Below are 56503 nucleotides of genomic sequence, written 5' to 3' on the forward strand. Positions count from 1 at the left end.
CGAGCCCTGCGCCTCGAGCACCGCCGCCGAGACGATGTTCTCGCTCGCGATCAGCTCAATCTCGTCGCGCTGACGCGACAGCTCGTCACGGATCGCGCCGAAAACCGCCACGTCGCGCGTCTCAAGCGATGCCGTGAAAAAGGAAGGGTCGGTCATGTCGTGGCTCCGTCCAAGGATATCGTTTGTCGCTCTGGTAGTCGAAAGGCGGGTGGGGTGGAAGTGCCGAAAGCGACGCAGTCGCGCAGCTCCGCGTCAGGTCTGGTGTCTGGCGACGCAATGTGGTTCGATCCGGCTCTGCGGCAAGCGGGGTCATGCAGGAAGGTCGGATCACCATGAAAATCGCTTTTCTGGCCAGCCAGGCCGAGAGCGCAGAGCGTGCGAAGGAAGATCTGGCGCGGCGCTACGGCAACGCGCCCCTTGCCGAGGCCGAGGCGATCGTGGCCCTGGGCGGCGACGGGTTCATGCTGCACACGCTGCACGGTACGCAGCACCTGTCGGTGCCGGTTTACGGGATGAACCGCGGCACCGTGGGGTTCCTGATGAACGAGTTTTCGCCGGACGACCTGACAGGGCGGTTGCGCGAGGCCGAGGAAGCCGTGATCAACCCACTATCAATGAAGGCCGGCTGCCTTGACAGCACCGTGCACGAGGCTCTGGCCATCAACGAGGTGTCGCTTTTGCGCGAGGGGCCGCAAGCCGCGAAGCTGCGCATCACCGTCGATGGGCGGATCCGGCTGGAAGAATTGGTCTGCGACGGGGCGCTGGTGGCGACGCCCGCCGGATCGACCGCCTACAATTACAGCGCCCACGGCCCGATCCTGCCGATCGGCGCGGATGTCCTGGCGATAACTGCCGTGGCCGCTTTCCGGCCGCGGCGCTGGCGCGGGGCCTTGGTGCCCAAGACGGCGCAGGTACGCTTTGACGTTCTGGACGCCGAAAGGCGCCCGGTGATGGCCGAGGGCGATGGGCAGGCGGTGCGCGATGTGGAATGGGTGGAAGTCCGTTCGGAGCCGAGTATCGTGCACCGGCTTCTGTTCGATCCCGGTCACGGGCTGGAAGAACGGTTGATCCGCGAACAATTCGTCTGAGGGCGGTTGCCGGCCTTGCTTTCGATTCCGCGCGCGGTGTCGTGACGCGGGGGTGATGAAAACCATTTTAAAACAGAAATTTACACTCGCTGCTATCCGATAGCGGCGCGCTTGGATGCAGGTGAAATCGCATGGCAGCCGCCATGTCAGCCGATAGCGCCGCCGCGTTATTGCCCGGCATTGGCGCTCGGGGCCAGCTTTGGCACATCGGCACCGCGCCGCTGGCGCACCACCCGATGCACATCACCCGTATCCCCGGCGAGGCCGGGACCGCGAAAAGCAAATTGCACCAAGGAGACAAACCATGACCTTCAAGATCGCATTCAAGGCCGCCGCAACCGTTCTGGTTCTCGCTGGCACGGCCCTGCCCACCCTCGCGGGCGGAAGCCGCGTTTTCATCGAGCAGTCGGGCATCGACAACGGTGTCGGCGGGGCACAGCACGGCAACTGGAACCGCATGAGCGTCAGCCAGAGGGGCTGGAGCAATAGCGCGATTTCGGTTCAGGACGGCAACGGCAACCTTACCGTGGTCGGCCAGCAGGGGCGGCACAACGAGGCGGATTCCGTCCAGCGCGGCGACTGCAACGTCAACGGAACGGCGCAGTTCGGCTCCCGCAACAGCGCCCGCACACGCCAGTACGGCGATTGCAACGCCGTGGGCGTGATCCAGGCCGGGCACGGCAACGACGCCGAGGCGCACCAGCGCGGCTCCGGCAATGTTGCCGTAATCGTGCAGGATTGAGCCGCCCCGGCGTGCGGGCCGCCCTGTCCTCCCCCTGCGGAGGCCCGCACGCTGCGTCATCCCGACAATTCGAAAGGAAAAGAAAAATGACAGTCCCCTTCGCGAAATCCACGCGGCGCGGTGGCAAGGCGACCATGCTTGCGCTTGGCCTGCTCGGGGTGGCCGGTGCCGCGGCCATCCCCGCCATTTCGGCTGAATCCACGCCGTCGCGGCTGCGTTGCGAGATCGGCGTCACCCCGATGGTGTCGGGTGGCGTGAAGCTTGAGGGCCGCGTCGTGGCCGACCGCGCCGTCACCGGCCGCTACGAGATGCGGATCAATCGCAACGGTGGCGGCGGTTCGGCGCGCATCGCGCAATCGGGCGATTTCACTGCCGATGCCGGCGCACCCGTCACCGTTGGTCAGGCAACCTTCGGCGGCGAAGCCGGGCAATACGATGTCCGACTGACGCTCATCTGGAGCGGCCAATCCGTGACCTGCCGCAGCGGCGATCCGGTCGCTGACCTCTAACCTCATTGCAAACCCGAAAGGAATTCCGACATGAAACGCACGATCATCACCGCAACCCTTCTCGCCCTATCCACAGCCATGGCCGCGCCGGCATCGGCCGGCGGGTCGATCAGCCTGGAGATCGAGCCGCGCAACGCCGACGAGCGTCGCGCCATGCGCGCCGGGCTCACTCTCTACGCGCTCGCCAGGCACATGGAGGGCGATGCCGTCATCCGCCAGCGCGGCGACGGAAACGCTGCCGGCATCGCGCAGCGCGGACGCGGCGGCCTGGGCATCATCGAGCAGGATGGCGACGGTCACACCGCGACCTTGTCGCAGAATGGCGATGGCCAGATGTACGGGATATTCCAGACCGGCGACGGCACGACCGGCCATGTCGGCCAGCGCCGCGATGGCGATACCGGCATCCTGATACAGCACGGTTGGCGATAGCACCCGGGCGCGGTTGCGCCGTGCGCAAAGGGGCCCCCGCCCGGGGCCCCTTTGCCTGTTGCGCGATCAGCCCTTGGCGTAGCCGGTCGGTTGCAGGGCTTCCCTGATTTCGTCGAGGATCGCCGGGTCGTCGATGGTGGCAGGCATCTTGAAATCCTCGCCGTTGGCCAGCTTGACCATGGTGGCGCGCAGGATCTTGCCCGAGCGTGTCTTGGGCAGCCGGTCGACCACCACGGCCAGCTTGAACGCGGCGACGGGGCCGATCTCGCGGCGGACCATGGCGACGCATTCGCGCACGATTTCCTCGTGCGCGCGGTTCACGCCCTTGGTCAGGCACAAGAACCCCATCGGCAGTTGCCCCTTGAGCTCGTCCGCCACTCCGATCACGGCGCATTCGGCCACGTCGGGGTGGTTGGCAAGCACCTCTTCCATGGCGCCGGTCGAAAGCCGGTGGCCGGCGACGTTGATGACATCGTCGGTGCGCGCCATGATGTAGAGATAGCCGTCCTCGTCGATCATGCCGGCATCTCCGGTCTCGTAGTAGCCGGGGAAGTGGTCGAGATAGGATTTGCGGAACCGCGCCTCGGCGTTCCACAGGTTGGGCAGGGTGCCCGGCGGCAGCGGCAGCTTGATCGCCACCGCGCCCAGCGTGTCGGGGCCTTGCGGTTGGCCGCCTTCGTCAAGGATCTGCACGTCGTAGCCCGGCATCGGCACGCCCGACGAGCCGATCTTGATCTCCATCTCCTCGATCCCCATGGGGATGCCGGTGATCGCCCAGCCGGTTTCGGTCTGCCACCAGTGATCGACGACCGGCACGCCAAGCTGATCCTTGGCCCAGTTGATGGTATCGGGATCGGCGCGTTCGCCGGCAAGATAGAGCGTGCGCAGGCAACTCAGGTCATATTTGCGCACGAACTCGCCCTTGGGATCCTCGCGCTTGATGGCGCGAAAGGCCGTGGGCGCGGTAAAGAAGCTGCGCACGTTGTGTTCCGATATCACCCGCCAGAACGTGCCGGCGTCCGGCGTGCCCACCGGCTTGCCCTCGAACACCACGGTGGTGTTGCCATGGATCAGCGGCGCGTAGCAGATATAGCTATGGCCGACGACCCAGCCCACGTCGGAGGCGGCCCAGAACACGTCGCCCGGATCGACATTGTAGAGATTCTTCATCGACCAGTTGAGCGCCACCAGGTGCCCGGCGGTGGCCCGGATCACACCCTTGGGCTGACCGGTGGTGCCCGAGGTGTAAAGGATGTAGGCGGGGTGATTGCCCTCGACGGGCACGCAGTCGGCGGGGGCGGCGCCGTACTGGAAACTGTGCCAGCCGAAATCGCGGCCCTCGATCATCTTCGCCACTTCCTCTTCACGCTGAAGGATGACGCAGAAATCGGGTTTGTGCGTGGCCTGTTCTATGGCCCCGTCGAGCAGCGGCTTGTAATGAACCAGGCGCCCCGGCTCGACCCCGCAGGACGCGGCCAGGATCGCCTTGGGCTTGGCGTCATCAATGCGCACCGCCAGTTCGTGGCTGGCAAAGCCGCCGAACACGACCGAATGGATCGCGCCCAGCCGGGCGCAGGCCAGCATCGCCTCGATCGCCTCGGGCACCATGGGCATGTAGATGATCACGCGATCACCCTTTTCGATCCCCTTGGCGCGCAGTGCGCCGGCCAGCATGGCCACGCGGTTGCGCAGTTCGGAATAGGTGATCTTGTGGGTGCGCCCGGTCACCGGGCTGTCGTGGATGATGGCGTATTGCGGCCCGCGGCCGGCCTCGACATGGCGGTCGACAGCGTTCCAGCAGGTGTTGACCATGCCGTCGCTGAACCATTCGTAAAGCGGCGCGTTATCGTCAAACAGCGCCTTGCTGGGCTTGCGGTCCCAGTCGATGGCCTCGGCCTGCTTCATCCAGAACCCGTCGGGGTCGGCTTGCGAGGCGTTGTATATCTCGGCGTAAGTGGTCATGTGGCTCCTCCATCCAGCATGCGGCTGTATGCCGTTCGCACGTTTGTTACGCCGCGTCACACTGTCGGGCAAGGGGGGCACCTGCGCCGCCTTGCCGCTGTTTGCGCTATCGCCGGGGCGCCGGATGCCGGGTGCCGGTCACGGCGCACCGCTCAGCCATAATGGGCCACCGGCGTGCCGGCGATGGCAGCCATGTTCAGCAGGCCGCGCGGGGTGATCGACGGGTTGACGATATGGGCGCGGTTTCCCATGCCCATCAGGATCGGCCCGACCTCGAGGCCGCCGCCCTTCATCTTGAGGATGTTGCGCACCCCGCTGGCGGCGTCGGCATGGCCGAAGATCAGCACATTTGCCGGCCCTTTGAGGCGATTGCCGGGCAGCAGGCGGTCGCGCAGTTCGGGGTCGAGCGCGGTATCGACGTTCATCTCGCCCTCGTAGGCGAAATCGCGCGGTTCGCTGTCGAGGATGCCGACGGCGGCGCGCAGGCGCGCGCCCGAGCCCTCGGCCTGGTTGCCGAACTGCGATTGCGAACAGAAGGCCACGCGCGGCTCCAGCCCGAAGCGGCGCACATGCCGCGCCGCGCCTATCGCGGCCTCGGCCAGTTGCTCGGGCGTGGGCAGCGAGTGCACATGCGTGTCGGCGATGAATATCGGCCCGTCTTCCATGATCATCATGGACAACGCACCGTGCGGACGCAAATCGCCCTCGGCCAGTACCTGCGTGACATAATTGAGATGCCAGCGGTATTCGCCGAAGGTGCCGCAAATCAGGCTGTCGGCTTCGCCGCGATGAACCATCACTGCCCCGATCGCGGTGGTGTTGGTGCGCATGATCGCGCGCGCCAGGTCGGGCGTCACGCCGCGCCGCGACATGATCTCATGATAGCTGCCCCAGTAGTCGCGGTAGCGGGGGTCGTTCTCGGGGTTGACGATCTGCACATCCCGCCCCGGCTTGATGGTCAGGCTGGCGCGTTCGGCGCGTGCCTCGATCACCTCGGGGCGGCCGATCAGGATCGGCTGCTCGGTCGTGTCCTCCAGGATCGCCTGCGCGGCGCGTAGCACGCGCTCGTCCTCGCCTTCGGCAAAGACGATCCGGCGCGAGGCGGTGCGCGCGGCTTCGAACACCGGGCGCATCAGCAGCGCCGACTTGAATACCGACCCGTCGAGGCGGGCCTTGTATTCGTCGATATCCTCGATCGGGCGCGTGGCGACGCCCGATTCCATCGCCGCGCGCGCCACCGAGGACGACACGATCCCGACAAGCCGCGGATCGAAGGGCTTGGGAATCAAATATTCCGGCCCGAAGGTCATGGTTTCGCCACGATAGGCCGCCGCCGCCTCGGCCGAGGTGGTGGCGCGGGCCAGGTCGGCGATGCCGTCGATGCAGGCCAGTTGCATGGCATCGTTGATCTCGGTCGCACCGACGTCCAATGCCCCGCGAAAAATGAACGGAAAGCAAAGCACGTTGTTGACCTGGTTGGGGAAATCGCTGCGCCCGGTAGCGATGATCGCGTCCGGTGCGACGCTGCGCACCTCGTCTGGCAGGATCTCGGGCGTCGGGTTGGCCAATGCAAAGATGATCGGCTGCGGTGCCATCCGGGCCACCATGTCGGGCGTCAGGGCGCCGGGCCCCGACAAGCCGAGAAACATGTCGGCGCCGTCGATCACCTCGGCCATGTCGCGCATCTCGGAGGCTTGCGCATAGGCCGCCTTCTGCGGGTTCATGTCCAGCTCACGGCCCTCGTAGACAAGCCCGTGGATATCGCACAGCCAGACGTTTTCGCGCCGCACCCCCATTTTCAGAAGCATGTTCAGGCAGGCGATCCCGGCCGCGCCGCCGCCGGCGCTGACAACCTTGATATCCTCGAACCGCTTGCCCGATACGTGGCAAGCGTTCTTGGCCGCCGCGCCGACCACGATGGCGGTGCCGTGCTGGTCGTCGTGGAATACGGGGATGTTCATGCGCTCGCGGCAGATCTGTTCGACAATGAAGCAATCGGGCGCCTTGATGTCCTCGAGGTTGATGGCACCGAAGGTCGGCCCGAGCGCGCAGACGATCTCGGCCAGTTTCTCGGGGTCGGGCTCGTCGAGTTCGAGATCGAAGCAGTCGATCCCGGCGAATTTCTTGAACAGGACGGCCTTGCCCTCCATCACCGGCTTGGCGGCCAGCGGGCCGATATTGCCAAGGCCCAGAACCGCGGTGCCGTTGGTGACCACTCCCACCAGGTTGCCGCGCGCGGTATAGCGGCTGGCATTTGTCTCGAGCTTGCCGATCTCGATGCAGGCTTCGGCGACGCCGGGCGAGTAGGCGCGCGACAGGTCGCGGCCGTTCGCCAGCGGCTTGGTCGCGCGGATCTCCAGCTTGCCGGGCCGCGGATACTCGTGATAGGCCAACGCCGCCTGCCGGTCGGCCTCCTTGTGGTTTTCCGTCACTGCCTTTCCTCCCTGTCGCCGTCTTGTTTCCGCTGGATAGTTTAACGCTAAACGTTTTCCAGGCGGGAAAGTCGCGCTGAATCGTGGCTGGCGCGCGTCCGCTCAGAATGCAGATTTCCAGTGCTGCGGTCACGGGTTTTCTGCGTGTGATCGGGACCATTGCGCCGGGTGCTGCCACGGGGGTAATGCTGTGCAAACCGTCGTCCGCCACCGGACGGCTGACCCACCACGACCCGGAGCAGCCATGAGCCAGCATCTTACCACTGTCTATCACCCCTTGATCCAGCACAACCTGACCCTGCTGCGCGATGGGACGACATCGACGCCCCAGTTCCGCCGGCTGCTGCGCGAGATCAGCCTGGTGATGGCCGCCGAAGCCACCCGCGACCTGCCCATGACCACCCGCCGGATCGAGACCCCGCTGGAGCCAATGGAGGCTCCGGTGCTGGAAGGGCGCGCGCCGGTGCTGGTGTCGATATTGCGTGCCGGCAATGGCCTGCTCGACGGCCTGCTGGAGGTTGTTTCCGAGGCGGATGTCGGGTTCGTGGGGCTTTATCGCGACAAAGACACGCTGAGGCCGGTTCAATATTACTGCAAGCTGCCCGATGGGCTGGATGCGCGCCGGGTCATCGTGGTGGACCCGATGCTGGCCACCGGGAATTCCTCGGCCGCGACGGTCGATCTGCTCAAGCAAGCGGGCGCGCGCGACATCCGCTTTGTGTGCCTGCTGGCGGCGCCCGAGGGTGTGGCCCGCATGAAACAGGCGCACCCGGACGTGCCGATCATGACCGCGGCCCTTGATCGGGAGCTAAGCGACAAGGGTTATATCCTGCCCGGTCTGGGCGATGCGGGTGACCGGATGTACGGCACCAAATAGAGTGAGCGACGCTTTACTCGTACCAGTATCTGGTGCAGACTGGCGCCAACATTTCGTGTGGGGGCACAAATGAAAACAACACGTTGGTTGAGCTGCCTGGCAGTCGCCGTCGCAATGACAGGCGGCGCGCTGCACGCGGCGACGCTGCGCAACGCATCGCCGCCGGCCGAGACGCCGCCGTCCTCTTACAGCGGCAAGCAATACGTGGACAGTCGCGGTTGTATCTACGTGCGTGCCGGGTTCGACGGCGCGGTACGCTGGGTGCCGCGGGTGACGCGCGATCGGGAGCATATCTGTGGCGCGCGCCCGACGCAGACCGCGGCCAGCCGGCCGCAGACGGCCAAGCCGGCCCCCGAGGTAGCTGCCGCACCTGCGCCGAAACCGGCCGCGCGCAAACCCGCCGCAGCGAAGGCGCCGGCCGCAACCGCGTTGGCCGCGCCGGCCAAGCCGGCGATGCGCAAGCCAGTGCGCAAGCCGGTGGTGCCTGCGCAGAAGGCGCACAGCGCCCGCAAATCCATGGTGGCGCAGGGTGTGTGCGCGCAGCTTTCGCCGCTGTCGCGCCGCTACATGGGCAACGATCCGGACGTGCGTTGCGGGCCGCAAAAGGCCGATCCCGTCAGCGCCGGCCGCGATCAGGGCGCGTCGATGCGGCCTGCCGCCAACCCGGCACCGGCGCCACGCAAGAAGGTGGTCAGGAACGCGCGCATCGTGCGCGGCACCCGCATCGCGCCGCGCCATGTCTACGAAAACCAGCTCCAGTCGGCCGACCTGGCCGGCCCGCCCGCAGGCTATGCCCCGGTGTGGACCGATGACAGGCTCAATCGCAAGCGGGCCCATCAGACCCTGACCGGCAAGCGCAGCATGGAGGCGCGCTGGACCCGCACGGTGCCGCGCGAACTCAAACCCGGGCGATTGCGCGCCGGAACCATGGTTTTCCACCCCGACAGCGCGCGCATCGTGCGCGGCCCGGCGCGTCAACCGCACCTTTCGACACGGTCGCGGGCATCGGAAAAGCCGGCCGCGGCAACGGCGGCGCAACCGCGTGTTTCGTCGAAGTCTGCACCTGCATCCGCGGCCACGGCGCCGCGCCCCGGCAAGGCGGCACGGCGCCAGGTGACGCATCAATACGTGCAGGTGGCGCATTTCTCGGACGAAGGCGCGATGCGGGCTGCAGCGGCGCGGCTCAAGGCCGCCGGCCTGTCGGTGCGGGCCGGACGATACACGCGCAACGGACAGCCGCACCAGATGCTGATGGCCGGGCCCTACAAGTCGCCCGAGCGGCTGCATGCAGCACTTGCCGCGGCGCGCAAGGCGGGCTTTTCCGGCGCCCGCGTGCGCCAGTAAGGTCGCCGTTCACGCACCGCAGATACCCTGCAGGCGAACCCAGTCGCCGTCGCTGAGCACCGGGCGCGAGGTGGTGTTGGCGTAGGGGTCGGCCTCGATCAGCGGCAGGGTCTTTTCGCCAGTGATGTCGAGCGCATAGGCATAGGGGCTGCTGCGTACCTGCTGTTTTTCGAAGGCGCGCAACAGCGCGTCCTCGGCCACGCGCGCGGGGGCCTGGGTAAGCCGTACCTCGGCGTAGCTGCGCAGCACGTCGGGCGGCAGCGTGCCGGTGGTGAGCAGCCGGAAACTGGCCGAAACCCCGGCATGTTCAAGCAGCCGCTCCAGAGGGTCGCGGGCGGCGGCGCGCAATTGTTCGGCGATGATGTAGCCGGCGACGATGTCGGGGGCCTCATGATCCTCGACCAGGGCGCGGCTGAGCAGCATGATATGCCCGGGCAATTGAACAGTGTTTTCAACGCCTTCGCGCATGACGATCAGGCGGTCGGTCTGCCCGTCGGGCGCCGGCAGGCGTGCCGAGAGGCGCCGCAGCGCCAGGTTGGCGGCCGGTGTCGTGCAGGGCGCGCCGGTGACGCGCTGCATCTGGTCCAGTACGGCATTGCCGATCTCGGCGCGCTTGGCCGCCGGCACCACCGAAACCGTGTGCCCGATCAATGCCCCCGGCAACCACAGCCCCCCGAGCGCGCCGATCGCCGCGACGACCGCGGCGAGGGTGACCAGCCGCAGCCGCCCGGGGCGCGGGCGCTGGCGGTGGATGGCGGCGCGCAGGCGCTCGACCTCGGATATGAAATTCCCTTCGTCTTCAGGTAGTTCCAGCGTTTCGCCGGCATCGCCGTCGGGGTGGTAGATCGCCGGTGTCGCGCCGGGGTTGGCGCGCTCCAGCGCCGGCAGAGACCAGTGCGCCAGGGGCCGGTCGCTCCGGTCAGTGATGATGAGCGTGGCATCGCCGAGGGACACGATCACGTCGCGGCGCTGGTCGTCCGGTGTCGCCCGCCAGAGGCCCGCGGCCTCAAGGCGTTGATATTGCTTCAAGGCCGTCATCGGCGTCTGCCCTGCCTCCTGGATTGCGGAGACGATAGCACGGCCGCCGCGCGCCCGGCAATTGCCCCCGGTGCGCCCCGGCGGGTGATTCGGGGGTTAACGGCCCGGATTTGCAGGGATCGGCGCGTCTGCATCCCGGTAGCATCACGTCGGTATTGCGTCGGTACGGCGCGGCACCCGGGGCCGGGTTAATGTGGCGCGCGGTGGCGGGTGCCACAAGATGTGGGCAGGGGGGGGCAGCGTGCCGCGCGGAACGGAGAGGGCTGGTTGCAGCCCCTAAGCTACCGGTCATAGTCGCAGCATGTGCGAGTGCGGCATCCTACACAAAGGGCGGGAAGTGTGAGTTCGCTGCATGTGCGAACCAGTCGGACCGCTGCACAAACAACTGACATTCAGGCGACCAACAACACCCGTTCTTCTCCGCGCTGCCGCATGTCTTGAGCCCAAGATGACCCGGTGCCGCACTTCACACAAATGACCGCTACGCAAGTGCAGTCCCGAATAAGTGGGCGACCTGCGCTCGACAACTCATATCAATCGGTGATTAATTCTCTGCTATGGATATGACGACGAAGACAAATCAACAGATTCAGAACTTGATCGACAACCATCGTCGGGCCGGAAAGCTCGGCGCTCCGTTGGCCGTCGCTGCTATCGAAGAGCAGGCCCGAAGGAACACTGCGTTCGATTTCAAGGCAGGCATTGAATTCTTGCTTCAGGCCGCACGCGACAAGCGCTCAGTGACCTATCGCCAATTGGCTGAAGCCGGTGGAGTGCTGAAGCCCGGCGACGCTTGGCACCAACACATGGCTCGGAAGATTCCATTGTCTCAGATCGTCGACTATGCCCACACACACGATATGCCAGCAGTCACCGCGTTGGTGGAGACGGCTCAGGGTGTAACGGATAGCATCCTCGCCGGGTTCCAGAAGGGGCTGGATGACACTGGACTACGTGTCCCGATTGGGATGACCATTAGTGAATTCTACTTCGCCGAACGCCAAAGCGCGTTTGACTGGGCCTCCGCGAAATGAAGAAACTCGCACACCAACAAGCCGGTGACCTTGGTGAGGCATTGGCGTTAGCCAAGCTGAACAGCCTTGGTTATGCAGCCTACGCCAGCCCAGCGGGTGCCCCTGGTCACGACCTCATGGTAGTGGTTGATGATCGCGCCTTGTCAGTCGAGGTGAAGACACGGCAATACATTGACCGCGAAACCGAAATTACTCGCTGGCCTGTGCTGATGGCAACCAAGGGTGACGCCGATTTGTTCCTATTTGTCGCACTGAACATTAGCACTATGGCGCCGACTTTCTATTTGCTCACCAACGAACAGGCACTGGAGTGCCACAGGTCCGATCCGAACCGCGAACGGTCCGGAAACTGCCTGCCAAGCGCCGTCCGGGCTACTGCAACAGCGAACGATTTCGGAGCGTTGCAATGAAACACCAGATGACCGGAAATGCTGGGCTGTTCCATATCGCATGGGAACTGACACGGCGGGGCTGGAGCGTCATGCCCACGGTGCGAAATGCACGCGGCGCTGACCTGTATGCCGCCCCAGTCGATGATGAGGATATGGTGATCCCAATCCAGTCAAAGGCGCTGTCTAAGAGCGTCGATGTGCCTTTGGGTGGTAGCTTAGACAGTCTGCGCTCACAGTGGTGGATCATCACCGTTGGAGCCAACGACGACGATCCGGTGTGCTACATACTGACGTTGGACGAAGTAAAATCTCTTGCGGGTTCGAATACCAACAAGGAAGGCCGCGTATCGTGGTGGTTGTCACGAAAGAACTACAACAGGCCTGAGTTCCGTGAGGCATGGCATCGCTTGGCACGGAAGGACTGACCCGAGAGCAGCCATTGTTAAGCCCCCGGCCAACGTCTTCCTCGTCCGCATAGAGTGTCTTCGAGCTTGCTAGCCTTTGATCTTACTGCGAATGACGGTTCGGAGAGCTGCGTTGCGGCATTAGGACGATCAGTCCAAGGTCCGGAAAGGGCCGCTCACGTCTCGATGGGCGACTAAGGTTCACAACTTCGCAACTTCCCCTCCCATACGCATCGCGGACATTGGCCGGCCGTTCCGCCCGTCCCGCCCGCGCCGCGCGTCTACAGGTCGCGCGCGAGGGCGCGGAGCTGGAATTTCTGGATCTTGCCGGTCGATGTCTTGGGCAGTTCGCGGAACACCACGCGCTTGGGGGTCTTGAACCCGGCCAGCCGTTCGCGGGCGAAGGCGATCAGTGTCGCCTCGTCGGCGCTGTGGCCGTCCTTCAGCTCGACAAAGGCGCAGGGCACCTCGCCCCATTTGTCGTCGGGTTTGGCGACCACGGCGCACAGCAGCACGTCGGGGTGCGCGGCGAGGACGCCTTCGACCTCGACCGAGCTGATGTTTTCGCCGCCCGAGATGATGATGTCCTTCGAGCGGTCGAGGATCTTCATGTAGCCGTCGGGATGCTGGATGGCGATATCGCCCGAGTGAAAGTACCCGTCCCTGAACGCCTTGGCGGTGGCGTCGGCGTTCTTGAGGTAGCCTTTCATCACGCCGTTGCCGCGAAACATGATTTCGCCCTGTGTTTCGCTGTCCATCGGCACCCGGGTCATGGTCTCGGGGTCCATGACGGTGCTTTCCTCCATGAAGGGCATCGCCACGCCGGTGCGCGCCTTGATCTCGAACCGCTGATCCTCGGGCAGGGCATCCCATTCGGCGTGCCAGGTGCATTCGGTGGCCGGGCCGTAGGTTTCGGTCAGCCCGTAGACCTGGGTGACGTTGAAGCCCAGCGGCTCGATCGCGCGCAGGGTGGCGGCCGGTGGCGGGGCGCCGGCGGTGAACACCTCGACGACATGGTCGAAGTCGCGGCGTTCGTCCTCGCGCGCGTTGATGAGGGTGTTGAGCACGATCGGCGCGCCGCCGAAATGGGTCGCGCCCTCGTCGGCGATGGCGTCGTAGATGGCCCCTGCCGTGATGTCGCGGCAGCACACAACGGTGCCGCCCAGCAGCGGCATCATCCAGGTGTGGGACCAGCCGTTGCAGTGAAACAGCGGCACGATGGTCAGGTAACGCGGGTGCAGCACCATGCGCCAGCTTATGACCTGTCCCATGGCGTTGAGGTAGGCGCCGCGGTGGTGAGAGACCACGCCCTTGGGCCGCCCGGTGGTGCCCGAGGTGTAGTTGAGCGCGATGGATTCCCATTCGTCGTCGGGCATGACCCAGTCGAAGCCGGGGTCGCCCTGGGCCAGCAGCGATTCGTACTCGGTATAGTGGCCGGTGGCGTGCACGCCGGCGTGGTCGTCGGCGACCTCGATCACCGTGGGCGCGGGGCCTTCCATCTGCTCGATGGCCTGCGCGGCGACCGGCAGGAACTGCGGATCGACCAGCAGCACCTTTGCCTCGCCATGGTCGAGGATATGGGCCACGGTATCGGGTTCGAGCCGCGTGTTGATGGTGTTGAGCACCGCGCCGCAGGCGGGCACGCCGAAATGCGCCTCGGCCTGGGCGGGGATGTTGGGCAGCATGGTGGCCACCACGTCGCCCGGCCGCACGCCCATGCCCGCCAGCGCCGAGGCCAGCCGCGTCACCCGCGCGTGGTACTCGGCATAGGTCTTGCGATGCGGTCCGTAGACGACCGCCTCGTGTTCGGCGAATACGCCGGCGGCGCGCCGCAGAAACGAAAGCGGCGTCAGCGGCGTGTAATTCGCCGCGCACTTGTCCAGTCCGGTCTCGTCTCGCATCCAGCCCATTGTTTCCTCCCGCTTGAACCTGTTTGCGACAGACTATTGCGCCCGGGCGGGGCAAGGGAAGGGGGATCGGCCTGCGAGCGGGGCGAAAACCGGACTTTTGCGCCGGCCGCCCCGGCGCCGGAGCGTGTTTTCGAATGCCCGGGACGCGCGAAACCGGTTCCCACTTTCGGGCGACATGCTCTAGCGTGGGGACATGATCATCTCGCACGGGCGGCGCTACATCTTCGTGCATATCCCCAAGACCGGCGGCACGGCACTGTCGCTGGCGCTGGAGGGGCGCGCGATGGCCGATGATATCCTGATCGGCGACACCCCCAAGGCGCGCCGGCGCCGGCGCCGGTTGAGGGGCGTGCAGGCGGCGGGGCGGCTGTGGAAGCATTCCACCATGGCCGACATCGACGGGCTGCTGAGCCCGGCGCAGGTGGCGGACTATTTCGCCTTCACGCTGGTGCGCAATCCCTGGGACAGGATGGTCAGCTATTACCACTGGCTGCGGGTGCAACGCTTCGATCATCCGCAGGTGCGGCTGGCGGCGCGGCTGGGCTTCGCCGATTTCGTACTGCACCCGCAGACCCGCGCGGCGATCCGGGCGGCGCCCTGTGCCAGCTACATGCGCGATGCGGCCGGGGTGGAGCGATGCGATGCCTATATCCGCATCGAATGCTTTGATGACGACGCCGCCGCCTTGTGGCGGCACCTGGGGTTCCGGATGGAACTGCCGCGCGCCAATGCCTCGCGGCGGGCGCGCGACTTTCGCCGCTATTACGGCGACGACACCGCGCAGGCGGTCGCGCATGATTGCGCCGAGGATATCGCGCGCTTCGGCTATGTCTTCGGCGGGTAGTGAGGCGGAAACCGCGCCCCTTGCGGGGCGCGGTTGCTGGTTTTTCAGAGTGGGGGCGCTGCCCCCACACCCCCGGAGTACTTGGGGAAAGATGAAGCGGTTGTCGTGCCTCAGGCCGCCTGTTCGGCCGGCCCGAAGCGGCTGTAGAAGCTCTGGGTCTTGTCGGCCATCTCGCGCAGCAGGTCCGGGCAATGAAAGCGCGGGCCATATGCCGCCTCGAGCTGGTCGCACCGCTCGGCCGCGTAGGGCGTGCCGATGATGTCGAGCCACGAGAACGGCCCCCCCGACCACGGCGCGAAGCCCCAGCCGAGGATGGCGCCGACATCGCCTTCGCGGATGTCTTCCAGCACGCCATCTTCCAGCGCGCGGACCGCCTCCAACACCTGCGCGAACATCAGCCGGTGTTGCACGAGCGTAAGGTCGGGCTGCTCTTCGAGGGGCGGGAAGCGGTCGGCCAGCCCTTTCCAGTATCCAAGGCGCTTGCCGTTTTCGTCGTAGTCGAAGAACCCGGCCTTGGCCTTGCGGCCCAGGCGGCCTTCGCCTTCCATGAAGAAGATGATCTCGTCGACCTCCGTATCGGGGTAGGCGTCGCCCATCGCCGCCTTGGTGGCGCGGGCGATCTTGGCGCCGAGGTCGATCGAGGTTTCATCCACCAGTTGCAGCGGCCCCACCGGAAAGCCCAGTTGCCGCGCGGCGTCGTCGATGAGCGCGGGTGCCACGCCTTCCTTCACCATCCGCATGCCTTCGTTGATGTAAGGGATGATGCAGCGGTTGGCATAGAAGAACCGCGCGTCGTTGACCGCGATCGGGGTCTTGCGGATCTGGCGCACGTAATCCAGCGCCTTGGCCACGGCGCGGTCGCCGGTCTGCTTGCCCTTGATGATCTCGACCAGCGCCATCTTTTCGACCGGCGAAAAGAAGTGGATGCCGATGAACTGCTCGGGCTTGTCGCTTGCGCGGGCCAGGTCGGTGATCGGCAGGGTCGAGGTGTTGGAGGCGAAGATGCAGTCGGGGCCGACCACGTCGAGTGCCTGTTTGGTGACCTCGGCCTTGACCTCGGGGTCTTCGAACACCGCTTCGATGATCAGGTCGCAGCCCGCCAGCGCCGAATAATCGGTGGTGGCGGTGATCCGGTCCAGCGTGGCGGCCTTCTTTTCCTCGGTCGCCTTGCCGCGCTTGATCCCTTTGTCCATGAAATCGGCGGTGTAGGCCTTGCCCTTGTCGGCGGCGTCCTGCCTGGCGTCGATCAGAACCACGTCGATCCCGGCCCGAGCCGAGACCAGCGCGATGCCCGCGCCCATCATGCCGGCGCCCAGGACGCCCAGCTTGCGCACACGCTGATCGGGGGCCTCGGGGCGGTTGGCCCCCTTTTCGAGCGCCTCCTTGTTGAGGAACAGCGACCGGATCATCGCCGCCGAAGACGGGTTCATCAGGATGTTGACGAACCAGCGGGCCTCGATCCTGAGCGCGGTATCGAATGGCACCAGCGCGCCCTCGTAGACCGCCGAGAGCAGCGCCCTGGCGGCCGGGAAGGCGCCTTGCGTGCGCCCGTTGACCATTGCGCTGGCACCGACGAAGGTCTGGAAACCCGCCGGGTGGTAGGGGGCACCGCCGGGCATCTTGTAACCCTTGGCGTCCCACGGCTTGACGATGTCGGCATCATCGGCGCCCAGCACCCAGTCGCGCGCCGCCGCGACGGGGTCGTCTGCCACCTCGTCGATGAGGCCCGCGCCCCTGGCCTTTTTCGGGTCGACCAGCTTGCCTTCCAGCAGATAGGGCGAGGCCCCCATGGCGCCGAGCTTGCGCACCAGCCGCGTGCTGCCGCCGGCGCCGGGGAAGATACCGACCATGATTTCGGGCAGGCCGATCTTGGCCTTCGGGTTGTCGGCGGCGAATATGCGGTGGGTGGCAAGCGGCAGTTCCAGCCCGAAGCCCACGGCGGTGCCGGGCAGGGCGGCGGCGATCGGCTTGCCGCCCTTGTTGGTCTTGGGGTCCATGCCCGCGCGCTCGATCTTTCTGAGCACGCCGTGCATCTGCATGATGCCGTCGAACAGGCCGCGCGCGGGGTCGTCGCCGGCGTCGTCCTTCATCCGCGACAGCGCGTTGAGGTCCATGCCGGCGGCAAAGTCCTTCTTGGCCGATGTAATGACGATGCCCTTGACGGCATCGTCGGCCAGCGCGTCGTCGATCAGCCCGTCGAGGGTTTGCAGCGCCTCGATGCTGAGCACGTTCATGGTCTTGCCGGGGCAGTCCCAGGTGATGGTGGCGACGCCGTCGGCGTCTTTTCCCATGGTGAAATCTGTCATTTCGGGTTTCTCCTGTCTGTCGCGGGCTTACACGCGCTCGATGATGGTGGCAGCGCCCATGCCGGAGGCGACGCACAAGGTGGCCAGCCCGGTGCCCTTGCCGGTGCGTTCCAGCTCGTCCAGCAGCGTGCCGATGATCATGGCGCCGGTCGCGCCCAGCGGATGGCCCATGGCGATGGCGCCGCCGTTCACGTTGACGCGGTCATGATCGACGTCGAACGCCTGCATGAAGCGCAGCACCACGGCCGAGAATGCCTCGTTCACCTCGAAGAGGTCGATGTCGGAAATCGACATGCCGCTCTCGGAGAGGATCTTTTCGGTTGCCGGGACCGGGCCGGTCAGCATGATGGTGGGGTCGGTGCCGATCTTGGCGGTGGCGCGGATGCGCGCGCGCGGCTTGAGGCCCCATTTCTCGCCGAACTCGCGGCTGCCGATCAGCAGCCCGGCGCCGCCATCGACGATGCCGCTGGAGTTGCCGGCGTGGTGGACGTGCTCGATGCGTTCGAGGTGCGGGTAGCGCAACTGTGCGACCTTGTCGAAGCCCGGCATCGACTCGCCCATGTCCTTGAACGACGGCTTGAGCGCGCCCAGGCTTTGCATGTCGGTGTCGGGGCGCATGTATTCGTCACGGTCCAGGATCGGCAGGCCGTTCTGGTCGCGCACCGTCAGGATCGAGCGATCGAAGCGCTGGTCGTCCCACGCCGCCTTGGCGCGGCGCTGCGATTCCACTGCGAAGCTGTCGACGTCATCGCGCGAGAAACCGTATTCGGTGGCGATGATGTCGGCGCTGATGCCCTGGGGGACGAAATAGGTTTCCATCGCCAGGCTGGGATCGACCGCGAAGGCGGCGCCGTCGCTGCCCATCGGCACGCGGCCCATCATCTCGACCCCGCCGGCGATATAGCCGTCGCCGGCGCCGCCGCGCACCTGGTTGGCGGCCAGGTTCACCGCCTCCATGCCGCTGGCGCAAAACCGGTTGATCGCCAGGCCGGGGATGGACTGATCCAGTGTTGATCCCAGCACCGCGCTGCGCGCAAGGCAGCCGCCCTGTTCCATCACCTGGGTGACGTTGCCCCAGATCACGTCTTCGACGGCGTGGCCTTCGAGGTTGTTGCGCTCGCGCAGGGCGTCGAGCACGCCGGCGCTGAGCCGCAGCGATGTCACCTCGTGCAGGGCGCCGTCCTTGCGGCCCTTGCCGCGCGGTGTGCGAACGGCGTCGTAGATATAGGCGTCTGTCATGGGTGCTTCTCCTCGGGTGCGACTCGTTTCGCAAGTTTTCGTTTCGTCAAGTTGTTTGGTTTTGCACGCCGACCAGTTTGCAAGAAAGTGATCGACTCATAGTGATCTTCGAGTGGCGTGAACGTTCCCACGTCCTCGGCCCATGCCTTGAGGGTTTTCTTACAACTTATTTCCCAAGCGACTACCTCTATTCCCCAACCCATCTTTTGCATTCGGTCAAGGTCAGCATGAAAACCTACGCCATCATCAAAACCACTACCGTCTCCGGTCAAAAGGACTACTGTTCCTGGATCGCTGGAATTGTCTGCTAAGCTACGGAGCATATGCACTTGAAGGCATTGATCGACGCCTTGCTCCTGACCGGAGTCTGCTCCTCTTTCGAATAGCTCTACATGCACTCCTGCGCTTCTGAGACGAGACCAAACAGCCGCCAATTCAGGCGGCACCGAGCCTACGCAAATGGCTTTATCGGCAGGTCGATCAGCTAGCGCGAGAGAGTATAAATTTTGGAACTCAATCCTTACGGAGTTTTCTTCGAAATACCCTTCACGTCGGTTGGCAACATACTTTGCGGAAATGAAAATATTCGAGTTGTCCCAAAAGAGATGTACATTTGACATTTGAAGAACGCCTCCTCAGGCCCGGTCCGAAGGATTGCCGGGCATCAAGTCATAGGGGTGTTTCCACTTCGGCTGTTCGCTGATGCGCGTCAGCCAGGCGTCGATATTGGGCCAGTCGGCCCGCTCGAACCCGAAGGGCTCGGGGTAAAAGAGGTAGCCGCAGCAGGCGATGTCGGCGGTGGTGATGCGGTTGCCGATCAGCCAGTCGCGGTCCGACAGTTCGCGCTCCAGCACCTTGTAGGCGGCGCGCAGCCGGCCCTGCAGGAAGCCGATCACCTCGGCCGAGCGCTTTTCCTCGGGGACGAAGTTCATCAGGAACCGCGTCGTCCCGGCCTGGCCCGACAGCTTGTGATTGTCCCACAGGATCCAGCGCATGATCTCGCGCCGTTCGTTGGCGGAATGGCCGCCGAGCTTGGAGGCGCGGGTGCTGACGAAATCCTGGATCACGCCGGACTGGCTGAGCACCAGGTCGCCATCGACCATCACCGGCACCTCGCCCATGGAATTGAGCGCCAGGAATTCGGGGCTGCGGTGTTCACCGTTGAAGAAATCGACGAAGACCGGCTCCCACTCCAGCCCCGCCAGTTGCAGTGTCAGCGCCGCCTTGTAGGCGTTGCCGGATTCGCCGAAGCAGTAGAGCTTGATGGTCATTGCTGTCCCCTTTTGATTGCGGTTGCGGTGGGGGTTTCACACCCCCACACCCCCGTGGAGTATTTCCGGAAAGATGAAGCGCATCGCATTTCACCCCTTGTTAACCATGTGCCCGTTATCCTTGCCACGCGCCACAGGCTGGAGAGCCGATGGGCGTGAAAGGTGAAGCCCTGCCCCGTTCCGGATGCCATGCGGCCAGTGTTCGGGGCAGGGTGCGCCGCCCCTGCTTCATCTTTCCCCAAATACTCCCGCCGGAGGCGTCCGGTGCTTGCCGCGCGCGCGTTGGTCATGATTGCTTGCCCTCGGTGAAACTGCGCGCGATCAACTCTTTCATGATTTCGTTGGTGCCGCCATAGATGCGCTGGACGCGCGCGTCGGTCCACATTTCCGCCACGGCGTATTCCTGCATGAACCCGTAGCCGCCGTGCAGTTGCAGGCACTCGTCAAGCACCTCGCCCTGGGTGTCGGTGATCCAGTATTTCGCCATTGCCGCCTTTTCCACCGACAGCTCGCCGCGCAGGTGCTCGGTGATGCATTCGTCGAGGAAGGCACGCGCCACGCGGGTGCGGGTCAGGCATTCGGCCAGCTTGAAGCGGGTGTTCTGGAACTGCATGAGCGGCCCGCCGAACGCCTCGCGCTCGTTGCAATAGGCAATCGTGCGGTCCACGGCGCCTTCCATCGCGCCTATTGCGCCGCAGGCGATGATCAGGCGTTCCTGCGGCAGTTGGCTCATCATCTGGGCGAACCCCTGGCCCTCGGCGCCGCCGAGGATGTTCTCGGGCGGCACCTCGACATTGTCGAAGAACAGCTCCGACGTGTCGGCGGCGTGCATGCCGATCTTTTCGAGGTTGCGGCCGCGCGAAAAACCCACGGCGCCATCGGTTTCAACCACCACCAGCGAGGTGCCGCGCGCGCCGCCGGCGGGGTCGGTCTTGGCGGCGACGATGATCAGCTCGGCGTGCTGGCCGTTGGAGATGAACGTCTTCTGCCCGCTCAGCCGGTACGAATTGCCCTCGCGCACGGCGCGGGTCTTGATGGCCTGCAGGTCCGACCCGGTAGAGGGCTCGGTCATCGCCAGCGCGCCGACCATTTCGCCGCTGATCATTTTCGGCAGCCAGCGCCGTTTCTGTTCCTCGGTGCCGAAGGCGAGAATGTAATGCGCCACGATGCCGGAATGGATGGGGTTGCCCCAACTGGCGAAATTGGCGCGCGGATGTTCCATGCAGATCACCGCCTCGTGGCCGAAATCGCCGCCGGCGCCGCCGTATTCCTCGGGGATCGAGGGGCACAGCAGGCCCAACTCGCCGGCGCGGTTCCAGGCGTCGCGATCCATCTCGCCCTGCTTGCGCCAGCGCTCGAACTGCGGGGTCCATTCCTCGGCGATGAACCGGGCGGCCATGTCGGCCAGCATCCTGTGGTCCTCGGTCATCCATTGCGATGTCATGTCGTCCCTCCTCCCCGGGGGTCGTCAGCGTTTTCGCGCCTCCAGCTCGGAATTGAACCGGCGCAGGTGATGCGCGAAACTGTCCGCGTCGATGACGCGGTCGAATTCCTCGAACAGGAAGGACAGCAACTCGCCCTCGTCCAGCCCCGCCTCGGTCGCGAGCGTTCGGAGCCGGCGATAACCGTCCTCGGTCATCGCTATGGGCATGCGGCGGGTGAGGCGAAATCGTTTGGGCATCGGTCCTTGTCTTGGTCGTGGCGCGGCCAACGTGCGGCGGCCGCGCCTGTGGGTTTCAGAACTGCTCGGCGTCCAGCGCCATGACGGTGTTGCCGCCGGCGTTGATCCGCGCCAGGTGCAGCGCCGTGGCGGGCAGGCGCCGCGCCATGTAGTGGCGCCCGGTCGCCAGCTTGGTTTCGTAGAACGCCGGGTCGTCGGCGCCGGCCTCCAGCGTTTCGTGCGCCGCCCTGGCCATCTTCGCCCACATCAGCCCGAGGCAGACATGCCCGAAAAGGTGCATGAAATCGTATGATCCCGCCAGCGCGTCGTCGGGATTCTTCATGCCGTGCTGCATGAAGAACGTCCCCGCTGCCTGCAAATCCTTCGAGGCGGCCTTGAGCGGGTCGAGGAAATCGGTCTTGAGCGCCTCGTTCCCCTCGTTTTCCTTGATGAAGGATTTCACCATCTCGAAAAAGGCCATCACATGCTTGCCGTTATCGGTGGCCAGCTTGCGCCCCACCAGATCGAGCGCCTGCACACCGTTGGTGCCTTCGTAGATCATGGTGATGCGCGTGTCGCGCACGAACTGCTCAAGCCCCCATTCGCGGGTAAAGCCCGACCCGCCAAGCGTCTGCTGGGCGCGCACCGTGGCGTCGAACCCCTCGTCGGTCAGGAAGCCCTTGATGACCGGGGTCATGAGGCTGATCAGGCCGTCCGCCGCGGCGTCGTCGCAGCGGTGCGCCCGGTCGATCATCGCCGCGCCCCAGTAGGTGAAGGCGCGCGCACCCTCGACGAAGGCTTTCTGATCCATCAGGTTGCGGCGCACGTCGGGGTGCACGATGATCGGGTCGGCGGGGCCGTCGGGGTTCTGGGCGCCGGATACCGCGCGCCCCTGCAGCCGTTCGCGGGCGAAGGCGCACGCGTTCTGATAGGCGGTTTCGGCCTGGGCAAAGCCCTGCAGGCCGACACCGACGCGGGCCTCGTTCATCATCGTGAACATGGCGCGCAGCCCGGCGTGCTTTTCCCCCACGAGGAAGCCGGTGGCGCCGTCGTAGTTCATCACGCAGGTGGCGTTGCCGTGGATGCCCATCTTTTCTTCCAGCCCGCCGCAGGTGACCGCGTTGCGCGCGCCGAGGCTGCCGTCGTCGCCGACCATGAACTTGGGCACGATGAACAGGCTGATGCCCTTGACCCCGTCGGGGCCGCCGGGGATCTTGGCCAGCACCAGGTGGATGATGTTGTCGGCCATGTCGTGTTCGCCCGACGAGATCCAGATCTTCTGCCCCGAGATGCGGTAGGTGCCGTCGTCCTGCGGCTCGGCCTTGGTGCGGATGAGGCCCAGATCGGTGCCGCAATGGGGTTCGGTCAGGTTCATGGTGCCGGTCCATTCGCAGCTTACCATTTTCGGCAGGTAGGTCTGCTTTTGGTCGTCCGAGCCGTGCGCGTGAATCGCGTTGTAGGCGCCGTGGGTCAGGCCCTGGTACATGTTGAACGCCATGTTGGCCGAGCTGAACATCTCGCCCACGGCGGTGCTCATCAGGTAGGGCAGGCCCTGGCCGCCGTAATCGGGGTCGCAGTCCAGCGCCGTCCAGCCGCCGTCGCGGACCTGGTCGAACGCCGCCTTGAACCCCTCGGGCGTGCGCACGACGCCGTTTTCCAGCGTGCAGCCCTGCCTGTCGCCCACCGTGTTGAGCGGCGCCAGAACCTCCGAGGCCAGCTTGCCGGCCTCCTCGATCACCGCCGAGGTGAAGTCGGGGTCAAGTTCGTCGTAGCCGGGCACGTCCGATTGCGACACCTTAAGAAGATCGTGCAGGATGAAGTGCATGTCCCTGGCGGGGGCGGCGTAGCTGGGCATCGTTTTCTCCCTTCGGGCGGCCTATTCTGCGGCCCGTTTCGGTTGGCGGACCGAGGCGAGCATCTTCTCGCCCCAACTCATCTGTTCGCGCAGATCGACGATCGCGGCATCGAGTTCGTCGCGTTGCCGTTCGAGGTCGTTCAGGCGGTTGCGGGCGATGTCGATGGTGCGCATCAGTTGTGTCTGCTGCGCGTCGCCCATGTCGTAGAGGTCAAGCAACTGGCGAATCTCCTCGAGGCTGAAACCGAACCGCTTGCCCCGCAGGATCAGCTTGAGCCGCGCGCGGTCGCGCCGGGTGAACAGGCGCTTCTGGCCCTCGCGGATCGGTGCCAGCAGCTCCTTTGCCTCGTAGAACCGCAAGGTGCGCGGGGTCACGCCGAACGTGTCGCACATTTCGCGGATGGTCATCGTGTGTTCAGGCATTTCTCTTCCCGTCGGCCTTTGTTTCGGCGCACAGGTGGGTGGATCACCACGGGGGTACAACACCGTGCGATCTTGACGTAACCACTACGTCACGTCACTTTCAAAGTTGACGTCGTGTCACGCCACGTCAAGGTGGCCGGCGGCGCTGTCACTCGTCGCGCGCCTCCAGGTCATGCGCGGTTTCGTCGCGCAGGCGCCTGAGTTCCTGCATCGCCTCGTCGAGCTGCGCGCGCTGTTCGGCGAGTTCCTTGAGCTGCCGGTCGGCCATGGTGATCCAGGCGCGCATTTGCGCCACGGTGCCTTCCTTCTCGTAGATCAGCAGCCACTGGCGGATTTCCTCCAGCGGGTAGCCGAACTTGCGCCCGCGCAGGATCAGCGTCATGCGGGCGATTTCGCGCGGGCCGTAATAGCGTGTGCGCCCCTCGCGTTCGGGGTGCAGAAGCTCGATATACTCGTAATAGCGCAGGGTCCGCGGCGTCACGTCGAACCTGGCGCACATTTCCTTGAAAGAAAGTCTTTGCGACATCGGGCTGCCCTTGCTGCGATTGGCGCCATCCTGCACCGGCATGGCTGCCTTGGCCAGCCCCGGGCGGTGCCGTTCAGGACATAAAGCCCGGCGCAAGGAAGTAAAACCCGTAGGCCACGATCAGGGCCGGGATGGCCGAGTAAAGCGTCGCCAGAACCGCCGCGCGGGGGTTGAGCGCGATGGCCGGGAACAGCGCGTCGCCGTCGTTGGAAATCGCGTTGCCCATCAGCACCGAGAACGGCACAAGCCCGTTTATGTAGAGCGTGGTCACCAGGATCTGCGGCCCGCAGCCGGGGATGAACCCGACGAGGATACCGATCAGCGGGATCAGCGGCATGATCGTTGCGAACAGCGCCCCCAGGTCCAGCCCGGCAAAGGCAACGGCGTATTCGTAGGCCATGAAGGCCCCGATCACCCAGACCGAGATGAAGCTCGTTTCCTCGGCCATGCGCGTCACCGGCGCGTCGGCGGGGTTGGTCATCGCGTGCAGCGACGAGCCCGCCCAGACCCACAGGCCCATTGCCGTTCCGCCCAGCCCCAGCGCCAGCGGAACGACCGGGCTGGTCAGGGCCGCGATATCCACCGTCAGCAGGTCGGCCCCGCCGACGATCACGCCCGGCGCCGCGATCAGAAGAAACAGGTAATCGCGCGGGCGCCGCCGCCCGATGCGCGGCGCGGCGTCGCAGGCGCCGCCGCGTGCGCCCGGCAGCCCGTCGCCGATCATGCGGTCGATCAGCCAGCCCGACACCACGCCGACGACCAGCGACAGCGGCAGCACCACCGCCGCCGCGTCGGGGCGCGTGGCCAGCAGCAGGAACGCGGCGTCGCCCATGGTGGCGGTCAGGGCCGCGACGACGGCGCCGAACCGGACATTGCCGGCCGAGTAGGCCGCCACCACCACCACGGCGCCGCCGCAGCCCGGCGTGGCGCCCATCAGCGCGGCGATGGGCACCTGCGACCAGCGCGCCGCCCTGAGCGTGTCGCCGATGTCGAAGCGGAAGACGCGCTCGGCGCCGTAGAACAGCAGCAGCGTCGCCGCCACGAAGACCGACACGCCCAGGTAGGCATCGACCATCAGCTCGCGCGTCACCGCGCCCAGCTCGCCCGGCGCCAGCGCCGCCAGCAGCAGCGCCGCCGCGACCAGCATTCGGCGCGGGCGCCGGGGCGGGCGCGAAGAGGTCGCAACCGGGGCAGTGGCGGGGGCCGCGGGCGTTCCGGGCAGGGCGATGTCGGAGGGTGGCATGGGCGTTCCTTGTTGCGAATGAATTGCAAGAGCAAAAAATAACGCTTGCATCGCAAAAGGCAAGCCCGAATAACACGGGCCGTGTCCGGCAGGAGGCAAGCGAATGGCAACGGGTCTCGACAAGACGAAGATGGCGCGCCAGTTCACCGAGGCGATCCCTCACGCCAAGGCGCTGGGGATGGAATTCACCCATCTCGACGACGGCATCGCCGAGATGCGGTTGCCTTATGATCCCCGCTTCATTGGCGACCCGGAAACCGGGGTGATGCATGGTGGCGCGGTTTATGCGCTGCTCGACACATGCTGCGGCGCCGCCGTCATGAGCCACCCGGCCAACGCCGGCGGGACCGCCACCATCGACCTGCGCATCGACTACATGCGCGCGGCCACGCCGGGGCAGGCGATCCGAACGCGCGCCGAATGCTATCATGTCACGCGCTCGGTCGCGTTCGTGCGGGCCACGGCGCTGGACGATGACGACGACCGCCCCGTCGCCACTGCGGCGGGTACATTCACCGTGGAGGCCAGGTGATGGCGCGCGCCCGTCCCGAACCCGTGCAGGTGGTCAAGCAACGCCGCGACGCGGCGCTCAACGCGCTGGTCCACGGCATTCCCTACATCCAGTACCTGGGCATCGAGTTCGACCGCCGCGGCGACGAATTGACCGGGGTTCTGACCTTTGACGACAAGCTGATCGGAAACCCGTTGCTGCCGGCGATCCATGGTGGCGTGACGGCCGCGTTCCTGGAGGTCACCGCCGTGATCGGGCTGAGCTGGGCGACGTTGTGGGAGGATATCGAGAGCGGCAAGCTCGACCCCGAGCAACTGATCGGCGGGCAGATGCCGCGGCTACCCAAGACCATCGACTTTACCGTCGATTACCTGCGCTCGGGGCTTCCGCGCGACGCTTATGCGCGCGCCCAGGTCAACCGATCGGGGCGGCGCTATGCCTCGGTGCATGTCGAGGCATGGCAGGACAACAAGCACCGCGCCTTCGCCCAGGCCACCGGGCATTTCCTGATGCCGGCGCGCGATGGCTGAGAGCGGCCCGGCGCGCCCGTCCGCGATCACCCATCGCCGTGTGCTCAAGATCGCGCTGCCCATCGTGCTGTCGAATGCCACCGTGCCGATACTGGGCGCGGTGGATACCGGCGTGGTCGGGCAGTTGGGGCAGGCGGCACCCATCGGGGCGGTGGGCGTCGGCGCCATCGTCATCACCGCCGTCTACTGGGTTTTCGGTTTCCTGCGCATGGGCACCACCGGGCTGACCAGCCAGGCCCACGGCGCCGGGCGGCGGGGCGAGGTGGCGGCGCTGCTGACCCGGGTGCTGCTGATCGGGGCGGCCGGCGGGTTGGTGGTGATGGCCCTGCAATGGCCGATCTTCAATGCCGCGTTCCTTGTCGCCCCCGCCAGCCCCGAGGTCGAGAGCCTGGCGCGCGACTACATGGGGTTGCGGGTGTTCAGCGCCCCGGCGGCGATCGCCATCTACGGGGTTACCGGCTGGCTGATCGCGCTGGAGCGCACGCGCGCCGTGCTGGCGGTGCAGGTGTGGATGAACGGGCTCAACATCGGGTTGGACCTGATATTCGTGCTGGGCCTGGGCTGGGGCGTGCAGGGCGTGGCGGCGGCCACGGTCATCGCCGAATGGTCGGGGCTGGCGCTGGCGCTGTGGATGTGCCGCGACGCCTTTGGCGTGCCGGCCTGGCGCGACTGGACACGGGTCTTCGACGGCGTCGCGCTGCGCAACATGGCCTCGGTCAACACCGACATCCTGTTGCGGTCGCTGATGCTGCAGGCGATCTTCGTGTCGTTCATGCTGCTGGGTGCGGGGTTCGGCGACGTGACGCTGGCGGGCAACCAGGTGTTGCTGCAATTCCTGCACATCACCGCGTATGCGCTTGATGGTTTCGCCTTCGCGGTCGAGGCGCTGGTGGGGCAGGCCCTTGGCGCGCGCAACGCGCCCGGCCTGCGGCGCAGCGCGATCCTGGCCAGCATCTGGGGCGGCGCCAGCGCGCTGGCGCTGGCGCTGGCCTTCGCGTTGGCCGGCGGCGCGATCATCGACGTGATGACCACCGCGGACGAGGTGCGTGCCGCCGCGCGCCTCTACCTGCCCTACATGGTCGTCGCGCCCATCGTCGGGCTGGCGCCCTGGATGCTGGACGGAATCTTCATCGGCGCCACCCGCTCGCGCGACATGCGCAACATGATGGCGGTCAGCTTTGCCGTCTACATCGGTTGCGTTCTGGCCCTGATGCCCGGCCTTGGCAACCATGGGCTGTGGCTGGCGCTGCTGATATCGTTCGTCGCGCGGGGTGTGACGCTGGGCCTGCGTTACCCGGCGCTGGAGCGTGGTGCGCGGGGTTAGGCGCGTTGCATTCAGTCGCGGGCGTGACGGGCGGGTGATTTCGGTCACGCCATGCGCGAAGTTGTCACAACGTCTCAAGATGTTGTAGCGGATGCCTGCGTGACCGACGATCCACAATTCTGCACCGCGCCCACCCTCGGGGTCGCGCGCGAACCGCTCGGCAGAACAAGCTTCCAACGTCAGGAATTTCGACTCTACGCCCCTGGTGCTGACCACCTGACAAAAGGGTTCCCACCTGCCGCTGGTGCGCCCTCGGTTCCTCGCAGCGCGGTTCGAGAGGTCGCAATGTGAATGAGCAGGATTTCGCAGCAGTTTCCAAGCCGCGCATCGGCGGGCCGCGGTGCGGCGATCCAACGCCAGTTATGCAGGGCTTTATGCCAGCAAAATCCGGAAAACATCCGAGCGTTGCGCAGGTGCCAGCCCAATCGCCGTGCCGGGGGGCGGCCCGGCGATGCGCGGCGGCCTTCGGCCTTGATTCCGCGCGTGGGTAACGGCCAGTCGGGGCTCGACTCCGTCATCTGAGCGTATCGCTCAAGGATGCTGGACAAGTGTCCGATATCCCGCTTTCATGGGGTATCTTGTGTCGGGTGGCGAACGCTAGACGATTCCAGTACCCGCTCGGGCGGGCGCCCGATCATCGTGCGGCGCGCGATTTCGAACAGCGCGGGTTGTGCCACAGGGTGATCATTGCCAGTCCTGTCTGCCGGTGCCCACCGCCTCGGCCACGTTGGCGAACCCGTCGCGCGCGATCAGCCGGTCGAGCCCGCGCGCGATGTCGCCTGCCAGAGACAGCCCGCGATAGACCAGCGCCGAATAAAGCTGCACCGCGCTGGCGCCGGCGCGGATCTTTTCGTAGGCGTCGCCGGCGCTGCCGATGCCACCGACCCCGATCAGCGGGATATCGCCGCCGGTCAGAACCGACAGCCGCGCCAGCACCCTTGTCGAGCGTTCGAACAACGGCGCGCCCGACAGCCCGCCCGCCTGCGCGGCTTGCGGGCTGTGCAGGCCATCGCGCGCCAGCGTGGTGTTGGTGGCGACGATACCGTCGATGCCGGTCTCGCGCGCCACCGCCGCGATATCGGCCAGTTCGGCATCCGCCAGGTCCGGCGCGATCTTGAGGAAAACCGGGATAGGGCGCGGCAGGCGGGCGCGTTCGGCCATCACCCCGTCCAACAGCGCCGCCAGCGCCGCGCGGCCTTGCAGATCGCGCAGCTTTTCGGTGTTGGGCGACGAGACGTTGACGGTAGCGAAATCGAGGTGCGGGCCGCAATGGGCCAGCACCTGCGCGTAATCGGCGGCGCGGTCGGCGCTGTCCTTGCCCGCGCCCAGGTTCAGCCCGATCACCGCGTCGCGCGGGCGCTGTGCCAGTCGCCCGCCGATGACCGCCATGCCGTCGTTGTTGAACCCGAAGCGGTTGATCACCGCGCGATCCTCGGTCAGGCGGAACAGGCGCGAGCGCGGGTTGCCCGGCTGTGGGCGTGGCGTCGCGGCGCCCACCTCGACAAAGCCGAAGCCGGCACGCGCCAGCGGTTTCAGTGCCACGGCGTTCTTGTCGAACCCGGCGGCCAGGCCCACCGGGTTGGGCAGGTCCAGCCCCGCCACCCGGCAGCGCAGCCGATCCGACGTGACCGGCCCCGGCAGCGGCACCAGGCCAAGGCGCAACGCGTGGATGGCCAGGTCGTGCGCCCGTTCGGGATCGAGGCAGCGCAGGCCGGCGCTGCCGATCCTGTCGAGCCAGTTCATGTCAGCCCCGCGGGGAAATGATGTGCCCCGTCCCGCCATGGCAGCGGGGCGGACCACGCGATATCGTCGATGCGCAGCGCGCGGTAGAGATGCGGGAACAGCGCGCCGCCGCGCGAGGGCTCCCATTTCAATGCGTCGCCGAGGGCGTCGGCTCCGACCGCGGCGAGGGTGAGGTCGTCCTCGGCATGGAAATGCTTTGCCGCCGTTGCGGGCAGTTGATCTGCGATCGACAGATGGATGAAGCCATCCGCCAAATCGACCGGCGCGCCGGCGGTTGAGCCGTCGCGTGCAAGTTGCGCCCACTCGGCGGCACGGAAAATCTTGTACACCAACATGTCTTTCCAATGTCTCCGGCGCGCCGGGCCGTCAAGGGGGTGGGGGCGTCAGGGTGTCAGCGAGGCGTCGAAGGACAACACGTTGCGCCCGTCCAGCGCCGAGGGAGCGACGCTGATCTTGGCGTTGCCGATTCCCGGCCCCGTGAACTCGATCTGCTGAATGTCCATCTCGGCCGATGACTTGCTTATCCGGTAGCCCTCTTCTTCGAGCGCCTCGCTCCAGCGCGCCAGCAGGGTATCGACCTTCTCGGCGGTGACGATCTCGAACAGCCGGATGGAACTGCCGATGGCGCGGTCGGTCTTGACCTCGGCGTCCTCGGGCATCGTGAGCGCCTCGGGGATCCAGTCCTGGACCTCGATCGCCGATTCGGCGTGCAGAGGCAGCGCGAGCATGAGCGCGGCAAGCGCGGCCGGGAAAAACATTGTCCGCATGATCCATCCTTTGCGTGGGTCCAGCGCAAGGTAGTGGCCTGCGCGCTACCATTCAAGCCGGGGCGCATTGCCGGCATGTGCACCATCATCCCGTGCGCGAGATCGCGCCGATATGTCTACCGCGCGGTGAAAAGCGCCCGCGGCCAGCCGTATTCATCGACCCAGCCCAGCCAGGCAACGTCGGTTGGTCCGATGATGTGCTCGACGGCGCGCCATCCGTCCGCGTCGCGCCGCATGACGACCATAACCACGTCGCTCATCATGTCGGCGGCCCAGTCGCGGGCCATCGGGGTGCTTCGCCAGTCCAGCGGCTGGCCATCGGGCTGCACCGGCGTGGCCGCGAGGTAGGCCCAGTTGCCATCGCTGCGCAGTGTCGAGACCACGAAGATCACCGGCTGGCCCACCGCCCGCTGCACCGGGATGCGAGCGGCATCCATCAGCGCCGCGCGTTCCGCGGTGCCACGCGCCGGGGTGTAGTAGGCCGAGGGCGCGGCCGACGGGCGGCGGCCAGTGTCGCCACCGTCGAGCCGGTCAAGGCGGTTGCGCGCCAGCGGCGCGAAGAGGCCGTCTGGATAGGCGCGCAGATAGGCGCGGAAATCTGCCGGGTCATCGGAGTCGGCGATGGTCTGCCAGAACAGTTTTTCAGGCGAGTTCGCAGGCGGGGCGGCATCCGGTTCGTCCCCGGCGGTGCCGGCCTTTTCCGGGCGCACGACGCGCCGCAGCGCGACCGAGAAGATGCCCCGGTCGCCGACCTCGGCGTTCGTCGCCCAGGTGGACGTGTCGGAATCCACCACCGTGTATTTTCCTGCCGGCAGGACGATATTCGGCGTGACATGCCAATAGGCGTTGGGGACGCCGCCTTGCCCCGCGGCGCCGCGCGCCGGCCACGGGCCGTATAGGCGCCCGTCCTCGTCGCGCAGCGCGATGGTGCCGGGCGCCGCGCCGCGCCCATGGTTCCAGTGGTAGGTGGTGATGCGGTCGAGGTAGCCGCGGCTTTCGAGGCGGAAGGCGGTTGCCTTGGCGGGGCCGTTTTGTACCGCCAGCTTGCTATTCAGCCCACCGGTGACGGGGTCGCCCACTGGTTGCCAAGCGGATGGCTGCGGCGTGGATGGCTGCGGCGTGGGCGGCGCGGCGCGGCTGCCCGACGCGCCGGCGGCCGCGGTCGGGGTGTCTTGCGATGCTCCGGTTTGTGGTGCCGCGCCGGTGGCAGGCACGCCGGCGGCCCTCATCGCTTCTTGCACCAGCGACGGGTCGCAGGGTTTTGCGTTTTCGGGCAAGTCCAGCCATTTCTGCGCGAGCAGCTTGTCCATGCCGCCATTGGCGCTCAGCCAGTCGTCGTCGGCAGTCATTTCCACGACCACCGGCACCCCGCCGGGCAGGCACCGCTCCAGCAGTGCCACATGCCGTGCGCGGCTTGCTTCGCCCGCCCGGCCGCGGCCTGTGAACACGAGGGCGGGTTCGCCCATGATTTCGCCTTGATGCGTCTCTGGCGGCGCGATGAAGCCGTTGCCCGCCGGGTTCTTGTCCGCCAACCGGAAATCGACGGGAAACGAATCGTCCCCCGTGCCGATGCCGAGGCTCGCGTAAGGGGCGTCCGCCGTCCTTATCCAGAAGGATGACCGGCTGCGCCCGGTCTTGAACCCCTCGGGCAGGACATAGGCGAAAAGCCCGTCCATCGCCCATTGCGCCCGCGCCGATACCGCCGGATGACAGGGCTGCATGCCCTCGGGCCAATGGGCGGTGACCGCCCCGAGTACCGGGGCGAGATCGTTGTCTTCCAGCCAGCCGGGTGCGGCGGCTGTCTCGATCACCACCGGTGACCCGTCCGGCAGGCAGCTTCGAAGCAGATAGACGCGAACCTTGCCGCGCTGCATGGTCGCTCCGCTTTGCATCCCGGGATATGAGAAAACGCCCGAGAACACCGATGCCGGCTGGCCCAGAACCTCCCCGGCGCTTTCGCGCGGCGGCGCCTGCAAAAGCCCGTCGAGGTCAAGCGCCGCGCGTGCTGCATCGCCCCGGCGCATGGTCACATAGGCGCTGTAGACGACGTCGGTGCGCAGGGTGGCCTCGGTCTCGCCGGGGGTCAGCGCCCAGCCCTCGGGCGGGCGTATGGTGACCAGCCCGCCCAGCGTGGTAACGGGGTCGTTCGCGGCGGCGGGGTCATCGGCCCGGGTAGCGGCCTTGTATGCCGCCGGATCGGCCAGCCGGAAGGTGCCGAGGATCTGCTCGAGCAAGGGCGCATTGCGCTCCAGTTCGGCCGCATCGGGGGTTGCGATACTGATAACAAGGTATCCGGCCCCGGCCTGCGGCCTGGTCGCATGGATGATCTCCATGGTGACCGGTTGGCCGCTGTCCTCGGGCAGCAACACGGCGCGCGGGAACGTCACCCCGCCGCCAAGCGCCAAGGGCGCCTTTGGCGAGCGTTCGACCGCGCGTTGCGCGGCGTCGTCGTTGAGGAAATCCTTTTCGAAATCCTCTGCCGGCACCGTGGTCACCGACAGGCCCAGCCCCTTGCCGTCTTTCGGAGAGAACCCCGGAGAGGTTGCCGTGAACATCTCGTCGCGGTCGTTTGCGTCCCAGTCGGGCGGCAGCGCGAAGGTCAGGCCGTGGGCCGCGTGCCGGGCCCAGCCGTCGGGGATGTCGGCCGGGCCGGGGTCGCTGGCGGCCTGTCCAGAGCCCGGCGGTGTGGGCGCTGCCGTGGTTTCCGTCGCATGTGTATCGGGGGCCGCGTCGTTGGTTTCCGCTGACGTCGCTTGCGCATCCTCAGCCCCGGGCCCGGTGTCGGGCACCAGCTCGTCCAGCGGCTTTTCCTCCACCGCCGGGGCGAAGTCGTCGTACTGGTCGGCCAGTTTGTCGATCGTTGCCGGGTCGGTCTGGGCGGCGGCGGGGCCGGCGAGAAAGAGCGCCAGAAGGCATGTCCGGATCATGGCATTGTCCTTTGCGTCATTGCATGCCCGCGCCGGGCAGTTTGTCGAGCATTTTCTGGTATTCGCGCCCTATCTCGTCGAGCTGGTCGCGGGCGAACGGCACGTAGCGCCATTCGCCATCGGTCGTCGTCCAGACGCCTTCGATTTCGAGCGTCATGTCGGCGCTGCATCGGGTCACCACGTCGCGCCCGTCGCTCGTCCGCTCTGTGTACAGGCGGTTCACGCGGCACTTCGTGTCACCCATCAGATCGGAAAACGTCTGAATCTTGTCGATGCGGCAGTTGGAAAGCCGCGCGATCCCGTCGAATCGGGGCGCGGCGAAGTCGGTGCCGGTGCCATCCTCCAGCGCCTTGCCCATCGAGGCGGCGCTCCATTCGCTGCCGTCATAGCGCCCGATCAGGATGCACCCCGCCGCCGTGGCCGCGCTTTGCAGCGTGGTGCCGGGGCGCGGCGGGCGCTGCTCGGTGGTCTGCCGTGCCGGTTTGCCGCCGCCGCGCGCAGTGATCGTGCATTCCTGTGGCCCCTCGGTGCGGGTGAGGGTGGCGACCGGCCCGGTAGATTCGGGATTGCCGAAAACGACTTCGGCGGCGTCATCTGCCAGGGTGAATTTGCGCTCGACCGTGCCATCCGGCGCATCGAGGCGGATGGTGTCGGGAAACCCGGCCTTGACCCAGGCGAATTTGGTCATTTGCAGGCGCAGTGATTTGCACGGCGTCAGCGTGCCAGTCCAGGTGTCGCCGTCCGCCAACAGCATGTGGAATTTCGTCGCCCCTTCGATCCCGAAGGCCGCGACCTCGATCGTGATCGGGGCGTTGAGTTCGGGCCGCACCTCGCGGTTGAGCTTGTCGGCCTGCGCCTTCAGCGCCTTGAGCCAGCGGTCGCGGGTGATCTCGGGCAGCACATCGCGGATCATCTTGGCCATGATGATCGAATAGTGCTCGGCCTCCAGCTTGTCCTTGATCGCCTTGGTCAGCGAGGCGCCGCGCGCGTACCCGGCGGTGGACTGGTCGACATCCGCCGCGTATTCGTCGAAGCGTGAACTGTCCCAGAACTTGGCGGCGTAGTTCCTGACCTCGGTTTCGATCACCCTGGAGAACTTGTCGGGCCGGTTGATGTTGCGCAGGTACCACTCAAGCAGGATCTTCCATTCGTTGATCGTGCGCCCACCCTCGCGGCGTGCCCGGATGTCGGCGACACGTTCTTCCAGTGTCGGGGGGAATCGGCCGACCGAGCCGAGCGCCGCGCGCTTGGCGCCGGCTTCCATCTCGCGGTAATATTTCCTGTAGGACTGGCGCCAGGCATCCTCGCGCGCCGACCAGGCGGCATCGCCGAAAAAGTTCAGCGAGATGTCGATGGGCAGCCCCGCGATCATTGCAAGCTGGATGCCCGGTGTGCCGAAGCGGCCCAGAAGATAGCTGAGCACGCCCTTGTAGGCGTTCAGGATTTCCGGCCGCCCGTCGCCCGATGCCGGGCCGAGCGCAATCTGGTAGACTGTCAGCGCGAGCCCCAGGTAAGTCAGCCCGGTGCCCAGTTTCGGCACCACGCGGCTGGCCGCGTCGGGAAACAGGTCGTCCACGTATCCCTGTTCGAGTAGTGTGTTGAGCGCGCTGTCGATGCCCAGCGAAATGGAAAACACCGACACCCCCTGCCGGAACGCCTGGTCTTCGATTGTCCGGCGCAGTTCGCGCCTGTCTTCCTTGCCGGCCTCGATCGCCGCCCTGATCGGCGGCGACAGCGGCACCGCCCTGTCAAGCGGGTAGAACTCGGCCAGCGGATTGACCTTGAATCGCTGCACGCGCTCTTGCGGGCCGCGGCCAGCGGTTTCGGTGAGGATCGGCGAAAAGGGCTCGGCGCTCGCCGCCGTTGTGGTCAGGCAGACGATACCCGCAAGCGCGCCGCGGCGAAGGGTTGAGCAAAATGACATCGTGAAAGGCCCCGGGAAAAACATGGGCACTATAATAAGAGGGTCTTGTCAGTTCGCCTTGATCTGCCGCAAACAGGGCCGCGCGGGCGGCGATGGGTGCATGCGGGTTCTTGACGCCGAAAAGCCCGTCGAATACATCACGGGTGCTGCGGGCGGGTATGGTGAAACGGTATCACACGAGCCTTCCAAGCTCTTGGTGCGGGTTCGATTCCCGCTACCCGCTCCATGGCTTTTCCATCGGCGCCATTCAGACCCGCCAGTCGAGCAGGCGACGCTCGACCCAGCCGATGCCTGAACTGGTCAGCACCCCCAGCGCGGACAGGATCACCACCCCTGCGAAAAGACGTTCCAGATCGTAGAGCGAGCCGGCTTCCAGGATATAGGCGCCAATGCCGTATTGCGCGCCCAGCATCTCGGCCGCGACAAGCAGGATGATCCCGATGGCAAGGCTGACGCGCAACCCCGACAGGATGCCGGGCAGGGCGCCGGGCAGCACGATCTTGCGCACGATCGAGACCCAGCTCAGGCCGAAGCTCTGCCCCATGCGGATCAGCGTGCGGTCGACATTGTCCACCGCGCCGTAGGTCGACACCACCGTGGGCGTGAAGGTGCCCAGGGCGATCAGCGCGTACTTGCTGCCCTCGTCGATGCCGAACCAGATCACGAACAACGGCAGCAGCGCGATCTTGGGGATCGGGAACAGTGCCGCCACCAGCGGCACCAGCCCGGCGCGCACGACGCTGAACAACCCGATCGCCACCCCCACCGCGATGCCTGCGCTCACGCCCATGGCGGCGCCTACCACCAACCGGCTCAGCGACGGCGCCATGTGGGTCCACAGCATCCCTGTCGTCCACAAGTCGCCGAATGTGGCCAGCACGTCGGACGGGCGCGGCAGCGTCAGGTTGGAAATCCAGCCGGTGCGCGTGCCCCATTCGACCAGCGCGATCAGCACTATGAATGTGACGATCCCGATGCCGCGGATATGCACGGGGCGGTAGCCGCCGCCGCGATAGGGAACCGGGCGCGGGGCGGATGCGTCGCCGGTGGCGGCGGCGGCCTCGGCGGGGCGGCGGTCGGTGTCGGGATCAGACATCTGCCAGCTCCGCGTCGGCGGCGGCGGCCTCGTCACGCATCAACTGCCACAGCCGCGCCTGCTGGGCATCCAGCGCCGGGTCGCCCATGCGGCGTTCGGCCAGGGGGGTGTCGATCTCGACGATTTCGCGGACCGCCCCGGGCCGGCGCGACAGCACCACGATCCGGTGGCCCAGGCGCACCGCCTCGGCCAGGTTGTGGGTGACGTAGACGGCGGTGAACGGCGCGCGCGTCCACAACGAGACAAGGTCGTCCATCAGCAACTCGCGGGTCTGGCTGTCGAGCGCCGAAAGCGGCTCGTCCATCAGCATCACCGCCGGGTTGACGGCCATCGCGCGGGCAATGGCGACGCGTTGTTTCATGCCGCCCGAAAGCTGCTTGGGCAGGGCATCGCGGAAATCTGTCAGCCGGGTGCGCGCCAGCACGTCGTCGACGATGCGCCCCATCTCGGCACCGGGCAGGCGGCTGTCCTCCAGCACCAGCCGGATGTTGCCGGCCACGCTGCGCCAGGGCAGCAGCGCGAAATCCTGGAAGATGTAGGTCAGCGGGTTGAGGCAGTCCGCCGGGCGTGGGCCCTGTTGCAGCACGGCGCCGCGTTCGGGCACCTCAAGCCCGCCGAGAAAGCGCAGCAGCGTGGACTTGCCGCAGCCCGACGGCCCGACGATGCAGACGATCCGGCCTTCGGGGATCGTCAGGTCGATATCCGAGAGAACCTCGACATCGCCGTAGCGATGCGAGATGCCGTCGAGTCTCAGTTCCATGCTGCGCTGCCTTTCGCGGCCGGCGGGGAGGGACACGGCGGGCGGGGCTTGCGGCGGCCCCGCCCGAACCGCGCTTGCGATCACATCGTGTCGACGTAGGAGGCGTCGACCAGCGTGTCCATTGTCACCGACGGTTTCACCAGCCCCTCGGCCTTGAACCAATCCAGTTGGTCCTGCACCGACCCGGTGTTGAGCGCCGCGCCCGCGTTGATGCGCATCGCGCCGTTGCGGATCGACGGTGCCGCCTTTTCGTAGGGGCGGTCGGTATAGACGTACTTGTGAATCAGGCGAACCATGTCCTCGGCCGCGTCGGCGCCGGCGGTCTTGTCGACCAGGGCGGCGTTGAAATCATCCGCACCGCGGGCGAAGGCCGACAGGAACGCCTCGGTCTGGGCGCGCTCGTTCGCGGCGTTGTCTGCCGAGGTGAACACCGTCGTCACCTGGTAGTCGGGGATGTAATCGGCCACGTCGCCGATGATCTGTACCGCGCCGCCGCCGGCCAGGGCCTTGGCGATATGCGGCACGATCGACCAGGCATCGACCTGCCCCGATTTCAGCGCGCCGATGATCGCGCCGACCTTTTGCAGGGGCACGAATTGCATCTCGGCGCTTTCGGCGGCGGCGATCTTTGATCCCATGTAGTGGAACGACGAGCCCGCCTGCGTCATGGCAAATCGCTTGCCGTCCAGCATTTCGGGGCTGGTCAGGCCGGCGTCAAAGGCGGCGTTCGAGGCGAGGATCTTCTGCCCATCGATGCCGGGCTCTTCGCTCAGCGCGCCGCCGATCACCTTGGCCGCGCCCTTTTCGGCAAGGCTGATCAGGCCGCCGGAAACCGCCGTGACGGCATAATCGGCATCGCCCGAGGCGATCGCCACCGCCATCGGCTGCGCGGCCTGGAAGAACCTGAACTCGACATCGAGCCCGGCCTCGGCGAAATAGCCGCGCTCATAGGCCACGAACGACGCGGCGTGGCTGGTGAAGCGCAGCGCGCCCACGGTCATCTTGGTATTGGCAAGCGCCGGCCGCCCCAGCATTGGCAGGGTCGCCGCCCCGCCCAGAAGGCCCATCGCGCCGCGGCGTGTGAATGTCGTCATGATCCGTTCCTCCGATAAATCCCTTGCGGCTTGAGGGGCCGCACACCTCTGAGCGCCAGCCATGCGTGGCGGTGCCGGAGGAGTTTGCGATTCAAAGCCGGGGAAAATCAACCCGTCTCGGGCAGTCCCGTGCGGTCAAAGGCGTTGCCCGGTGTCCATCACGAGCGAAACCGGGCCCCGGCGGACCCAGCCGCGCGCGGCGGCTTGCCCCGCGCGCGCCGAGCCTCTAGACCCCTGCGCAGGATCAAGGAAGGACCGGACATGGCCGCGCCACAGACCAGCGACGATACCAAGGACCGCGAGAAATCGCGGCGCATCGGCGCGCTGCGCGAATTGTGGCCGTTCCTGCGCCCCTACCGGGCGCTGATGGTCGCCGCCATTCTCGCGCTCATGCTGACGGCGTCGGTGTCGTTGATCCTGCCGATGGCGGTGCGCCGGGTGATCGACAATTTCGGTACCAGCGATGCCGCCCTTCTGGACAAGTATTTCGCGGCCGCGCTGGCCATCGCGGCGCTGCTGGCGCTGGGCACGGGGCTGCGCTATGCGCTGGTTACGCGACTGGGCGAACGGGTTGTCGCCGATATCCGCAAGGCGGTGTTCGACCGCGTGATCGGCATGAGCCCGGCCTATTTCGAGACCATCATGACCGGCGAGGTGCTCAGCCGGGTGACCACCGACACGACGCTGATCCTGTCGGTGATCGGGTCGTCGATATCGGTCGCGCTGCGCAACGTGCTGCTGCTGGTGGGCGGGCTTGCCTTGATGATGGTGACCTCGGCCAAGCTGACGGGGCTGGTGCTGCTGATCGTGCCGGCGGTCGTGGTGCCGATCCTGGTGCTGGGGCGGCGGCTGCGGGCACTCAGCCGCGAGAACCAGGACTGGATCGCCGCCAGTTCCGGCAGCGCGTCGGAGGCGTTGACCAGCGTGCAGACGGTGCAGGCGTTCACCAACGAGGGCCCGACGCGCGCCGCCTTCGCCGATGTTACCGAGAAAAGCTATGACGTCGCGCGCCGCCGGGTCACCACCCGCGCGGTGATGACGGTGATCGTGATCTTCCTGGTGTTTTCGGGCGTCGTCGGCGTGCTGTGGATCGGTGCCAATGATGTGCGCGCGGATGCGATGAGCGCCGGGGCATTGGTGCAGTTCGTGATCTACGCGGTGCTGGTGGCCGGCGCCGTCGGGGCGTTGTCGGAAATCTGGGGCGAGTTGCAGCGCGCCGCCGGCGCGACCGAGCGCCTGGTCGAGCTGTTGCAGGCCGAAGACGCGGTCACCGACCCCGCCGAGCCGTTGCCGGTGCCCGCGCCGGTGCGCGGGGCCATCACCTTCGAAGGGGTCAGCCTGCATTACCCGTCGCGCCCCGACGACCCGGCGCTGGACGGGGTCGACCTGGACATCGCGCCGGGCGAGACGGTGGCGCTGGTCGGGCCCTCGGGGGCCGGCAAGACCAGCATCGTGCAGCTTATCCTGCGCTTCTATGACCCCACCGAGGGGCGCGTGACGCTGGATGGCGTGGACCTGGCGCGCATGCGGCGGCAGGATTTCCGCGCCCACATGGCGCTGGTGCCGCAGGATCCGGTGATCTTTGCCGCATCGGCGCGCGAGAACATCCGCTTCGGCCGCCCCGATGCCAGCGATGCGCAAGTCGAGGCCGCCGCCCGCGCTGCCGCCGCGCACGAGTTCATCATGGCGCTGCCGCAAGGCTATGACACCCAGGTGGGCGAACGCGGCGCGATGCTGTCGGGCGGGCAGAAGCAGCGCGTCGCCATCGCCCGCGCCATCCTGCGCGATGCGCCGGTGCTGCTGCTGGACGAGGCGACCTCGGCGCTGGATGCCGAAAGCGAGCGTGCGGTACAGGCCGCCGTCGACGATCTGGCACGCACCCGCACCACCATCGTGGTGGCGCACCGGCTGGCGACGGTGAAAAAGGCCGACCGGATCATCGTGATGGATCACGGGCGCATCGTCGCGCAGGGCACGCATGACGCGCTGGTGGCCGAGGACGGGCTTTACGCGCGGCTGGCGCGGTTGCAGTTCACCGACGGGATCGCCGCGCAGTAGCTGCGCGGCCGCCGGACCTTGACGTTGCGCCTTCTGTCGGCGAGCGGGCTTGCGCGGCGCGCCAAAGCCTTTCACACTGCGTGCAGGAAAATGGGCATGGGCGCGGGGAGGCGGGCCATGCCGTCAGGGAGGAGCATCAATGGGCTTTGCATCGGTTCAGGATTCGATCGCCATCGAAAACGAAATACCGTGGGCCGAACGCGACGTGCCGCGCACACTGTATCAAATGCTGACGCAGACACGCGATACCTGCGGCAACACCAACGCGGTATCGTTCCAACTGCTCAGCGGGCCAAAGGACAAGGCCGAGACCCTCAGTTGGACGGAACTGCATGCCCGCACCTGCCAGGCGGCGAATCTGTTTCGCAGCCTCGGCGTGGGCGAGGGCGATGTCGTGGCCTGCATCCTGCCCAACAGCAACGAAACGGTGCTGACCATCCTCGGCGGGGCCATCGCCGGGATCATCAACCCGATCAACCCGCTGCTGGAGCCCGAGCAGATCGCCGCCATCCTGCGCGAGACCAAGGCCAAGGTGGTGGTCACGCTCAAGGCGTTTCCCAAGACGGACGTGGCGCAGAAGGCCGCCGAGGCGGTGCGCCATGCGCCGGGGGTGGACACCGTGCTGGAGGTGGACCTGAACCGCTACCTCACGTTTCCCAAAAACATGATCGTGCCATTGGTGCGCCCGAAAAACCCGGGCAACCACCACGCCGACGTCAAGGATTTCAACCGCGAGATTGCTGCGCAGCCGCGCGAGTTGGCCTTCGACGACGCCACGGGCGACCGGGTGGCGGCCTATTTCCACACCGGCGGCACGACCGGCATGCCAAAGGTGGCGCAACACCGCTATTCGGGGATCATCTATAACGGCTGGCTGGGCGGTACGCTGCTTTATACCCCCGATGACAACGTGATCTGCCCGTTGCCGCTGTTTCACGTCTTCGCCTGCCATGTGATCCTGATGGCCTGCATCAAGTCGGGCGCGCACGTGGTGTTTCCCACCCCGGCAGGATATCGCGGCGAGGGGGTGTTCGACAATTTCTGGAAACTGATCGAACGCTGGAAGATCACTTTCATCATCACCGTGCCGACAGCCGTCAGCGCGCTGATGCAGCGCCCCGTCGATGCGGACGTGTCGAGCGTGAAGACCGCGTTTTCCGGCTCGGCGCCCATGCCGCTGGAACTGTTTCGCCGCTTCGAGAAGGCCAGCGGCGTGACCATCGTCGAAGGCTACGGCCTGACCGAGGCGACCTGCCTGGTCAGCGTCAACCCGGTGGACGGCGAAAAGAAGGTCGGTTCGGTCGGGGTACGGTTTCCCTACACGGATGTGAAGATTTACCGCGAAAAGGACGGCAAGCCGATGGAATGCGAGGTGGACGAGGTGGGCGAGATCTGTGTCTCGAACCCCGGCGTGAACGCGCCGGCCACCTATACGGAGGCCGACAAGAACAAGGAACTCTACTATTACGAGAACTACCTGCGCACCGGCGACCTGGGACGGATCGACGCGGATGGCTACCTGTGGATCACCGGGCGCGCCAAGGACCTTATCATTCGCGGCGGCCATAACATCGACCCGGCCGATATCGAGGATGCGCTGCTGTCGCACCCCGACGTGGCCTTCGCCGGCGCGATCGGTCAGCCCGATGCGCATTCCGGCGAAGTGCCCTGCGCCTATGTCGAGTTGATCGACGGGGGCACGGTGACGGCGGAGGCGTTGATGGAGCACGCGCGCGTGCACGTGCACGAACGCGCCGCGCACCCCAAGCACATCGAGGTGCTGGACGAATTGCCCAAGACCGCGGTCGGCAAGGTGTTCAAGCCCGAGTTGCGCAAGCTGGCGATCCGGCGCGTCTACAACGCCGCCCTGGACGAGGCCGGCGTGAGCGCGCAGGTCTTCGAGGTGGTCGACGACAAGAAGCGGGGGCTGGTGGCGCGCGTTGCCAAGACGGGTGACGCCGACGACGCGGCGGTCGCCGACGCGCTGGCTGCCTTCACCCGGCCATGGGAATGGGCCGAGGGCCAGGGATGAGCGGCGCGCGGGCGGCTCAGACCTTTCCGGGGCCGCCGATTTCGCCCACGGTCAGCACTGGCGAGGCGTCGATCTCCTCGGCGTCGAGCATCCCGGCAAGTCGTTCCAGGACCGCGACCATCATCGCCTGTTCCCAGTCCTCCATCGCCTCGAACTGCTGCACGTAACGCTGTTGCAGCGGGTCGGGGGCGTCATCGACCTTGGCCAGCCCTTCCGAGGTGATCAGCAGGTTTGTCTGGCGCCGGTCGGTTTCCGAGCGCTGCCGCGTCAACAGCCCCTTGCGTTCGAGCTTGTTGATCAGCGCGGTGATGGTTGCCTGGGTCACGCCCATCCTGTCGGACAGCTCCTTGGGCGTTGCGCGGCCCTTCTCGGCCATGATTTGCAAGACCCGCAACTGCACCGCGGTAAGCCCTGCTTCCTTCGCAAGCCTGCGCCCGTAGAGTTCGGTGGCGCGCAGAATGCGGCGAAGTGCGATCAGGCTCTTGTCGGTGAGCTCCATGGGGCCCCTCTCATGGTGGTGCAATGGGAAAGTCATGCCGCCAATCAGGGTTCGATTCAACTTTTTTGAGCCTGATCCCCCCCGTAAACGGCGCGAAAGTCGGAAAAATGTTAGAGATTCGAACGAAAAGCTCTCGGAGGTGATGCGCCACACGAAGTAACTAATCATGAAAATAAGGGGTTATGTGCCGTCGGTGGCAAAAGTGCTTTGCCTATTGAAATGAACTGGGGCGGCGGTTATATTTAGGCAAGCGAAACAACATGAGGGCCGCATCCAATGCGCGACTTTGCCGGAGAACCCAATAGCGACACCATCACGTTCCGTGAACCCACCGGAACGGACGGCGCTGCGGTATGGGAGCTTATCCGTGAGAGCAAGCCGCTCGACGAGAACTCCATGTACTGCAACCTGATCCAGTGCGATCACTTCGCGGACACCTGCGTGGTTGCGGAACTCGATGGCGAAATCGTCGGCTGGATCTCGGCCTATATCAAGCCGACCGACCCCGAGACGGTGTTCGTCTGGCAGGTTGCCGTGTCCGAGAAGGCACGCGGCATGGGCGTCGGCAGCCGGCTGCTGACCGAATTGCTCGACCGCGACGCCTGCCGCGACGTGACCACGCTGCAGACCACGATCACCCGCTCCAACGAAGCGAGCTGGGCGCTCTTCTCGCGCTTTTGCGACCGTGTGGACGGCGAAATGGATCACGAACCGCACTTTACCCGCGATGAGCATTTCGACGGCAACGCGGCGACCGAACACTTGGTCACCATCGACCTTGCGGCCGAGGGCTTCAAGAAGGCGGCCTGATGGGCCCTTTCGCCCCGGCCAGCGCGGCGGGTACGCCGCCGCGCCAACTCTCCCCCCCCAATTTCACAATGACGAGGTAGTCATGACAACCGCCAAGACAGCGGACAAATCCGTTTTCGCGCGCCGCGAGTCCGAGGTGCGCAGCTATTGCCGCAGCTTTGATACCGTGTTCACCACGGCGCAGGGCTCGGAAATGACCGATGAACAGGGCAACCGCTATATCGACTTCCTGGCGGGGTGCTCGTCGCTCAACTACGGGCACAACGACCCTGACATGAAACAGGCGGTGATCGATCACATCATGGCCGATGGCATCGCCCAGGGCCTGGACATGTACACCGACACCAAGGCGCGGTTCCTCGAGACCTTCGAGAACCTGATCCTGCGCCCCCGCGGCATGGACCACAAGGTGATGATGACCGGCCCCACCGGCACCAACGCCGTCGAGGCGGCGATGAAGCTGGCGCGCAAGGTGACGGGGCGCAAGAACATCGTGGCCTTCACCAACGGCTTTCACGGCATGACCCTGGGCGCGCTGGCCGCGACCGGCAATGTCGGAAAGCGCGCCGGCGCCGGCGATGTGACCCTGTCGGATGTCACCCGCATGCCCTACGAGGGCGCGCTAGGCGACGATGTGGACACGCTGGCCGTGATCGAGGCGCTGCTCGACAACCCGTCGAGCGGTATTGACGCGCCGGCGGCCTTCCTGCTGGAGCCCGTGCAGGGCGAGGGCGGGCTGAACGCGGCGTCGAAGGAATGGATGCAGGGCATCGCGCGGATCGCCAAGAAGCACGGCGCACTGCTGATCGTCGACGACATCCAGGCCGGCTGCGGCCGTACCGGCGGCTTCTTCAGCTTCGAGGAATTCGGCATCGAGGCCGACATGATCCCGCTGGCCAAGAGCCTCTCGGGCATGGGTCTGCCGTTTGCGGCGCTGCTGCTCAAGCCCGAGTTGGACATCTGGAAACCCGCCGAACACAACGGCACCTTCCGCGGCAACACCCACGCCTTTGTCAGCGCGCGCGTCGCGTTGGAGAAGTTCTGGGCCGACGACGCCTTCCAGAAGGACGTGGCCCGCAAGGCCGACCTGCTGGAACGCCGCCTTTCGGACATCGCCGGGCACGTCCCCGGCGCACGGCTCAAGGGACGCGGCATGATGCGCGGCATCGACGTGGGCTCGGGCGAGCTGGCCTCGGAAATCTGCGCCATCTGCTTTGGACAGGGGCTGATCATCGAAACATCGGGCGCGCATGACGAGGTGGTCAAGGTGCTGGCACCGCTGACGACGCCGGACGCGCTTTTCGAACGCGGGCTCGACATCCTGGCGGCAGCCGTCGCCAGGGCCGTGGCCCCCAACCCAATCGCAGCGGAGTAAAACCAGACATGATCGTTCGCGACTTCAACGACCTGACCGGAACCGACCGCGTGGTCTCCGATGCACAGTGGACATCCGTTCGCATGCTTCTGGCCGACGACGGGATGGGATTTTCGTTCCACATCACCTTTCTCGAAGCCGGGTCGGAGCACACGTTCCACTACAAGAACCATTTCGAGAGCGTCTATTGCATGCAGGGCAGCGGTTCGATCACCGATCTGGCCACCGGCGAGACGCATCAGATCAAGCCCGGCGTCATGTACGCGCTCGACAAGCACGACAAGCACACGCTGCGCGCCGACGAGGAACTCGTGATGGCCTGCTGCTTCAACCCGCCCGTGACGGGCCACGAGGTGCACCAGGCCGACGGCTCCTACGCCGCGCCGGCGGAAGAGAATGCCTGAAAGCAAAGGAGCGCCGGGGCTCGACGCCCCGGCGAGGAAACAGTTGAATTACACCAATCACACAGTCGAAAAGATCGGCGGCACCTCGATGAGCCGCGTGAACGAGCTGGTCGATACGCTCTTCGTGGGTGACCGCGAACCGTCGCAGATCTACAACCGCATCTTCGTGGTTTCGGCCTTCGCCGGCATCACCAACCTGCTGCTGGAGCACAAGAAGACCGGCAAGCCCGGTGTCTACGCGCTGTTCACCAGCGCCGACGACGACCACGGCTGGATGGATGCGCTGAACCGTGTCGCGCAGGCGATGAGCGAGGCGCACAACCAGGTTCTGGACAGCAACGCCGACCAGCGCGAAGCCGACGATTTCATCCGCGAACGGATCGAGGGCGCGCGCTCGTGCCTGATAGATTTGCAGCGGCTGTGCTCCTACGGGCATTTCCGCCTCAGCCAGCACATGGCGATCATCCGCGAGTTGCTGTCGGGCCTGGGCGAGGCGCATTCGGCCTTCGTCACCACGCTGCTGCTGCGCCGCGCGGGTGTCGAGGCGCGCTTCATCGACCTGTCGGGCTGGCGCGACGAACGCGAGATGGATCTCGACGCGCGCATCCGCGACGGGTTCGACGGCGCCGATCCGGCCCACGAAGTGCTGATCGCCACCGGCTATGCGCAGTGCCGCGAGGGCCTGATGCAGGAATTCGACCGCGGCTATTCCGAGGTGACCTTCAGCCGCATCGCGGCGCTGACCGGCGCCCGCGAAGCGATCATTCACAAGGAATTCCACCTGTCTTCGGCCGACCCCAAGCTGGTGGGCGAGGAGGCCGTGCGCAAGCTGGGGCACACCAATTACGACGTTGCCGACCAACTTTCGAACATGGGGATGGAGGCAATCCACCCCCGCGCCGCCAAGACCTTGCGCCAGGCCAGCGTGCCGTTGCGCGTCACCAACGCGTTCGAACCCCGCGACCCCGGCACCCTGATCGACGAGAACCCCGCCGACACCCCGGCGGCGGAAATCGTGACCGGCCTGGATGTGCACGCGCTTGAGTTGTTCGAGCAGGACATGGTCGGCGTCAAGGGCTACGACGCGCGGATCCTCGAGATTCTGACGCGGCACAACGTGCGCATCGTGTCAAAGACCTCGAACGCCAACACCATCACCCATTTCGTCGAGTCGCCGCTCAAGATCATGCGCCGGGTCGAACGCGACCTCAACGCGGCATACCCTTCTGCCGACGTGACGGTGCGGGCACTGTCGGTGGCCTCGGTCATCGGTCGCGACCTGACAGGCCTGCATGTGCTCAGCCGCGGATTGCGTGCACTCGAGGAACAGGGCATCGAGGCGCTTTCGGCGCAGCAGACGCCGCGCATGGTGGACGTGCAGTTCGTCATGCAGCGCGACGATCTCGATACGGCGATCCGCGCCCTGCACGGGTTGTTCTTCGGCGAAGGCAATGGCGCTGCGCCCGGGGCCGACACCGACACCGACGCGGCGGGTCGCAAGGCGGCCTAACGCCGTTTTCCTTCATCTTTCCCGAAATACTCCCGCCGGAGGCACCCGAGACGGCCGCCATTGGCGGCCGTCGAGACGACATGTGCGCGCGGAACGCGCGCTCCGCCAGGTCAGTCCGGTTTGGCGACGGCTTCCCGTTGCCGGGGGCCCCTACCGGTAAGTGCGCGCGCTCAGCGGCGTCGCCTCTACCTCCCAGAGGATGCGGTCGAGAAACCGTTGCTCGGCGCGGCTGAACCGGGTGACCGGATTCCATACCACCTGAACATCGATCTCGGGCAGCTTGTCATGGGGCGGCAACTGCCACAGCAACCCGTCGCGCAGGTCGCGCTTGACCGCGTGCACGGGCAGCGGCCCCACGCCCAGCCCGGCGATGATCATCCGGCGGACCTCCTCCAGGTGACTCGACGTGCCGATGATCGTGTCGGCCAGCCCCGCCTCGGCACGCATCAGCGTCACGGGTTTGAGCACGTCCTGCAACCGGTCGGTCTCGAAGCTGACCGAGGGCTGGCCGTCCAGATCGTCGAGCGTCAGGTCGGTGCGCCCGAAAAGCGGGTGGTGCGGCCCGCAGAACAGGCCGAAAAACTCGCGATAGAGGCAGCGATATTCCAGCCGCGGGTTTTGGTGCCGCACCAGGCAAACCGCCAGCGAGGCGCTCTTGTCGGCGACACGGCCGATGGCATCGGCGCTCGACAGCACGTCGATACTCAGGTTGGCCTTGGGGTGGGCGGTGTGGAACTCGGCCAGCACCTTGTCGAACAACGGGCAGACCACGTGGCTGGCCATGGCAACCTTGACATGGCCGGTGACCTCGTCGGTGATGTCGCGGATCAGCGTCGAAAGCCGCAGGATCGACCCCTGGATATCCACCGCCTCGCGCTGCAACAGGCGCCCCGCGTCGGTCAGCCGGAAGGTGCCGGGCCGGCGGTCGATCAGCTTCTTGCCGATCCGCTCTTCAAGCCGCTTGAGCGCGGTCGAGACGGTCGGCTGCTTGAGCCGCAGCTTGTGCGCCGCGTCGGTGACCGAGCGCGATTCCGACAGCACGATGAAGGTACGCAGCAGGTTCCAGTCCAGCTCGCGTACCAGGCGTTCGGGGGGAAGGGGTGCAGGCATAGATATCAACTATATTTACAATTCTTATTATCTATTTGATCTATGATGCCCCTGCGGGTCAACCTGCTTCAAACAACACGCGCAATGAACGCGAAAACGGGGAGACGAGATGTCGGTCGAAGCACGCGAGGCGCGACAGCCGTGGATACTGCTGTCACCGGCGCTGACGGCAATATTTCTTTTGCTTTTCGTGCCGCTGCTGTTCATTGTCGTCTACTCGTTCTGGTTGCGCACCTCGACGGGGGCGGATCAGGTCGGGTTCTTCCTCGACAACTGGCGCGAAGCGCTATCGGATGCCTTTTACCGCGACATCCTGCTGTTCACGCTCAAGATCGCGACAATCACCACGCTGGTCTGCGCGGTGATGGGGTACCCGGCCGCTTACGTGATCGCGCGCTCGAAGGGCAACAAGGCGCTGCTTCTTCTGCTGTTGATGCTGCCCTTCTGGATCAGCTACATCATCCGCACGATGAGCTGGATCAACATCCTTGGCGTGTCCGGGGCGCTCAACACCGCGCTTTTGTGGCTGGGCGTGATCAACGAACCGATACAGATGCTCTACAACCAGACCACGGTGATCCTGGGTCTGGTGCATTTCCTGCTGCCGTTCATGATTCTCAACGTTTTCGTCAGCCTCGAAGGGATCGACACCAACCTGGAGGATGCCGCCAACTCGCTGGGTGCGACGCGGATGCAGGCGTTCTGGCAGGTGACATTGCCGTTGTCGCTGCCCGGGCTCGCGGCCGGGGGGCTTTTGTGCTTCGTGCTGGGCGCGGGCACCTACATCACGCCGCTGGTTCTGGGCGGGCCGGGCGATGCGATGTTCGCCAACCTGGTGTTCGAGGCGATCATCACCCAGCTCAACTGGCCGCTGGGATCGGCGCTGTCGCTGATGCTGCTGGCGGTGCTGGGGGCGCTGGTTCTGATCTACAACCGCTACCTCGGGATGGCGCAACTGATGAAGGGGCTTGGTTGAAATGGGGGGCACCATGGGATGGCATCTGCTGCGCGGCTGGACGGTTCTGGTCTACCTGTTCATGTTCCTGCCCGTCGCGGTGGTGGTTCTGCTGAGCTTCAACGCGTCGCAGTTCGGCGCCTTTCCGATGACCGGCTTTTCCTTCCGCTGGTTCGTGGAACTGGCCCAGAACGAAGCCATTTTGCGCGCCTTCCGCACCTCGGTTACGCTTGGGGTGATGACGGCGGCGATCTCGACGACGCTGGGGGTGCTGGCGAGCCTCGCGATGGTGCGCTACCGGGTGCCGGGGTCCAACTACATCTCGACGCTGCTGATCGCGCCGATCCTGGTGCCCGAGGTGGTGCTGGCGGTGGCGCTGCTGCTGTTCCTGAATTTCCTCGGCATCAACAAGAGCTTCACGCTGCTGCTGTTCGGCCATGTGATCTTCACGCTGCCCTTCGTGATCCTGGTGGTGCAGGCGCGGCTGATCAGCATCAAGCGCGATATCGAGGAGGCCGCGATGAGCCTCGGCGCCAGCCCGCGGCAGACCTTTTTCCAGATCACCCTGCCGCTGATGCTGCCGGCGGTCCTGGCGGGCGCGTTGTTCGCCTTAACCATCAGCTTCGACGACATTACCGGCACGTTGTTCTGGAAACCCGGCGGTGTCGAAACCGTGCCGACGCAGATCTTCGCGATGCTGCGCAACTCGATCTCGCCCGAGATAAACGCGCTGGGCACGGTGATGATCGTGCTGACCGTGGGCCTGCCCTTGCTGGGGCTGGCAATCGCGCGAACCCTTTCCCAAAAGCGCGGCATCTAGAACCGCGCCCTTTTCAATCCGATCAACAAGGAGACCACGATGACCAAAAAAATCGACAATACCACCCGCTACGAGCGCCTGCGCGAGCGTTACATGAACGGCGATCTCGACCGGCGCAGCTTTCTCGGGCTGATCGGCGCCGCGGGGCTGGCCTATGGCGTGCAGACGCCCTTTGCCAAGTATGCCAACGCGGCCACCGTAAGCCAGGTTCGTTTCGACGGCTGGGGCGGCGTCGTCAGCGAGGCGCTGCGCGAGAACGCCTTCGACCCATTCGAGGCCGAGACCGGCATCAAGGTGGTTGACGGCACCTTCGGCGGCGCCGACGAATACATCAGCCGCGTCAAGGCCAGCCAGGAGGGCGAATACAACATCGCTCACCTGTCGGGCGTGTTCGACTACGCGCGCTATCACAACCTCGGCCTGAGCACCGAACTCAACGAGGACAACATCCCCAACCTGGAATACGTCATTCCCAAGCTGATCGACGTGTTCCGCGCGGTTACCGACGGCAAGCTCAGCTGCGTGCCTTACGACTACGGCACCACCGGGTTGGCCTACAACCGCAAGTATATCTCGGATGAGGAGATGCAGGAAAAGGGTGCCAACATCCTTCTCGACCCGGCTCGCAAGGGCAAGATCGCCGGCTGGTCCGACTGGCGCACGCGGATGTGGTATGCCGCGTTGCAAACCGGGCAGAACCCCAACGACGTCACCGACGAGGAAGCTTGCTGGGACGCCGTCCGCGCCCATCGCGACCTGTTGCTGAAGTACTGGGGCTCGGGCGCCGAGTTGATGAGCCTGCTGGCCGAGGAAGAGATCCACGTCACCGAGGGCTGGTCGGGCCGCATCTATGCGCTGCAGGAGCAGGGCCACGACATCGGCTACATGGACCCGCCCAACGGCTTCGGCTGGCAGGAATGCATGTTCGTGCTCAAGGGCAGCCCGATGGAGGCCTGCGAGGAGTTGCTCAACTTCATGCTGGCGCCCGAGACCGCCATCGCGGTGGCCGAGGGGCAGAACTACCCGCCGGCGCTGGACCCCACCAAGGTGGACCTGGGCGACAAGATCCCGACACTGCCCGCGTTCGACCCCACCGGCAAACTGGACGGCCTGACCTTCGCCGACCCGGAATACTGGAACGGCCACGAGCAGGCATGGTCGAAGGAATTCGGCCGGGTGCAGAAAGGCTACTGAGACTGACAGGCCCCGCGCCCGGTCCGGGCGCGGGGATCATCCGAGCGCAAGGGGGACCGCCAGTTGAGTTCCGTTCACCTGAACAACATCGTGAAACGTTTCGGCGCCGTGACGGCGGTGCACAGCACCTCGCTGGAAATCCCGGAGGGCGCGTTCGTCACGCTTCTGGGGCCATCGGGTTGTGGCAAGACCACCAACCTGCGCATGATCGCAGGGCTGCTGGACCCGACCGAGGGCGAGATCCTGATCGGCGGCAAGCGCGTCAACGACGTGCCCATCCACAAGCGCAACCTCGGGCTGGTGTTTCAGAACTACGCGCTGTTTCCGCACAAGACGGTGGCCGACAACGTGGCCTTCGGCTTGAAGTATCGCGACGTTCCCAGCGACGACATCGCCACCAAGGTGCAGGATGCGCTGGAGCTGGTGCAACTGCCGGACGTGGGTGACCGCTATCCCAAGGAGCTGTCGGGCGGCCAGCAACAGCGCATCGCGCTGGCGCGCGCCATCGTGATCGAACCCGACGTGCTGTTGCTCGACGAGCCGCTCTCGGCGCTCGACGCCAACCTGCGCGAGGACATGCGCGTCGAACTCAAGCGCATCCAGGAGCGCATCGGCGTGACCACCGTGTTCGTCACCCATGACCAGTCCGAGGCCCTGGCGATGTCGGATCAGATCGTGGTGATGTCCGATGGCCGGGTCGAGCAGGTCGGCGCGCCCGAAGAGGTCTACAACACGCCCGCATCCGAATTCGTGGCCAATTTCCTGGGCGCGTCGAACATCCTTGCCGCCCGCTGCACGCGCCGCGGACCCGAGGGCGTCGATATCGAGGCGCCCACGTTCGGCAAGCTGACGGTGCCGGCGGAGAAGGCGCCGAACCTTGGTTCGGAAGGGCCGGCCAAGCTGGTGATCCGGGCCGAAAAGCTGCTGGTTTCGCGTGATGAGGCGCCCGAAGGTGTGCTGTCGGTGCCCGCCACCATAGAGGCGGTCGATTACCAGGGCCAGGCGGTGCGCTATTTCGTGCGCGCCGACGATACGCAATTGCAGGCCATCAACATGATCGACCAGCACCCGTTCGCAACGGGTGACGCGATCAACCTGCACCTGCGCCCCATCGACTGCGCCGCGTTGCCCGGGGACTGACCCGGAGATCGCAATCTCAGCCCGCCTTGTCGGCGCTGCGTTCTAACACGCACCAGGCAAAGGGCTGTGCCACGCCGCCGGGTGTCTGGTGCACCTCGCGGAACGTGCGCAGCAGGCGGAATTCGGCACCCAGTTGGGCCGAAAGCCCGGCCGCGTCGTATCTGCGGACCGGCAAGCCGCTGCATTTCTCGGGGCCGTCGGGGGCGAAGGTCGCCAATATCGCCAGCCCGCCAGGCCGCAGCGCCTGGTTCAGCGCGCCAAGATAGGCTGTCCGCTGGTCGGGCTCGGTGAGAAATTGGAACACCGCCCGATCGTGCCAGACATCATAGGCCCGGTCGGGGTGCCATTCGGTCAGGTCCGCCACGATCCAGCGCACGCGGTCGGCCCGGTTGCCCAGCCGCGCCTTCGCATGGGCAAGCGCGGGTTCCGAGATGTCCAGAACGGTCAGATCGTCCCAGCCGCGCGACACAAGCACATCGACGAGGCGCGAAGCGCCGCCGCCCACGTCGATCAGTGCACGGTGATCGGGCCCGCAGGCCCCAAGCGCGTCGAGCGAGGGCCGCGGGTCGTCCTGGAACCAACTGACGCTGTCGGGCGCCTTGCTGCGATAGACATCATCCCAATGTGATTTGCGCGGCGTGATGGCGGGCCTCCTTGCGCACTAGCCAAGCACCTGCCGCAGGCTCTTGTCCAGTTTTTCGACGATCTCGTCGATATGAGTATCCTCCAGGATGAACGGGGGCGCCAGCAGGATATGATCGCCTTGCTGACCGTCGATGGTGCCGCCCATGGGATAGCAGATCAACCCGTTCTCGAAGGTGGCCCTTTTCAACGCCTTGTGCACCGCGCGTTCGGGTGCGAAGGGCGCTTTCGTGGCGCGGTCCTCGACCAGTTCGATGCCGCGAAACAAACCGCGTCCGCGGATGTCGCCCACATGCGGGTGCTGACCGAATGCGGCGCGCAGGGCCGAATCCAGCCGCTCGCCCATCGGCGTGACGCGCGCCAGAAGCCCGTCGTCGGTCAGCCGCGAGAGCACCGCGCCGGCGGCCGCGGCCGCGGTGGGGTGGCCGATATAGGTGTGCCCGTGCTGGAAAAAGCCCGATCCGCCCTCGATGGCGGCATAGATCGCGCCCGAGCACAGCATCGCGCCGACCGGCTGATATCCGGCGCCCAGGCCCTTGGCCACGGTCACGATGTCGGGGCTTATGCCGTCCTGCTCGCAGGCGAAGAGGGTGCCGGTACGCCCCATGCCGCACATGACCTCGTCGAGGATCAGCAGCACGCCGTGGCGGTCGCAGATTTCGCGCACCCTCTTGAAGTAACCCTCGACCGGGGGCACCGCCCCGGCGGTGGCGCCGACCACCGGCTCAGCCACGAAGGCCATCACCGTTTCGGGGCCGAGGCGTTCGATCTCGGCCTCCAGCTCGCCGGCGACGCGCTGGCCGTAGTCCCATTCGGTTTCGCCGTCGGCTTGCCCGCGATAGGCGTAGCACGGTGCGATATGGGTGGTTTCGATCATCATCGGTGCGAACGGGGTGCGGCGCCACATGTTGCCCCCGGTGGCCAGCGCACCCAGGGTATTGCCATGATAGCTCTGCCGGCGCGCGATGATCCGGTGGCGCTGCGGCTCGCCGATTTCCAGGAAATACTGCCGTGCCAGCTTGAGCGCGGCCTCCACCGCTTCGGACCCGCCCGAGACGAGGTAGACGCGCTCGATTCCTGCGGGCGCGCGCGCGATCAGCGCATCGGCCAGCGATTCGGCCGACTCGGAGGTGAAAAAGCCGGTATGGGCGAAGGCGACCTTGTCGAGTTGCGCCTTGATCGCGGCGGTAACCGCCTTGTCCGAATGCCCCAGGCACGACACCGCCGCCCCTCCCGACGCGTCGAGGTAACGTTTGCCGGCGGTGTCGTGAAGGTAGACGCCATCGCCATGGGAAACCGTGGGCTGGGCGGATTTGGTATGGCGGGGAAAGATGTGGGACATGTGGTATCGGGTCTCCGGACCTTGGCAAAAGTTGCGGGAATAGTGAAACATCTGTTTCAAATGTTGACAAGTGATAAAACGGATGGAACGATAAACCATGCCGAAACCCGAGACCGGAGCGCCGATGCAGGAGTCGACGACGATCAAGGACAGGATCGCCGAAGGATATGACGACCTCAGCGACCGGCTGAGGGCCGCCGCGGATTTCGTGGCCGACCATCCCGTCGATGTGGCGACGCGGTCGCTGCGTTCGGTTTCGGCGGCGTCCGGCCTGGCACCGGCGACATTCTCGCGGCTGGCGCGGGCGCTGGGGTTCAACGATTACGAGGCGATGCGCGAACTCAGCCGAAATGCGGTGGGGCAGCGCTACGAGAGCTTTTCTCAACGCGCGCAACGGCTGCGCGACGAGGCGGGGCAGGGTGCGCGCGGCCCCCTTCTGACACGGCAGGCGGTGGCCTGCATCGCCAATATCGACAGCATGAACCAGACCATCGACCCCGAGCGGCTGGAGGCCGCGGTCGAGGCATTGCACCATGCGCGCCGGGTGATCCTGTTCGGGGCGTGCGGGTCTGCCGGGCTGATCGACTACATGGCCTACATGGGGCGCTATTTTACCCCCGGCTGGCAGGTCGCGGGGCGCGGTGGCGCGGCGCTGGGCGCCACGATGTCGGATCTGGGTGTGCGCGATGCGGTGCTGGTCATCACCAAGCCGCCGTTCGCGCGCCGCGCGATCCTGGCCGCCGAGATGGCGGCCGAGCAGGGCGCGGCGGTGATCGTGCTGAGCGACACCCACACCTGCCCGGCGCTGAAACATGCCACCGCCGGATTCATTCTGCCCTCGGACAGCCCGCAATTCTTTTCGTCCTACGCGGCAACGCTGGTGCTGGTGGAAACCATCATCGGCATGCTCGTGGCCCGTGCCGGCCCCGATGCGATGGAGCGCATCGCCGAGGTCGAGGCACGCAATCACCGGCTGGAGGAATACTGGCGCGCGTGAAAACCGACAAGACCACTTCATCAACCAAAGGGAGACAGACCATGTTCAACAAATTGAAATTCACCGCGGCGGCGCTGGCGCTTGGGGCGCTCGTGGCGCCGGCGGCGTCGGCCGAGGAGTTCATCACCATCGGCACCGGCGGCGTGACCGGCGTCTACTATCCGACCGGTGGCGCGATCTGCCGGCTGGTCAACAAGGGCCGCAAGGAGCATGGCATTCGCTGCTCGGTCGAATCCACCGGCGGGTCGGTCTACAACATCAAGACCATCCGCGCCGGCGAACTGGAATTCGGCGTGGCGCAATCGGACTGGCAGTACCATGCCTATAACGGATCCGCCCGGTTCGAGGAGGACGGCCCGTTCGAAGGCCTGCGCGCGGTGTTCTCGGTCCATCCCGAGCCTTTCACCGTGGTGGCGCGCGCCGATTCCGGGATCGAGGATTTCGAAGATCTCAAGGGCAAGCGCGTCAACATCGGCAACCCCGGTTCGGGCCAGCGCGGCACGATGGAGGTGCTGATGGACGCCATGGGCTGGACCACCGACGATTTCGAACTGGCGACCGAGCTGAAATCGGCCGAGCAGAGCCAGGCGCTGTGCGACAACCAGATCGACGCGATGGTGTTCACCGTGGGTCACCCCTCGGGCTCGATCCAGGAGGCGACGACCGCCTGTGACAGCGTGCTGGTCAACGTGACCGGCGACGCGGTCGAAAAGCTGATCGACGAGAACAGCTATTACCGCAAGGCGACGGTTCCGGGCGGCATGTATCGCGGCAACGCCGACGATACCACCACCTTCGGTGTCGGCGCGACCTTCGTGACCTCGACCGACGTGTCGGAAAAGGCGGTATACACGGTCGTGAAATCGGTCTTCGAGAATTTTGACGACTTCAAGGGCCTGCACCCGGCCTTCGGGGTTCTCAAGGCCGAAGAGATGATCAAGGACGGCCTGTCCGCGCCGCTGCATGATGGCGCCGCGAAATACTATCGCGAAAAGGGCTGGATGGAGTAATCTGCACCGGCCGGGCACCCCGCAACCCGCGAGGTGCCCATTTTCGGATAACGCGCGGGCCGCGCGCGACGGTTCGCGGCCCGCGTCAACAAACCACTCTGGCAGGCGGACAACCGTCGCGGTGAATCACCACGCGGCCGGTAACGGGGAAGGGTGCGGATGTCGAAACGGGATGAAAGGGGCGCGGCGCTTTCCGAAGACGAGCTTCAGGAACTGGTCGCCGCCAGCGATGCCGGGGTGCGCAGCCCGGTCGGATCGATGGGGTTGCTGCTGGCAGCGGTGGCGCTGGTTTGGTCGCTGTTCCAGGTGCTGCTGGCTTCGCCGCTGTCCAATTACGTGCTGCCCGGCTCGGTGGTCAACAATTCGCGTCAGATTCACCTCGCCTTTGCGCTCTTGCT

At 66.0% G+C, this 56503-nt stretch carries 53 protein-coding genes, 1 tRNA gene and 1 pseudogene (1 of these 55 cut by a window edge); 28 read left to right on the plus strand and 27 right to left on the minus strand.

Annotated elements, in window-relative coordinates; all coding sequences use genetic code 11:
• Window positions 1–156 (minus strand): annotated as a pseudogene (glyA, locus tag Q0L89_RS04280) (serine hydroxymethyltransferase); the annotation flags it as partial.
• Between the two features lie 170 nt (window positions 157–326).
• On the opposite strand from glyA, the gene Q0L89_RS04285 reads away from it, so the two are divergent.
• The 5 genes from Q0L89_RS04285 (at window position 327) to Q0L89_RS04305 (ending at window position 2771) form a co-directional block, all read left to right on the plus strand.
• Window positions 327–1088 (plus strand): NAD kinase, encoded by a 762-nt coding sequence (locus Q0L89_RS04285; RefSeq protein ID WP_296762907.1) that lies wholly within the window; start codon window positions 327–329, stop codon window positions 1086–1088.
• Window positions 1089–1219: 131 nt separating this feature from the next.
• Window positions 1220–1396: a hypothetical protein gene (locus tag Q0L89_RS04290; protein WP_296762818.1), complete on the plus strand. Its 177-nt coding sequence runs from the start codon at window positions 1220–1222 to the stop codon at window positions 1394–1396.
• Window positions 1393–1830, plus strand: coding sequence for a hypothetical protein (locus Q0L89_RS04295; protein ID WP_296762820.1), 438 nt, complete (start codon window positions 1393–1395; stop codon window positions 1828–1830). The genes Q0L89_RS04290 and Q0L89_RS04295 overlap by 4 nt, the downstream gene beginning before the upstream one ends.
• Window positions 1831–1916: 86 nt before the next feature.
• Window positions 1917–2339 carry a curli-like amyloid fiber formation chaperone CsgH gene (gene csgH, locus Q0L89_RS04300; protein WP_296762821.1) on the plus strand — a complete coding sequence of 141 codons (423 nt, stop codon included), beginning with the start codon at window positions 1917–1919 and terminating at the stop codon, window positions 2337–2339.
• A 30-nt stretch (window positions 2340–2369) separates the two neighbouring features.
• Window positions 2370–2771: a hypothetical protein gene (locus Q0L89_RS04305; RefSeq protein ID WP_296762823.1), complete on the plus strand. Its 402-nt coding sequence runs from the start codon at window positions 2370–2372 to the stop codon at window positions 2769–2771.
• A gap of 66 nt (window positions 2772–2837) precedes the next feature.
• Here the strand turns inward: Q0L89_RS04305 and Q0L89_RS04310 are convergent, their stop codons facing one another.
• Window positions 2838–4733, minus strand: a complete 1896-nt coding sequence (locus tag Q0L89_RS04310) for a propionyl-CoA synthetase (RefSeq protein WP_296762825.1) — start codon at window positions 4731–4733, stop codon at window positions 2838–2840.
• A gap of 152 nt (window positions 4734–4885) precedes the next feature.
• Window positions 4886–7165, minus strand: a complete 2280-nt coding sequence (locus Q0L89_RS04315) for an NADP-dependent malic enzyme (RefSeq protein ID WP_296762826.1) — start codon at window positions 7163–7165, stop codon at window positions 4886–4888.
• A 244-nt stretch (window positions 7166–7409) separates the two neighbouring features.
• Between Q0L89_RS04315 and upp the strand changes: the two genes are divergently transcribed.
• Window positions 7410–8042 (plus strand): uracil phosphoribosyltransferase, encoded by a 633-nt coding sequence (gene upp / locus Q0L89_RS04320; protein ID WP_296762828.1) that lies wholly within the window; start codon window positions 7410–7412, stop codon window positions 8040–8042.
• Window positions 8043–8129: 87 nt separating this feature from the next.
• Entirely contained in the window at window positions 8130–9386 is a 1257-nt protein-coding gene (locus tag Q0L89_RS04325; RefSeq protein ID WP_296762830.1) for an SPOR domain-containing protein, read from the plus strand.
• Window positions 9387–9395: 9 nt separating this feature from the next.
• Here the strand turns inward: Q0L89_RS04325 and Q0L89_RS04330 are convergent, their stop codons facing one another.
• The gene (locus Q0L89_RS04330) at window positions 9396–10424 is read right to left on the minus strand and encodes a hypothetical protein (protein WP_296762832.1); all 1029 of its coding nucleotides are present in this window, start codon (window positions 10422–10424) and stop codon (window positions 9396–9398) included.
• Between the two features lie 557 nt (window positions 10425–10981).
• On the opposite strand from Q0L89_RS04330, the gene Q0L89_RS04335 reads away from it, so the two are divergent.
• From Q0L89_RS04335 to Q0L89_RS04345, 3 genes are read left to right on the plus strand one after another with little or no spacing between them, the layout of a single operon-like run.
• Window positions 10982–11458, plus strand: a complete 477-nt coding sequence (locus Q0L89_RS04335) for a hypothetical protein (RefSeq protein WP_296762834.1) — start codon at window positions 10982–10984, stop codon at window positions 11456–11458.
• A complete protein-coding gene (locus Q0L89_RS04340; protein ID WP_296762836.1) occupies window positions 11455–11868 on the plus strand; it encodes a hypothetical protein in 414 nt (137 codons plus the stop codon). Before Q0L89_RS04335 ends, Q0L89_RS04340 begins: the two co-directional genes overlap by 4 nt.
• A complete protein-coding gene (locus tag Q0L89_RS04345; RefSeq protein ID WP_296762837.1) occupies window positions 11865–12275 on the plus strand; it encodes a hypothetical protein in 411 nt (136 codons plus the stop codon). Before Q0L89_RS04340 ends, Q0L89_RS04345 begins: the two co-directional genes overlap by 4 nt.
• 260 nt (window positions 12276–12535) lie before the next feature.
• Here Q0L89_RS04345 and Q0L89_RS04350 read toward each other — a convergent pair whose 3' ends face one another.
• A complete protein-coding gene (locus Q0L89_RS04350; RefSeq protein ID WP_296762839.1) occupies window positions 12536–14164 on the minus strand; it encodes an AMP-binding protein in 1629 nt (542 codons plus the stop codon).
• Between the two features lie 193 nt (window positions 14165–14357).
• Between Q0L89_RS04350 and Q0L89_RS04355 the strand changes: the two genes are divergently transcribed.
• Complete coding sequence (locus Q0L89_RS04355) at window positions 14358–15008, plus strand: sulfotransferase family 2 domain-containing protein (protein WP_296762841.1); 651 nt, start codon at window positions 14358–14360, stop codon at window positions 15006–15008.
• 110 nt (window positions 15009–15118) lie between these two features.
• Here the strand turns inward: Q0L89_RS04355 and Q0L89_RS04360 are convergent, their stop codons facing one another.
• The 10 genes from Q0L89_RS04360 to Q0L89_RS04405 all read right to left on the minus strand — a co-directional run bounded on the left by Q0L89_RS04360 (window position 15119) and on the right by Q0L89_RS04405 (window position 25531).
• Window positions 15119–17314, minus strand: a complete 2196-nt coding sequence (locus Q0L89_RS04360) for a 3-hydroxyacyl-CoA dehydrogenase NAD-binding domain-containing protein (RefSeq protein WP_296762843.1) — start codon at window positions 17312–17314, stop codon at window positions 15119–15121.
• Between the two features lie 27 nt (window positions 17315–17341).
• Window positions 17342–18553 (minus strand): acetyl-CoA C-acetyltransferase, encoded by a 1212-nt coding sequence (locus Q0L89_RS04365; RefSeq protein ID WP_296762845.1) that lies wholly within the window; start codon window positions 18551–18553, stop codon window positions 17342–17344.
• A complete protein-coding gene (locus Q0L89_RS04370) occupies window positions 18550–19173 on the minus strand; it encodes an NYN domain-containing protein (protein ID WP_296762847.1) in 624 nt (207 codons plus the stop codon). Before Q0L89_RS04370 ends, Q0L89_RS04365 begins: the two co-directional genes overlap by 4 nt.
• A 15-nt stretch (window positions 19174–19188) precedes the next feature.
• Window positions 19189–19824: a glutathione S-transferase family protein gene (locus tag Q0L89_RS04375; protein ID WP_296762849.1), complete on the minus strand. Its 636-nt coding sequence runs from the start codon at window positions 19822–19824 to the stop codon at window positions 19189–19191.
• Between the two features lie 286 nt (window positions 19825–20110).
• Complete coding sequence (locus Q0L89_RS04380; protein WP_296762851.1) at window positions 20111–21268, minus strand: acyl-CoA dehydrogenase family protein; 1158 nt, start codon at window positions 21266–21268, stop codon at window positions 20111–20113.
• A 24-nt stretch (window positions 21269–21292) separates the two neighbouring features.
• The gene (locus Q0L89_RS04385) at window positions 21293–21505 is read right to left on the minus strand and encodes a hypothetical protein (RefSeq protein ID WP_296762853.1); all 213 of its coding nucleotides are present in this window, start codon (window positions 21503–21505) and stop codon (window positions 21293–21295) included.
• Window positions 21506–21560: 55 nt separating this feature from the next.
• Window positions 21561–23339, minus strand: coding sequence for an acyl-CoA dehydrogenase C-terminal domain-containing protein (locus Q0L89_RS04390; RefSeq protein ID WP_296762855.1), 1779 nt, complete (start codon window positions 23337–23339; stop codon window positions 21561–21563).
• A 21-nt stretch (window positions 23340–23360) separates the two neighbouring features.
• Window positions 23361–23762: a MerR family DNA-binding transcriptional regulator gene (locus Q0L89_RS04395; protein ID WP_296762856.1), complete on the minus strand. Its 402-nt coding sequence runs from the start codon at window positions 23760–23762 to the stop codon at window positions 23361–23363.
• 148 nt (window positions 23763–23910) lie between these two features.
• Window positions 23911–24288, minus strand: coding sequence for a MerR family DNA-binding transcriptional regulator (locus Q0L89_RS04400; RefSeq protein WP_296762858.1), 378 nt, complete (start codon window positions 24286–24288; stop codon window positions 23911–23913).
• Between the two features lie 73 nt (window positions 24289–24361).
• On the minus strand, window positions 24362–25531 hold the full coding sequence (locus tag Q0L89_RS04405; RefSeq protein ID WP_296762860.1) for a putative manganese transporter: 1170 nt from the start codon (window positions 25529–25531) through the stop codon (window positions 24362–24364).
• 103 nt (window positions 25532–25634) lie between these two features.
• On the opposite strand from Q0L89_RS04405, the gene Q0L89_RS04410 reads away from it, so the two are divergent.
• The 3 genes from Q0L89_RS04410 to Q0L89_RS04420 are packed head-to-tail and all read left to right on the plus strand — an operon-like array spanning window position 25635 to window position 27896.
• Complete coding sequence (locus Q0L89_RS04410; RefSeq protein WP_296762862.1) at window positions 25635–26063, plus strand: PaaI family thioesterase; 429 nt, start codon at window positions 25635–25637, stop codon at window positions 26061–26063.
• Window positions 26063–26572: a PaaI family thioesterase gene (locus tag Q0L89_RS04415; protein WP_296762864.1), complete on the plus strand. Its 510-nt coding sequence runs from the start codon at window positions 26063–26065 to the stop codon at window positions 26570–26572. Before Q0L89_RS04410 ends, Q0L89_RS04415 begins: the two co-directional genes overlap by 1 nt.
• Complete coding sequence (locus Q0L89_RS04420; RefSeq protein WP_296762866.1) at window positions 26565–27896, plus strand: MATE family efflux transporter; 1332 nt, start codon at window positions 26565–26567, stop codon at window positions 27894–27896. Before Q0L89_RS04415 ends, Q0L89_RS04420 begins: the two co-directional genes overlap by 8 nt.
• Before the next feature lie 684 nt (window positions 27897–28580).
• Here the strand turns inward: Q0L89_RS04420 and Q0L89_RS04425 are convergent.
• The 5 genes from Q0L89_RS04425 to Q0L89_RS04445 all read right to left on the minus strand — a co-directional run bounded on the left by Q0L89_RS04425 (window position 28581) and on the right by Q0L89_RS04445 (window position 35257).
• Complete coding sequence (locus Q0L89_RS04425; protein ID WP_296762869.1) at window positions 28581–29639, minus strand: quinone-dependent dihydroorotate dehydrogenase; 1059 nt, start codon at window positions 29637–29639, stop codon at window positions 28581–28583.
• Complete coding sequence (locus Q0L89_RS04430) at window positions 29636–29974, minus strand: DUF952 domain-containing protein (protein WP_296762871.1); 339 nt, start codon at window positions 29972–29974, stop codon at window positions 29636–29638. The genes Q0L89_RS04425 and Q0L89_RS04430 overlap by 4 nt, the downstream gene beginning before the upstream one ends.
• Window positions 29975–30022: 48 nt before the next feature.
• Complete coding sequence (locus tag Q0L89_RS04435; protein WP_296762873.1) at window positions 30023–30406, minus strand: hypothetical protein; 384 nt, start codon at window positions 30404–30406, stop codon at window positions 30023–30025.
• Window positions 30407–30522: 116 nt separating this feature from the next.
• Window positions 30523–33333: a hypothetical protein gene (locus Q0L89_RS04440; protein WP_296762874.1), complete on the minus strand. Its 2811-nt coding sequence runs from the start codon at window positions 33331–33333 to the stop codon at window positions 30523–30525.
• Between the two features lie 16 nt (window positions 33334–33349).
• Complete coding sequence (locus tag Q0L89_RS04445) at window positions 33350–35257, minus strand: hypothetical protein (protein ID WP_296762876.1); 1908 nt, start codon at window positions 35255–35257, stop codon at window positions 33350–33352.
• 152 nt (window positions 35258–35409) lie between these two features.
• Between Q0L89_RS04445 and Q0L89_RS04450 the strand changes: the two genes are divergently transcribed.
• Window positions 35410–35483 (plus strand) — tRNA-Gly (locus Q0L89_RS04450).
• Window positions 35484–35504: 21 nt separating this feature from the next.
• Here Q0L89_RS04450 and Q0L89_RS04455 read toward each other — a convergent pair.
• From Q0L89_RS04455 to Q0L89_RS04465, 3 genes are all read right to left on the minus strand, one after another.
• Window positions 35505–36353: an ABC transporter permease gene (locus Q0L89_RS04455; protein ID WP_296762877.1), complete on the minus strand. Its 849-nt coding sequence runs from the start codon at window positions 36351–36353 to the stop codon at window positions 35505–35507.
• Window positions 36346–37113, minus strand: a complete 768-nt coding sequence (locus tag Q0L89_RS04460) for an ABC transporter ATP-binding protein (RefSeq protein ID WP_296762879.1) — start codon at window positions 37111–37113, stop codon at window positions 36346–36348. Before Q0L89_RS04460 ends, Q0L89_RS04455 begins: the two co-directional genes overlap by 8 nt.
• 80 nt (window positions 37114–37193) lie before the next feature.
• On the minus strand, window positions 37194–38207 hold the full coding sequence (locus Q0L89_RS04465; protein ID WP_296762881.1) for an ABC transporter substrate-binding protein: 1014 nt from the start codon (window positions 38205–38207) through the stop codon (window positions 37194–37196).
• Between the two features lie 261 nt (window positions 38208–38468).
• Here Q0L89_RS04465 and Q0L89_RS04470 point away from each other — a divergent pair, with 261 nt between their 5' ends.
• Both Q0L89_RS04470 and Q0L89_RS04475 read left to right on the plus strand, forming a co-directional pair.
• Window positions 38469–40265 (plus strand): ABC transporter transmembrane domain-containing protein, encoded by a 1797-nt coding sequence (locus Q0L89_RS04470; protein WP_296762883.1) that lies wholly within the window; start codon window positions 38469–38471, stop codon window positions 40263–40265.
• Window positions 40266–40404: 139 nt separating this feature from the next.
• On the plus strand, window positions 40405–42297 hold the full coding sequence (locus tag Q0L89_RS04475; protein WP_296762885.1) for an acyl-CoA synthetase: 1893 nt from the start codon (window positions 40405–40407) through the stop codon (window positions 42295–42297).
• 16 nt (window positions 42298–42313) lie between these two features.
• Here Q0L89_RS04475 and Q0L89_RS04480 read toward each other — a convergent pair whose 3' ends face one another.
• The gene (locus Q0L89_RS04480; RefSeq protein WP_296762886.1) at window positions 42314–42796 is read right to left on the minus strand and encodes a MarR family transcriptional regulator; all 483 of its coding nucleotides are present in this window, start codon (window positions 42794–42796) and stop codon (window positions 42314–42316) included.
• Between the two features lie 276 nt (window positions 42797–43072).
• Here Q0L89_RS04480 and ectA point away from each other — a divergent pair, with 276 nt between their 5' ends.
• The 4 genes from ectA (at window position 43073) to Q0L89_RS04500 (ending at window position 46895) form a co-directional block, all read left to right on the plus strand.
• Complete coding sequence (gene ectA / locus Q0L89_RS04485; RefSeq protein ID WP_296762887.1) at window positions 43073–43606, plus strand: diaminobutyrate acetyltransferase; 534 nt, start codon at window positions 43073–43075, stop codon at window positions 43604–43606.
• A gap of 82 nt (window positions 43607–43688) precedes the next feature.
• Window positions 43689–44981: a diaminobutyrate--2-oxoglutarate transaminase gene (ectB, locus tag Q0L89_RS04490; RefSeq protein WP_296762888.1), complete on the plus strand. Its 1293-nt coding sequence runs from the start codon at window positions 43689–43691 to the stop codon at window positions 44979–44981.
• An 8-nt stretch (window positions 44982–44989) separates the two neighbouring features.
• The gene (locus Q0L89_RS04495) at window positions 44990–45385 is read left to right on the plus strand and encodes an ectoine synthase (RefSeq protein WP_296762889.1); all 396 of its coding nucleotides are present in this window, start codon (window positions 44990–44992) and stop codon (window positions 45383–45385) included.
• Window positions 45378–46895: an aspartate kinase gene (locus Q0L89_RS04500; protein ID WP_296762891.1), complete on the plus strand. Its 1518-nt coding sequence runs from the start codon at window positions 45378–45380 to the stop codon at window positions 46893–46895. Before Q0L89_RS04495 ends, Q0L89_RS04500 begins: the two co-directional genes overlap by 8 nt.
• Before the next feature lie 150 nt (window positions 46896–47045).
• Here the strand turns inward: Q0L89_RS04500 and Q0L89_RS04505 are convergent, their stop codons facing one another.
• Window positions 47046–48005: a LysR family transcriptional regulator gene (locus tag Q0L89_RS04505; protein ID WP_296762892.1), complete on the minus strand. Its 960-nt coding sequence runs from the start codon at window positions 48003–48005 to the stop codon at window positions 47046–47048.
• A 109-nt stretch (window positions 48006–48114) separates the two neighbouring features.
• Here Q0L89_RS04505 and Q0L89_RS04510 point away from each other — a divergent pair, with 109 nt between their 5' ends.
• The 4 genes from Q0L89_RS04510 (at window position 48115) to Q0L89_RS04525 (ending at window position 52114) form a co-directional block, all read left to right on the plus strand.
• Window positions 48115–48981, plus strand: a complete 867-nt coding sequence (locus tag Q0L89_RS04510) for an ABC transporter permease (protein WP_296762893.1) — start codon at window positions 48115–48117, stop codon at window positions 48979–48981.
• Window positions 48982–48994: 13 nt separating this feature from the next.
• Window positions 48995–49780, plus strand: coding sequence for an ABC transporter permease (locus tag Q0L89_RS04515; RefSeq protein ID WP_296762894.1), 786 nt, complete (start codon window positions 48995–48997; stop codon window positions 49778–49780).
• Between the two features lie 39 nt (window positions 49781–49819).
• The gene (locus Q0L89_RS04520; protein ID WP_296762896.1) at window positions 49820–50974 is read left to right on the plus strand and encodes an extracellular solute-binding protein; all 1155 of its coding nucleotides are present in this window, start codon (window positions 49820–49822) and stop codon (window positions 50972–50974) included.
• Between the two features lie 63 nt (window positions 50975–51037).
• A complete protein-coding gene (locus Q0L89_RS04525; RefSeq protein ID WP_296762898.1) occupies window positions 51038–52114 on the plus strand; it encodes an ABC transporter ATP-binding protein in 1077 nt (358 codons plus the stop codon).
• A gap of 16 nt (window positions 52115–52130) precedes the next feature.
• Here the strand turns inward: Q0L89_RS04525 and Q0L89_RS04530 are convergent, their stop codons facing one another.
• Both Q0L89_RS04530 and Q0L89_RS04535 read right to left on the minus strand, forming a co-directional pair.
• Window positions 52131–52757, minus strand: coding sequence for a class I SAM-dependent methyltransferase (locus tag Q0L89_RS04530; RefSeq protein WP_366937892.1), 627 nt, complete (start codon window positions 52755–52757; stop codon window positions 52131–52133).
• 18 nt (window positions 52758–52775) lie between these two features.
• Window positions 52776–54098, minus strand: a complete 1323-nt coding sequence (locus Q0L89_RS04535) for an aspartate aminotransferase family protein (protein WP_296762900.1) — start codon at window positions 54096–54098, stop codon at window positions 52776–52778.
• A 97-nt stretch (window positions 54099–54195) separates the two neighbouring features.
• Here Q0L89_RS04535 and Q0L89_RS04540 point away from each other — a divergent pair, with 97 nt between their 5' ends.
• The 3 genes from Q0L89_RS04540 to Q0L89_RS04550 form a co-directional block, all read left to right on the plus strand.
• Complete coding sequence (locus Q0L89_RS04540; RefSeq protein ID WP_296762902.1) at window positions 54196–55095, plus strand: MurR/RpiR family transcriptional regulator; 900 nt, start codon at window positions 54196–54198, stop codon at window positions 55093–55095.
• A gap of 41 nt (window positions 55096–55136) precedes the next feature.
• Window positions 55137–56105, plus strand: coding sequence for a TAXI family TRAP transporter solute-binding subunit (locus Q0L89_RS04545; protein WP_296762904.1), 969 nt, complete (start codon window positions 55137–55139; stop codon window positions 56103–56105).
• 159 nt (window positions 56106–56264) lie between these two features.
• On the plus strand, window positions 56265–56503 hold part of the coding region annotated (locus Q0L89_RS04550; protein ID WP_296762905.1) for a TRAP transporter permease (this coding region is incomplete at its 3' end). Its footprint extends 2189 nt past the window's final position; 239 of 2428 annotated nt are visible.

Origin of the sequence: Sediminimonas sp., assembly GCF_024637375.1 — a bacterium.
GTDB lineage: Bacteria > Pseudomonadota > Alphaproteobacteria > Rhodobacterales > Rhodobacteraceae > Sediminimonas.

Coding starts and splice junctions, on each gene's coding strand:
- Q0L89_RS04365 (WP_296762845.1), bottom strand. CDS start 18,553: ATGACAGACGCCTATATCTACGACGCCGTTCGCACACCGCGCGGCAAG.
- ectA (WP_296762887.1), top strand. CDS start 43,073: ATGCGCGACTTTGCCGGAGAACCCAATAGCGACACCATCACGTTCCGT.
- Q0L89_RS04420 (WP_296762866.1), top strand. CDS start 26,565: ATGGCTGAGAGCGGCCCGGCGCGCCCGTCCGCGATCACCCATCGCCGT.
- Q0L89_RS04455 (WP_296762877.1), bottom strand. CDS start 36,353: ATGTCTGATCCCGACACCGACCGCCGCCCCGCCGAGGCCGCCGCCGCC.
- Q0L89_RS04465 (WP_296762881.1), bottom strand. CDS start 38,207: ATGACGACATTCACACGCCGCGGCGCGATGGGCCTTCTGGGCGGGGCG.
- Q0L89_RS04405 (WP_296762860.1), bottom strand. CDS start 25,531: ATGCCACCCTCCGACATCGCCCTGCCCGGAACGCCCGCGGCCCCCGCC.
- upp (WP_296762828.1), top strand. CDS start 7,410: ATGAGCCAGCATCTTACCACTGTCTATCACCCCTTGATCCAGCACAAC.
- Q0L89_RS04520 (WP_296762896.1), top strand. CDS start 49,820: ATGACCAAAAAAATCGACAATACCACCCGCTACGAGCGCCTGCGCGAG.
- Q0L89_RS04500 (WP_296762891.1), top strand. CDS start 45,378: ATGCCTGAAAGCAAAGGAGCGCCGGGGCTCGACGCCCCGGCGAGGAAA.
- Q0L89_RS04345 (WP_296762837.1), top strand. CDS start 11,865: ATGAAACACCAGATGACCGGAAATGCTGGGCTGTTCCATATCGCATGG.
- Q0L89_RS04295 (WP_296762820.1), top strand. CDS start 1,393: ATGACCTTCAAGATCGCATTCAAGGCCGCCGCAACCGTTCTGGTTCTC.
- Q0L89_RS04535 (WP_296762900.1), bottom strand. CDS start 54,098: ATGTCCCACATCTTTCCCCGCCATACCAAATCCGCCCAGCCCACGGTT.
- csgH (WP_296762821.1), top strand. CDS start 1,917: ATGACAGTCCCCTTCGCGAAATCCACGCGGCGCGGTGGCAAGGCGACC.
- Q0L89_RS04510 (WP_296762893.1), top strand. CDS start 48,115: ATGTCGGTCGAAGCACGCGAGGCGCGACAGCCGTGGATACTGCTGTCA.
- Q0L89_RS04460 (WP_296762879.1), bottom strand. CDS start 37,113: ATGGAACTGAGACTCGACGGCATCTCGCATCGCTACGGCGATGTCGAG.
- Q0L89_RS04305 (WP_296762823.1), top strand. CDS start 2,370: ATGAAACGCACGATCATCACCGCAACCCTTCTCGCCCTATCCACAGCC.
- Q0L89_RS04290 (WP_296762818.1), top strand. CDS start 1,220: ATGGCAGCCGCCATGTCAGCCGATAGCGCCGCCGCGTTATTGCCCGGC.
- Q0L89_RS04330 (WP_296762832.1), bottom strand. CDS start 10,424: ATGACGGCCTTGAAGCAATATCAACGCCTTGAGGCCGCGGGCCTCTGG.
- Q0L89_RS04540 (WP_296762902.1), top strand. CDS start 54,196: ATGCCGAAACCCGAGACCGGAGCGCCGATGCAGGAGTCGACGACGATC.
- Q0L89_RS04370 (WP_296762847.1), bottom strand. CDS start 19,173: ATGTCAAATGTACATCTCTTTTGGGACAACTCGAATATTTTCATTTCC.
- Q0L89_RS04545 (WP_296762904.1), top strand. CDS start 55,137: ATGTTCAACAAATTGAAATTCACCGCGGCGGCGCTGGCGCTTGGGGCG.
- Q0L89_RS04380 (WP_296762851.1), bottom strand. CDS start 21,268: ATGACATCGCAATGGATGACCGAGGACCACAGGATGCTGGCCGACATG.
- Q0L89_RS04505 (WP_296762892.1), bottom strand. CDS start 48,005: ATGCCTGCACCCCTTCCCCCCGAACGCCTGGTACGCGAGCTGGACTGG.
- Q0L89_RS04355 (WP_296762841.1), top strand. CDS start 14,358: ATGATCATCTCGCACGGGCGGCGCTACATCTTCGTGCATATCCCCAAG.
- Q0L89_RS04390 (WP_296762855.1), bottom strand. CDS start 23,339: ATGCCCAGCTACGCCGCCCCCGCCAGGGACATGCACTTCATCCTGCAC.
- Q0L89_RS04385 (WP_296762853.1), bottom strand. CDS start 21,505: ATGCCCAAACGATTTCGCCTCACCCGCCGCATGCCCATAGCGATGACC.
- Q0L89_RS04435 (WP_296762873.1), bottom strand. CDS start 30,406: ATGCGGACAATGTTTTTCCCGGCCGCGCTTGCCGCGCTCATGCTCGCG.
- Q0L89_RS04400 (WP_296762858.1), bottom strand. CDS start 24,288: ATGTCGCAAAGACTTTCTTTCAAGGAAATGTGCGCCAGGTTCGACGTG.
- Q0L89_RS04310 (WP_296762825.1), bottom strand. CDS start 4,733: ATGACCACTTACGCCGAGATATACAACGCCTCGCAAGCCGACCCCGAC.
- Q0L89_RS04475 (WP_296762885.1), top strand. CDS start 40,405: ATGGGCTTTGCATCGGTTCAGGATTCGATCGCCATCGAAAACGAAATA.
- Q0L89_RS04445 (WP_296762876.1), bottom strand. CDS start 35,257: ATGTCATTTTGCTCAACCCTTCGCCGCGGCGCGCTTGCGGGTATCGTC.
- Q0L89_RS04360 (WP_296762843.1), bottom strand. CDS start 17,314: ATGACAGATTTCACCATGGGAAAAGACGCCGACGGCGTCGCCACCATC.
- Q0L89_RS04480 (WP_296762886.1), bottom strand. CDS start 42,796: ATGGAGCTCACCGACAAGAGCCTGATCGCACTTCGCCGCATTCTGCGC.
- Q0L89_RS04470 (WP_296762883.1), top strand. CDS start 38,469: ATGGCCGCGCCACAGACCAGCGACGATACCAAGGACCGCGAGAAATCG.
- Q0L89_RS04515 (WP_296762894.1), top strand. CDS start 48,995: ATGGGATGGCATCTGCTGCGCGGCTGGACGGTTCTGGTCTACCTGTTC.
- Q0L89_RS04350 (WP_296762839.1), bottom strand. CDS start 14,164: ATGGGCTGGATGCGAGACGAGACCGGACTGGACAAGTGCGCGGCGAAT.
- Q0L89_RS04430 (WP_296762871.1), bottom strand. CDS start 29,974: ATGTTGGTGTACAAGATTTTCCGTGCCGCCGAGTGGGCGCAACTTGCA.
- Q0L89_RS04495 (WP_296762889.1), top strand. CDS start 44,990: ATGATCGTTCGCGACTTCAACGACCTGACCGGAACCGACCGCGTGGTC.
- Q0L89_RS04395 (WP_296762856.1), bottom strand. CDS start 23,762: ATGCCTGAACACACGATGACCATCCGCGAAATGTGCGACACGTTCGGC.
- ectB (WP_296762888.1), top strand. CDS start 43,689: ATGACAACCGCCAAGACAGCGGACAAATCCGTTTTCGCGCGCCGCGAG.
- Q0L89_RS04440 (WP_296762874.1), bottom strand. CDS start 33,333: ATGATCCGGACATGCCTTCTGGCGCTCTTTCTCGCCGGCCCCGCCGCC.
- Q0L89_RS04335 (WP_296762834.1), top strand. CDS start 10,982: ATGGATATGACGACGAAGACAAATCAACAGATTCAGAACTTGATCGAC.
- Q0L89_RS04340 (WP_296762836.1), top strand. CDS start 11,455: ATGAAGAAACTCGCACACCAACAAGCCGGTGACCTTGGTGAGGCATTG.
- Q0L89_RS04375 (WP_296762849.1), bottom strand. CDS start 19,824: ATGACCATCAAGCTCTACTGCTTCGGCGAATCCGGCAACGCCTACAAG.
- Q0L89_RS04410 (WP_296762862.1), top strand. CDS start 25,635: ATGGCAACGGGTCTCGACAAGACGAAGATGGCGCGCCAGTTCACCGAG.
- Q0L89_RS04415 (WP_296762864.1), top strand. CDS start 26,063: ATGGCGCGCGCCCGTCCCGAACCCGTGCAGGTGGTCAAGCAACGCCGC.
- Q0L89_RS04425 (WP_296762869.1), bottom strand. CDS start 29,639: ATGAACTGGCTCGACAGGATCGGCAGCGCCGGCCTGCGCTGCCTCGAT.